General features: G+C 71.4%; 58 protein-coding genes (2 of these 58 cut by a window edge). 25 read left to right on the top strand and 33 right to left on the bottom strand.

The window, feature by feature from the left end:
- From HQQ88_RS02315 to HQQ88_RS02275, 9 genes are all read left to right on the top strand, one after another.
- Nucleotides 1–439, top strand: partial view of a hypothetical protein gene (locus tag HQQ88_RS02315; protein WP_173168531.1) — the end only. The gene continues 641 nt to the left of window position 1, outside the view; only the last 439 of its 1,080 coding nucleotides appear in the window; the start codon falls outside the window, past its left edge; it ends in the stop codon at nt 437–439.
- A 108-nt stretch (nt 440–547) separates the two neighbouring features.
- A complete protein-coding gene (locus HQQ88_RS02310) occupies nt 548–1,387 on the top strand; it encodes a DUF4397 domain-containing protein (RefSeq protein ID WP_131879985.1) in 840 nt (279 codons plus the stop codon).
- A gap of 50 nt (nt 1,388–1,437) precedes the next feature.
- Nucleotides 1,438–2,037, top strand: coding sequence for a class F sortase (locus HQQ88_RS20055; protein ID WP_148067637.1), 600 nt, complete (start codon nt 1,438–1,440; stop codon nt 2,035–2,037).
- Between the two features lie 68 nt (nt 2,038–2,105).
- A complete protein-coding gene (locus tag HQQ88_RS02300; protein WP_173168530.1) occupies nt 2,106–2,651 on the top strand; it encodes an RNA polymerase sigma factor in 546 nt (181 codons plus the stop codon).
- The gene (locus tag HQQ88_RS02295) at nt 2,648–3,397 is read left to right on the top strand and encodes an anti-sigma factor (protein ID WP_173168529.1); all 750 of its coding nucleotides are present in this window, start codon (nt 2,648–2,650) and stop codon (nt 3,395–3,397) included. The genes HQQ88_RS02300 and HQQ88_RS02295 overlap by 4 nt, the downstream gene beginning before the upstream one ends.
- Before the next feature lie 78 nt (nt 3,398–3,475).
- The gene (locus tag HQQ88_RS02290) at nt 3,476–4,483 is read left to right on the top strand and encodes a type IV toxin-antitoxin system AbiEi family antitoxin domain-containing protein (RefSeq protein WP_173168528.1); all 1,008 of its coding nucleotides are present in this window, start codon (nt 3,476–3,478) and stop codon (nt 4,481–4,483) included.
- Nucleotides 4,480–5,385, top strand: coding sequence for a nucleotidyl transferase AbiEii/AbiGii toxin family protein (locus HQQ88_RS02285; protein ID WP_131846862.1), 906 nt, complete (start codon nt 4,480–4,482; stop codon nt 5,383–5,385). Before HQQ88_RS02290 ends, HQQ88_RS02285 begins: the two co-directional genes overlap by 4 nt.
- Before the next feature lie 120 nt (nt 5,386–5,505).
- Nucleotides 5,506–7,074, top strand: coding sequence for a UDP-N-acetylglucosamine 1-carboxyvinyltransferase (locus HQQ88_RS02280; protein WP_173168527.1), 1,569 nt, complete (start codon nt 5,506–5,508; stop codon nt 7,072–7,074).
- A 165-nt stretch (nt 7,075–7,239) separates the two neighbouring features.
- Complete coding sequence (locus tag HQQ88_RS02275; RefSeq protein ID WP_173168526.1) at nt 7,240–8,364, top strand: DUF475 domain-containing protein; 1,125 nt, start codon at nt 7,240–7,242, stop codon at nt 8,362–8,364.
- Nucleotide 8,365: 1 nt separating this feature from the next.
- On the opposite strand, the gene HQQ88_RS02270 is transcribed toward HQQ88_RS02275, so the two are convergent.
- Nucleotides 8,366–9,706: an MFS transporter gene (locus HQQ88_RS02270; RefSeq protein WP_248703342.1), complete on the bottom strand. Its 1,341-nt coding sequence runs from the start codon at nt 9,704–9,706 to the stop codon at nt 8,366–8,368.
- A gap of 216 nt (nt 9,707–9,922) precedes the next feature.
- Between HQQ88_RS02270 and HQQ88_RS19170 the strand changes: the two genes are divergently transcribed.
- The 3 genes from HQQ88_RS19170 to HQQ88_RS02255 all read left to right on the top strand — a co-directional run bounded on the left by HQQ88_RS19170 (nt 9,923) and on the right by HQQ88_RS02255 (nt 15,049).
- Nucleotides 9,923–11,017: a glycosyl hydrolase gene (locus HQQ88_RS19170; RefSeq protein ID WP_216833912.1), complete on the top strand. Its 1,095-nt coding sequence runs from the start codon at nt 9,923–9,925 to the stop codon at nt 11,015–11,017.
- Nucleotides 11,018–12,893: 1,876 nt separating this feature from the next.
- Complete coding sequence (locus HQQ88_RS02260; RefSeq protein ID WP_173168525.1) at nt 12,894–13,388, top strand: MarR family winged helix-turn-helix transcriptional regulator; 495 nt, start codon at nt 12,894–12,896, stop codon at nt 13,386–13,388.
- An 80-nt stretch (nt 13,389–13,468) separates the two neighbouring features.
- Nucleotides 13,469–15,049 (top strand): Na+/H+ antiporter, encoded by a 1,581-nt coding sequence (locus HQQ88_RS02255; protein WP_131846864.1) that lies wholly within the window; start codon nt 13,469–13,471, stop codon nt 15,047–15,049.
- 56 nt (nt 15,050–15,105) lie between these two features.
- Here the strand turns inward: HQQ88_RS02255 and HQQ88_RS02250 are convergent, their stop codons facing one another.
- From HQQ88_RS02250 to HQQ88_RS02230, 5 genes are all read right to left on the bottom strand, one after another.
- A complete protein-coding gene (locus HQQ88_RS02250; protein ID WP_173168772.1) occupies nt 15,106–15,954 on the bottom strand; it encodes a formylglycine-generating enzyme family protein in 849 nt (282 codons plus the stop codon).
- A gap of 50 nt (nt 15,955–16,004) precedes the next feature.
- Entirely contained in the window at nt 16,005–17,546 is a 1,542-nt protein-coding gene (locus HQQ88_RS02245) for an arylsulfatase (RefSeq protein WP_123292748.1), read from the bottom strand.
- A gap of 103 nt (nt 17,547–17,649) precedes the next feature.
- Nucleotides 17,650–17,955, bottom strand: a complete 306-nt coding sequence (locus HQQ88_RS02240) for a hypothetical protein (protein WP_123292747.1) — start codon at nt 17,953–17,955, stop codon at nt 17,650–17,652.
- Nucleotides 17,952–18,458: a DUF1269 domain-containing protein gene (locus HQQ88_RS19790; protein ID WP_123339568.1), complete on the bottom strand. Its 507-nt coding sequence runs from the start codon at nt 18,456–18,458 to the stop codon at nt 17,952–17,954. The genes HQQ88_RS02240 and HQQ88_RS19790 overlap by 4 nt, the downstream gene beginning before the upstream one ends.
- Nucleotides 18,455–18,874: an SHOCT domain-containing protein gene (locus tag HQQ88_RS02230; protein WP_123339567.1), complete on the bottom strand. Its 420-nt coding sequence runs from the start codon at nt 18,872–18,874 to the stop codon at nt 18,455–18,457. Before HQQ88_RS02230 ends, HQQ88_RS19790 begins: the two co-directional genes overlap by 4 nt.
- Before the next feature lie 154 nt (nt 18,875–19,028).
- Between HQQ88_RS02230 and HQQ88_RS02225 the strand changes: the two genes are divergently transcribed.
- The 4 genes from HQQ88_RS02225 (at nt 19,029) to HQQ88_RS02210 (ending at nt 27,675) form a co-directional block, all read left to right on the top strand.
- The gene (locus tag HQQ88_RS02225; protein ID WP_131879970.1) at nt 19,029–19,943 is read left to right on the top strand and encodes an HAD family phosphatase; all 915 of its coding nucleotides are present in this window, start codon (nt 19,029–19,031) and stop codon (nt 19,941–19,943) included.
- Nucleotides 19,940–25,954, top strand: a complete 6,015-nt coding sequence (locus HQQ88_RS20050) for an isopeptide-forming domain-containing fimbrial protein (RefSeq protein WP_173168524.1) — start codon at nt 19,940–19,942, stop codon at nt 25,952–25,954. Before HQQ88_RS02225 ends, HQQ88_RS20050 begins: the two co-directional genes overlap by 4 nt.
- Before the next feature lie 74 nt (nt 25,955–26,028).
- Entirely contained in the window at nt 26,029–27,027 is a 999-nt protein-coding gene (locus tag HQQ88_RS02215) for an alpha/beta hydrolase (protein ID WP_248703345.1), read from the top strand.
- 18 nt (nt 27,028–27,045) lie between these two features.
- On the top strand, nt 27,046–27,675 hold the full coding sequence (locus HQQ88_RS02210; protein WP_254066822.1) for a hypothetical protein: 630 nt from the start codon (nt 27,046–27,048) through the stop codon (nt 27,673–27,675).
- An 86-nt stretch (nt 27,676–27,761) separates the two neighbouring features.
- On the opposite strand, the gene HQQ88_RS02205 is transcribed toward HQQ88_RS02210, so the two are convergent.
- Nucleotides 27,762–28,304, bottom strand: coding sequence for a DoxX family protein (locus HQQ88_RS02205; RefSeq protein ID WP_173168522.1), 543 nt, complete (start codon nt 28,302–28,304; stop codon nt 27,762–27,764).
- A gap of 175 nt (nt 28,305–28,479) precedes the next feature.
- On the opposite strand from HQQ88_RS02205, the gene HQQ88_RS20045 reads away from it, so the two are divergent.
- The 3 genes from HQQ88_RS20045 to HQQ88_RS02190 are packed head-to-tail and all read left to right on the top strand — an operon-like array spanning nt 28,480 to nt 29,591.
- Nucleotides 28,480–28,617: a sigma factor-like helix-turn-helix DNA-binding protein gene (locus HQQ88_RS20045; RefSeq protein ID WP_123292864.1), complete on the top strand. Its 138-nt coding sequence runs from the start codon at nt 28,480–28,482 to the stop codon at nt 28,615–28,617.
- A complete protein-coding gene (locus HQQ88_RS02195; protein ID WP_148053756.1) occupies nt 28,614–29,195 on the top strand; it encodes a hypothetical protein in 582 nt (193 codons plus the stop codon). The genes HQQ88_RS20045 and HQQ88_RS02195 overlap by 4 nt, the downstream gene beginning before the upstream one ends.
- 9 nt (nt 29,196–29,204) lie before the next feature.
- Nucleotides 29,205–29,591, top strand: a complete 387-nt coding sequence (locus HQQ88_RS02190; RefSeq protein ID WP_173168521.1) for a hypothetical protein — start codon at nt 29,205–29,207, stop codon at nt 29,589–29,591.
- Between the two features lie 23 nt (nt 29,592–29,614).
- Here HQQ88_RS02190 and HQQ88_RS02185 read toward each other — a convergent pair whose 3' ends face one another.
- The gene (locus HQQ88_RS02185; RefSeq protein WP_307860999.1) at nt 29,615–30,274 is read right to left on the bottom strand and encodes a response regulator transcription factor; all 660 of its coding nucleotides are present in this window, start codon (nt 30,272–30,274) and stop codon (nt 29,615–29,617) included.
- Between the two features lie 5 nt (nt 30,275–30,279).
- Entirely contained in the window at nt 30,280–31,392 is a 1,113-nt protein-coding gene (locus tag HQQ88_RS02180) for a sensor histidine kinase KdpD (protein ID WP_173168519.1), read from the bottom strand.
- A gap of 184 nt (nt 31,393–31,576) precedes the next feature.
- Between HQQ88_RS02180 and HQQ88_RS02175 the strand changes: the two genes are divergently transcribed.
- From HQQ88_RS02175 to HQQ88_RS02155, 5 genes are all read left to right on the top strand, one after another.
- Nucleotides 31,577–32,371, top strand: a complete 795-nt coding sequence (locus HQQ88_RS02175) for a hypothetical protein (protein ID WP_123292738.1) — start codon at nt 31,577–31,579, stop codon at nt 32,369–32,371.
- On the top strand, nt 32,368–33,036 hold the full coding sequence (locus HQQ88_RS02170; RefSeq protein WP_248703346.1) for a DedA family protein: 669 nt from the start codon (nt 32,368–32,370) through the stop codon (nt 33,034–33,036). Before HQQ88_RS02175 ends, HQQ88_RS02170 begins: the two co-directional genes overlap by 4 nt.
- 139 nt (nt 33,037–33,175) lie before the next feature.
- Nucleotides 33,176–33,928 carry an ABC transporter permease gene (locus HQQ88_RS02165; RefSeq protein WP_173168518.1) on the top strand — a complete coding sequence of 251 codons (753 nt, stop codon included), beginning with the start codon at nt 33,176–33,178 and terminating at the stop codon, nt 33,926–33,928.
- Between the two features lie 284 nt (nt 33,929–34,212).
- Nucleotides 34,213–34,854 carry a phosphatase PAP2 family protein gene (locus HQQ88_RS02160; RefSeq protein ID WP_173168517.1) on the top strand — a complete coding sequence of 214 codons (642 nt, stop codon included), beginning with the start codon at nt 34,213–34,215 and terminating at the stop codon, nt 34,852–34,854.
- Nucleotides 34,855–34,883: 29 nt separating this feature from the next.
- The gene (locus HQQ88_RS02155; protein WP_173168516.1) at nt 34,884–36,395 is read left to right on the top strand and encodes a hypothetical protein; all 1,512 of its coding nucleotides are present in this window, start codon (nt 34,884–34,886) and stop codon (nt 36,393–36,395) included.
- A gap of 28 nt (nt 36,396–36,423) precedes the next feature.
- Here the strand turns inward: HQQ88_RS02155 and HQQ88_RS02150 are convergent, their stop codons facing one another.
- The 6 genes from HQQ88_RS02150 to HQQ88_RS02125 form a co-directional block, all read right to left on the bottom strand.
- On the bottom strand, nt 36,424–37,149 hold the full coding sequence (locus HQQ88_RS02150; protein ID WP_248703348.1) for an FAD:protein FMN transferase: 726 nt from the start codon (nt 37,147–37,149) through the stop codon (nt 36,424–36,426).
- Nucleotides 37,146–37,637, bottom strand: a complete 492-nt coding sequence (locus HQQ88_RS02145; protein ID WP_173168515.1) for an FMN-binding protein — start codon at nt 37,635–37,637, stop codon at nt 37,146–37,148. The genes HQQ88_RS02150 and HQQ88_RS02145 overlap by 4 nt, the downstream gene beginning before the upstream one ends.
- Complete coding sequence (locus tag HQQ88_RS02140; RefSeq protein WP_173168514.1) at nt 37,637–39,100, bottom strand: ferredoxin reductase family protein; 1,464 nt, start codon at nt 39,098–39,100, stop codon at nt 37,637–37,639. Before HQQ88_RS02140 ends, HQQ88_RS02145 begins: the two co-directional genes overlap by 1 nt.
- 127 nt (nt 39,101–39,227) lie before the next feature.
- The gene (locus HQQ88_RS20040) at nt 39,228–40,592 is read right to left on the bottom strand and encodes a HAMP domain-containing sensor histidine kinase (protein ID WP_173168513.1); all 1,365 of its coding nucleotides are present in this window, start codon (nt 40,590–40,592) and stop codon (nt 39,228–39,230) included.
- Nucleotides 40,589–41,272: a response regulator transcription factor gene (locus HQQ88_RS02130; RefSeq protein ID WP_173168512.1), complete on the bottom strand. Its 684-nt coding sequence runs from the start codon at nt 41,270–41,272 to the stop codon at nt 40,589–40,591. The genes HQQ88_RS20040 and HQQ88_RS02130 overlap by 4 nt, the downstream gene beginning before the upstream one ends.
- A 1-nt stretch (nt 41,273) precedes the next feature.
- A complete protein-coding gene (locus HQQ88_RS02125; protein WP_173168511.1) occupies nt 41,274–41,993 on the bottom strand; it encodes a VIT family protein in 720 nt (239 codons plus the stop codon).
- Between the two features lie 124 nt (nt 41,994–42,117).
- On the opposite strand from HQQ88_RS02125, the gene HQQ88_RS02120 reads away from it, so the two are divergent.
- Nucleotides 42,118–42,582 carry a DUF2231 domain-containing protein gene (locus tag HQQ88_RS02120; protein WP_173168510.1) on the top strand — a complete coding sequence of 155 codons (465 nt, stop codon included), beginning with the start codon at nt 42,118–42,120 and terminating at the stop codon, nt 42,580–42,582.
- On the opposite strand, the gene HQQ88_RS02115 is transcribed toward HQQ88_RS02120, so the two are convergent.
- The 18 genes from HQQ88_RS02115 to HQQ88_RS02030 form a co-directional block, all read right to left on the bottom strand.
- A complete protein-coding gene (locus HQQ88_RS02115; RefSeq protein ID WP_173168509.1) occupies nt 42,579–43,577 on the bottom strand; it encodes a cation diffusion facilitator family transporter in 999 nt (332 codons plus the stop codon). The genes HQQ88_RS02120 and HQQ88_RS02115 overlap by 4 nt on opposite strands.
- Nucleotides 43,574–43,936 carry an ArsR/SmtB family transcription factor gene (locus tag HQQ88_RS02110; protein WP_367916966.1) on the bottom strand — a complete coding sequence of 121 codons (363 nt, stop codon included), beginning with the start codon at nt 43,934–43,936 and terminating at the stop codon, nt 43,574–43,576. Before HQQ88_RS02110 ends, HQQ88_RS02115 begins: the two co-directional genes overlap by 4 nt.
- Before the next feature lie 108 nt (nt 43,937–44,044).
- The gene (locus tag HQQ88_RS02105) at nt 44,045–45,220 is read right to left on the bottom strand and encodes a flagellar hook protein FlgE (protein WP_123292728.1); all 1,176 of its coding nucleotides are present in this window, start codon (nt 45,218–45,220) and stop codon (nt 44,045–44,047) included.
- A gap of 56 nt (nt 45,221–45,276) precedes the next feature.
- A complete protein-coding gene (locus tag HQQ88_RS02100) occupies nt 45,277–45,720 on the bottom strand; it encodes a flagellar hook assembly protein FlgD (RefSeq protein WP_123292727.1) in 444 nt (147 codons plus the stop codon).
- A 25-nt stretch (nt 45,721–45,745) separates the two neighbouring features.
- On the bottom strand, nt 45,746–47,221 hold the full coding sequence (locus tag HQQ88_RS02095) for a flagellar hook-length control protein FliK (RefSeq protein WP_173168508.1): 1,476 nt from the start codon (nt 47,219–47,221) through the stop codon (nt 45,746–45,748).
- Nucleotides 47,218–47,952: a C40 family peptidase gene (locus tag HQQ88_RS02090; protein ID WP_173168507.1), complete on the bottom strand. Its 735-nt coding sequence runs from the start codon at nt 47,950–47,952 to the stop codon at nt 47,218–47,220. The genes HQQ88_RS02095 and HQQ88_RS02090 overlap by 4 nt, the downstream gene beginning before the upstream one ends.
- On the bottom strand, nt 47,949–48,380 hold the full coding sequence (locus HQQ88_RS02085) for a flagellar FliJ family protein (RefSeq protein WP_173168506.1): 432 nt from the start codon (nt 48,378–48,380) through the stop codon (nt 47,949–47,951). The genes HQQ88_RS02090 and HQQ88_RS02085 overlap by 4 nt, the downstream gene beginning before the upstream one ends.
- Nucleotides 48,380–49,723: a FliI/YscN family ATPase gene (locus HQQ88_RS02080; protein WP_173168505.1), complete on the bottom strand. Its 1,344-nt coding sequence runs from the start codon at nt 49,721–49,723 to the stop codon at nt 48,380–48,382. The genes HQQ88_RS02085 and HQQ88_RS02080 overlap by 1 nt, the downstream gene beginning before the upstream one ends.
- Nucleotides 49,720–50,382 (bottom strand): hypothetical protein, encoded by a 663-nt coding sequence (locus tag HQQ88_RS02075; protein ID WP_123292722.1) that lies wholly within the window; start codon nt 50,380–50,382, stop codon nt 49,720–49,722. Before HQQ88_RS02075 ends, HQQ88_RS02080 begins: the two co-directional genes overlap by 4 nt.
- Nucleotides 50,375–51,433 carry a flagellar motor switch protein FliG gene (fliG, locus tag HQQ88_RS02070; RefSeq protein WP_132100467.1) on the bottom strand — a complete coding sequence of 353 codons (1,059 nt, stop codon included), beginning with the start codon at nt 51,431–51,433 and terminating at the stop codon, nt 50,375–50,377. Before fliG ends, HQQ88_RS02075 begins: the two co-directional genes overlap by 8 nt.
- A gap of 8 nt (nt 51,434–51,441) precedes the next feature.
- Nucleotides 51,442–53,115 (bottom strand): flagellar basal-body MS-ring/collar protein FliF, encoded by a 1,674-nt coding sequence (gene fliF / locus HQQ88_RS02065; protein WP_173168504.1) that lies wholly within the window; start codon nt 53,113–53,115, stop codon nt 51,442–51,444.
- Nucleotides 53,115–53,450 (bottom strand): flagellar hook-basal body complex protein FliE, encoded by a 336-nt coding sequence (fliE, locus tag HQQ88_RS02060; protein WP_123312739.1) that lies wholly within the window; start codon nt 53,448–53,450, stop codon nt 53,115–53,117. The genes fliF and fliE overlap by 1 nt, the downstream gene beginning before the upstream one ends.
- The gene (locus tag HQQ88_RS02055; protein ID WP_235035933.1) at nt 53,450–53,845 is read right to left on the bottom strand and encodes a flagellar basal body rod protein FlgC; all 396 of its coding nucleotides are present in this window, start codon (nt 53,843–53,845) and stop codon (nt 53,450–53,452) included. Before HQQ88_RS02055 ends, fliE begins: the two co-directional genes overlap by 1 nt.
- On the bottom strand, nt 53,842–54,186 hold the full coding sequence (locus tag HQQ88_RS02050; RefSeq protein WP_123938149.1) for a flagellar basal body protein: 345 nt from the start codon (nt 54,184–54,186) through the stop codon (nt 53,842–53,844). The genes HQQ88_RS02055 and HQQ88_RS02050 overlap by 4 nt, the downstream gene beginning before the upstream one ends.
- 219 nt (nt 54,187–54,405) lie before the next feature.
- Nucleotides 54,406–54,726, bottom strand: a complete 321-nt coding sequence (locus HQQ88_RS02045; protein WP_173168503.1) for a hypothetical protein — start codon at nt 54,724–54,726, stop codon at nt 54,406–54,408.
- A complete protein-coding gene (gene fliS / locus HQQ88_RS02040) occupies nt 54,716–55,189 on the bottom strand; it encodes a flagellar export chaperone FliS (protein WP_123292717.1) in 474 nt (157 codons plus the stop codon). Before fliS ends, HQQ88_RS02045 begins: the two co-directional genes overlap by 11 nt.
- Before the next feature lie 10 nt (nt 55,190–55,199).
- Nucleotides 55,200–56,588, bottom strand: a complete 1,389-nt coding sequence (gene fliD, locus HQQ88_RS02035) for a flagellar filament capping protein FliD (protein ID WP_367916965.1) — start codon at nt 56,586–56,588, stop codon at nt 55,200–55,202.
- A gap of 104 nt (nt 56,589–56,692) precedes the next feature.
- On the bottom strand, nt 56,693–56,835 hold the 3' portion of the coding sequence (locus HQQ88_RS02030; RefSeq protein ID WP_181437623.1) for a flagellin. The gene runs 697 nt beyond the window's last position; the window shows 143 of its 840 coding nt (coding positions 698–840); the start codon falls outside the window, past its right edge — the gene reads right to left on this strand; it ends in the stop codon at nt 56,693–56,695.

Genomic DNA, 56,835 nt, shown 5'->3' with positions numbered 1-56,835 from the left:
CTGGGCGGTCGAGGACTCCTTCGGGCAGGAACGTGCCGTCGTCTCGGCCGTGCCCGCCGATTTCACGGCGCGCGTGTGCACCGTCGACGGTCCCGCCGACTGGGCCGCGCTGTGCCGACGCTGGCCGCTCGACGTGACGGGGACGACCCGACGGAACGACTGGGCCGTGGCGACCGGACGGCAGGGCGACTGGGTGCAGCCGGACTGGTCCGCGGTGGCCACCGAGTACGACGTCGTGCACCTGACCGTCGCGGGCTGGTTCCGCACGTCCGGGCTCACCGTGCCGGTCGACGGCAGCCGCGCGAGCGTCGTCGCAGGGTGGACGCCGGACTCCGCGTACCGGCTCACCGACCGGGGAGCCGGGGACGAGGCCGTCACGGGCGATCCGGAGACCTGGTCGCGCCCGGGCAACGCAGGGGTCTGGCGCCGTCTCAGCTGATCCCCAGGAAATCGCTGCATCCGATCGGGGTGCTCCGGCGGTAGTGGGGGTACGACGTCGATGACGACGCCGTCCGCTCCGGCCCGGACCGGCCCGAAGGAGAACGCCATGCGCAAGACACTCGTCACCGGCCTGAGCGCCGGTGTGCTGTTCGCGGCCGCCGCGGTCGTACTGCCCGCCACCGCCGCGACCGCCGCCACCGGTGAGGCGACACTCTCGGTCCTCCACGCCGTCCCGGACGTCACCGTGGACGTGTACCTCGACGGGAAGCGGGCGATCGACGACTTCACTCCCGGCACCCTCGCCGGTCCGATGATGGTGCCGGCAGGTGCACACCAACTCGCCATCACCGCCTCGGACGCCGCCGACGCGTCGAAGCCGATCATCGGACCGGCGGACGTCTCGTTCGACGCGGGCGGCAACTACACCGCGGTCGCACACGACGCGGCGGACGGATCACCGACCGCCACGGTGTTCACCAACGACACCTCCGCCGTGCCCGCCGGCCAGGGGCGTCTCGTCGTCCGGCACGTCGCGGCCGCACCCGCGGTCGACGTCCTCGCCGGCGGGAAGGCCGTCGTCACGAACCTGTCGAACCCGGACGAGCAGGCACTGGAACTGGCGGCCGGCACGGTCTCGGCGACCGTCGCCGCGACTGGGACGACCGACCCCGTGATCGGCCCGGCAGACGTCGCGGTCACGGCCGGCGCCGACACCATCGTGTACGCGTGGGGCAGCCTGGACGACTCGAACCTCGCGCTCGCCACGCAGACGATCTCGGACCTCGGTGGCACGCCGAACGGTGTCCCCGCCGGCAACGCGGGTCTGGTGGCCACGAACGGTCAGGACTCCCTGCCGCTCGTCGGTGGTGCAGCAGCGGCCCTGGCCGCAGCCGCCGCGATCGGTGCCGTGCTGCTCCGTCGACGCACCGCAGCGGCCCGCCGCTGAACGTGCGGTTCCCAGTGCGGTCCGTCACGGTGACGGCCATCGTCGTCGCCGTGGCGGTCGCATCCCTGACCGGGTGCTCGTCGGCCGGATACGCCCCCGACGGGCAGCCGCCCGCCCTGCCGACGAGCACCCCCACTCCGGTCCCGACGGCGTTCTCGACCGCGGTGCCGCAGCAGGCAGCCACCATCCCCCCGGTCCGGCGCGCACCGGCTCCGACCGGCATCGTCGTCGACCACGACGGCATCAGCGCCCCCGTCCAGCCCGAGGGCGTCGACGGCAGCGGGGCGATGGGCCTCCCGCCCGACCCCGCGACCGCCGGGTGGTACCGGTTCGGCCCAGCGCCGTCGTCACCGGAGGGCACCGTCGTGATCGCCGCCCACGTCGACGCCGTCGGGTACGGTATCGGACCCTTCGCCCGGCTCCGGGACGTCCCCCGCGGGACGACGGTCACCCTCACCGACGCTGCCGGTGCCGACACCCGGTGGCGGATCGACTCCGTCAGCACGCTCGAGAAGCAGGGCCTCCCCTGGGGAGACGTGTTCCGCGACGACGGACCGCGCCGACTCGTCCTGGTCACGTGCGGCGGCCGGTTCGACACGAGCACCGGACACTACGAGAGCAACCTCGTCGTCACCGCGGCACCGATCTGACCGAGGCGACCGACGGCCGCTTACGATCAGGTCGTGGTCGACGACGACCGCACCAGCGACAGGAAGACGTGACGACCATCCTCCCGGACGACGGCGAACTCTCCGACGCGTTCAGCGCCGGGGGCGAGTACGGCCTGCGCGCCGTCTACGAACGCTGGTCGTCGCTCGTGTACTCCTTGGCCCTGCGGGCGCTGTCGGACCCGGCAGCCGCGGAGGACGTCACGCAGCAGGTCTTCGTGAAGGCCTGGCAGCGGAGCGCCAGCTACGACCCTGCCAGGGGTCCGCTCGGCGCCTGGCTGGTCGGCATCACCCGCAACTGCATCGTCGACGCCCTGAACGATCGCCGTCGGCACGCCAGCGCAGCCGACCCCGAAGTCGTCGAAGCGACGACGCCCGCACCGGAACCGGCGTTCGACCTGGCGGAGCGCGCACTGGTCGCGGGCGAGCTCGACCGACTCGACGAGACACCGAGACGAGTGATGCGACTGGCGTTCTACGACGACCTCAGCCATCGTGAGATCGCCGAACGGCTCGACCTGCCGCTGGGCACCGTGAAGAGCCACATCCACCGGAGTCTGGCTCGGCTCCGAACACGTCTGGAGGTGATCGAATGAAGCACGTCGACGACGAGACCCTGGCGATGCTCGCGGTCTCCGACCAGGTGGCTGAGGACGACGTCGCCGAACACCTGGCGTCCTGCGCCCGGTGCCGCGACGAGGTCGCCGTGCTGCAGCGGGTCGCCGCCGTCACGCGGGCGTCCGACGACCTCGAGCTCATCGCGCCACCGGACCACGTGTGGGACCGGATCGCGGCCGAGATCGCGCAGACGCCGCAGCAGGTGACCGCCCCCGTCGACCCGCGGTCCCACGTCGTGTCCCGTCGACCCCGGTCGGCCACGCGTCTTCGTCGTCTCGTGACGGTCCTGATCGCGGGTGCCGGCGTCCTCGCGGTCGTCCTGGGCATCGGCGTGGCGACCGGCGTCGTCCCCGGGTTGCCCCGTGGGGGCACCGAGACCGTCCTCGCGAACACCGAACTCGCGGCGCTCCCCGGCTGGTCCGGCACGTCCGGTACCGCCGAACTCGAACGCGACCGGGACGGGCGGGTGACGCTCGTGATCGACCTGCACGGTGAACGCGGTCGATCCGGTACCGGTCCGCTCCGCGAGGTCTGGATGATGCGGTCCGACCTCGCCGGCCTGGTGAGCGTCGGCTACCTGGACGGCGACCGCGGCACCTTCACCGTGCCCGCCGACCTGGACACCGCGCGGTTCCCCGTGGTCGACGTCTCCGCCGAAGCGGACGACGGCGACCCGGCGCACTCCGGCGACTCGATCGTGCGCGGGACGCTGACCGATCCCTGAGCAACAGACGCAACGCCGGCTGATCGCGTGCCGACAATCAACTGCCACATTTGTTGCATTTCCGCTTACAATTGCGCCATGTCCGCATCAACCGAGAGCAAGCTCGCCGGCCTCGCAGCCGGGCAGTGGGGCATGCTCACTGCCGCGCAAGCCACCGAAGCGGGTGTCGCGCGGAGCACGCTGCTGCGACGAGAGCAGACCGGTGCGCTCGAACGCATGCGTCACGGCGTGTACCGCCTGCCTGGCGCTCCCGTCGACCCCGCAGACGACATCCGCGCCGCGTGGCTCGCCTCGGATCCCTCGACCATCGGGCGTGACCGACTGGACGACCCCGACGTCACCGTCGGTGGAGCAGCGGCCGCGGCGGTACACGGCATCGGCGACCTCTCCCCTGCCCCGTACCTGCTCTACACGTCGACGCGGCGGCGCACTCGACACGATGACGTCCGCTACAGCACACGCCCCGTGCCAGCCGAAGACGTGATGATCCTGGACGGTCTCCCCGTCACGACACGCGAGCGCACGATCGCCGACCTGCTCGACGAGCCCGGCGCTGACATCTCGACCGTCGCGGACGCACTGCGCGACGCAGAGCTCTCGGGCGCCGATGTCGACGTGCAGTCCTTGATCGAGCACCTGGATCCGATGGCGAAGGGTCTCGGCCTCGACGACGGTGCCGCCCTGTACCAGCGCCTCCGCTCCCTGACGCAGGTGGACGAGGTCCGGCTGCGGGACCTCATCGCGCACACGGACATCGTCGAGCAGGTGGACGCCGCGGTGGAGGCTCACCTGCGAGAGGCACTCGAGGCCGTGACGGCGCAGATCGACCGGCAGACGCGCACCGTCATCGAGCCGGTGCTCCGTTCCGAAGCAGTCGAGACGCCGACGGCGCAGTCAGGGCGTCCCTCCCGGATCGGGGTGCCGAAGGTCGTACTCCCGCCGGGCCTCCTGCCGAAGACCACGCTGCCTCCGTCGACGCTCGCGCTGATCGACCAGATCGCTCAGAAGTCGGCGCGACCGTCCGGCGCGAGGCGCGACGGTACGTCCAATCCGACCACCCAGCCCGAGGAGACCGACGAACGGTGAGCAAGCCAGAGCACTACGCGACCCCGCTGGCCACGATGCAGGCGATCACAGCCGCCGCGCGCGCTGCGTCGCCGGCGATGGGCCTGCGGGTGAGTGACCTTCGGAGCTACCTCGTTTTCGACCGGTTCCTGGTCCGGGTGTTCCGCGATCCGCGGCATGCGTTCATCCTGAAGGGTGGCACGAGGATGCTCGCGTTCATCCCGACCGCACGCGCCACGGTCGACGTGGACCTGGAGACCACGCTCGGCCTCGACGACGCCGTGAAGCACCTCTCCGACCTCGTCAGTGTGGACATCGGCGATCGCCTCCGTTTCCGACTCGTGTCCCGTTCGGACGGCGGTGGCGACGACCAGCCCAACCTGTCGGTGGCTCGCCTGGCGTTCCGCGCCGACGAGACGCGGGAGGTGGTGAAGATCGACCTCGCGGTGCACGCGCGGGCTGGTGCCGCGACCGTCGTCGCCGCTCCGGCTTTCCGTGTCCCCCTGACCCGATCCGTGGAGTCCGTCGACTACCTCATGATCGCGATCGAGCAGCAGATCGCCGACAAGGCCGCTGCGATGATGGAGACGCGGCACGTGGGCGGGGACGGCCGCTCCTCGCGAGCGAAGGACCTCGTCGATCTCGCCCTGATCGCGGTGCATCTGCCCTGCGGCGCGCGTGCACTCCGCGGTGCGGTCGCGTGGCAGGTGGGCGAGCGAGGAATCGAGCCATTCGTCGCGGTCGACGCCTCTGATGCGATCCAGCGCGGGTACCGGAAGGCGGCGCAGCGTGCGGTGGGTCTCACTGAGGACTGGCGAGAAGCGGAGTCGCTGGCGAACGGGATGCTGGGTCCCGCGCTGGACGGCTCGGTGACCGAAGGTCGGTGGGATCCAGAGCTGAAGGCCTGGGTCCCGCTCCGCTGATGGCGTCGGACAGTCGCCCTGTCCCCCGAATTCTCAGCTGTGACGTATTCGAGACCTCGGGGCGCGCAACGGGTGTCGTTCTCCAGTCCTTTTATCTCATGAGCGTGTTACGTTGGCGCCATGTCCGACACCACCACCGTCGTCTCGCCGGCCACCCCGGCATCCGCCGCCCCGCTCCGCGAGGTCGGTGCCCTCATCCGGGGCGCCCGCAAGGGCCGCAGCATGACCCAGGCGCAGCTCGCCGAACGCGTCGGCACCAGCCAGAGCGCGATCAACCGCATCGAACAGGGCGGGCAGAACCTGTCCCTCGAGATGCTCACCCGCATCAGCGACGCCCTCGACCAGCAGATCGTCTCGATCGGCGGTGCCCCGCAGCGTGCCCACCTGCGCGTGCAGGGCGGCCGGAAGCTCAGCGGGTCCATCGCCGTCAACTCGAGCAAGAACGCCGCCGTCGCGCTGCTCTGCGCCTCGCTCCTCAACCGCGGCGTCACCCGCCTGCACAAGGTCGCCCGGATCGTCGAGGTCGACCGGATCATCGACGTCCTCCGCAGCCTCGGCGCGAGCGTCACGTGGTCCGAGGACGGCGAGACCCTCGAGATCGTCGCCCCGTCCGACCTGCACCTCGACGCGATCGACGCCGACGCCGCCCGCCGCACCCGCAGCGTCCTGATGTTCCTCGGCCCGCTCAGCGGCCGGTACGAGTCCTTCCGGCTCCCCTACGCCGGCGGCTGCGACCTCGGCACCCGCACGGTCGAACCGCACCTCATCGCGCTGCGCCCCTTCGGTGTCGACGTCGAGGCGACCTCCGGCTGGTACGAGGTCGGCGTCGCGAACCAGGACGTCCCCGCGAAGTCCGTCGTCCTCACCGAGCGCGGCGACACCGTCACCGAGAACGCGATCCTCGCCGCGGCCGCCCGCGACGGCGAGACCGTCATCCGCAACGCCAGCCCCAACTACATGGTGCAGGACCTCTGCTTCTTCCTCGAGCTGCTCGGGGTGCAGGTCGAGGGCATCGGCACCACGACGCTCCGCATCACCGGCAAGAGCCGCATCGACGAGGTCGTGGACTACTGGCCGAGCGAGGACCCGGTCGAGGCGATGAGCCTGCTGACCGCCGGCATCGTCACCGACTCCACCCTCACCGTCACCCGGGCGCCGATCGAGTTCCTCGAGATCGAGCTCGCGACCCTGGCCGAGATGGGCCTGCGGTTCGACGTCACCGACGAGTACCCCGCCGCGAACGGCCGCACCCGCCTGGTCGACATCACCGTGCACCCGTCCGAGCTGCACGCCCCGATCGACAAGATCCACGCGATGCCGTTCCCCGGGCTGAACATCGACAACCTGCCGTTCTTCGTGGTCATCGCCGCGATGGCCGAGGGCACCACGCTCGTGCACGACTGGGTCTACGAGGGCCGGGCGATCCACCTGCTCGACCTGACCCGCCTCGGCGCGAGCGTCACCCTGCGCGACCCGCACCGCCTCGACGTCACCGGTCCGACGCACTTCTCCGGCGCGGAGATCAGCTGCCCGCCGGCGCTCCGGCCCGCGGTGGTCATCCTGCTGGCGATGCTCGCGGCGAAGGGCGAGAGCGTGCTACGGAACGTGGGCATCATCGCCCGCGGCTACGAGCAGCTGCAGGAGCGCCTGAACTCCCTCGGCGCGTCCATCGAGACGTTCCACGACTGAGGCGACCGCCTACCCGCGTGACCCGACGGCCCGTCCCCGCAAGTGGGGACGGGCCGTCACCCGTTCTGCGCGGATCGACCCGTGCCTCCAGGCTGATGCGCAGGAGCGCTCCACCACCCACCCAGGCGACCGGTGCTGGATGGGGTGATGGCCACGAGATCGCTCTTGACCGTCCCCCTGTTCACCACGGTCGCGGCCGCCGCGGCGGCCTGGTTCGTCCTCGGCCCCGCCGCCGCCCTGGCGTTCGTCGCGCTCGCGCTCCTCGAGATCGCGATGGCCGCCGACTCGTCGGTGCCGATGGCCGGCATCGCCGGACGGCTGCACTCCCCCGCCCGACGGCTGTTCCTGTCGCTCGGGATCGTCGCGGGCGTCCTCGCGATGCGGCTGCTCCTGCCGCCGGCTGCCGTCGCGGTCGGCGACGCGACCGACCCCGCGAGCTCCGTGCAGGAAGCCGTCTTCGCCCCCGGCTCGTTCTCGGCGCACCTCGCCGAGGTGCGCCCCGCCCTCGCCGCCTTCGGCGCCGCCTTCATCTGGCTCGTGTTCGCCGAGTACCTGTTCAACACCGACCGTGCGTCGCGCAGGTCCTGGCTGGGCCGCCTGGAGGCCCGGCTCGCCGCCGTCGCGCGTCCTCGCGTCTGGTCGCTGGTCACCGCTGCGACGGGGGTCGCCGTCACGGCCGTCCTCGTCGGCGTCGACCGCGCGTGGTCGCCGGGAGCCCTGCTGCCGGTCGTGCTCGGCGGCGCGGCGGGCATCGTCGCGTACCTCGGGTCGAAGCGCGTCGCCGCCTGGGCGCTCGACGGGGTCGGCTCGGACACCGCGATCGGCGTCGGGCGGGGTGCCTGGCGGATCCACGCCTACGCGTCGACGGTGGTGTTCGAGCGGGGGCTCGTGGTGTTCATGCTGTTCGAGATCCTGGACGGCGTGTACAGCCTGTCGGGGTCCGGAACCCTCGGCGCCGACGGCCTCGGAGCGCTCGAACAGGCGGCGGTCGCGGTGGCGGCGATCGGTGTCGGTGCCGTGTTCCTGGCGCGGTTGACCTCGCGGTTGGACGAGGCCGCGGGGCTGAAGCGGCTGCGGTACCTGAAGGCCGGGGCGGCGTACGTGCTCGGGGTGCTCGCGGTGCTGCTGTGGGCGAGCCTGCTCGTGCCGATCCCGGGGGTCGTCGTCGCCTGGTTCGGCAGCGTGGTGATCGGTTCGGCGCTCGCGAGCTCGTTGCCGTGGCGGGCGTGGTGGCGTCGCGTGGCGCGGGGATCTGCGAGGTCGCGCAGCAGCAGCGGTCTCGCTCCGTGAGTCAGCGGTGGTCGCGGCGAGCGGCGGCTGCGGGAGCGTCATCGCGGACACCGGCGGCGAAGAGTGCCTCCTGCGCGTCGGCGAGGTCCTTGCCCTCGATCGAGAACGCGTCGAAGACCGCGTGCCGGAACCCGAGCCACCCGACCACGACACCGACCGCGACGAGCGCCGTGAGGATGCCGTACATGACCTCGGGGTGGTCGAGGAGCAGCGGGGTCACGAACGCCAGCAGCGCCGCGGCGATCCGGGCCACCGCGATGATCGTGCCCTGGACCGAACCGCGGAGCAACGTCGGGAACGACTCCTGCGACCAGACCTTCATGATCGCCTCGAAGGCGAACGCGTTGCCCACCGCGCCGAACGCGAGCATCGCGACGAGGGTCGGCAGCGAGAAGCCGAACACGAGCGGCAGGCCGTAGCTCACCACGAGGCACACGGCGCCGACAATGTAGAACGGCATCCGCAGCCGACCGTCGACGATGCGCATGAACCAGAACGCGAGCAGCATCCCGATCGGCACGCTGACCAGGTTCATCGTCGAGAAGAACGGCACCGACAGCCCGACGACGTTGACGGCCACGTAGGCGCCGAACTGCCCGCCGGTGTTCGCGCCGAGGTTCGTCAACGTGTAGAAGACCAGCAGGGACAGGAACGGCAGCAGGAAGATGCGCTGCGTCAGGACGTCGCGGATGCCGTGGCGGGCAGCACGGACGGTGTGTGCGCCCGCGGCCTTCTCGGCATGGGCGTCGGACCACGTGGTGGACTCCGGGATCGTGAAGCGCAGGACCATCACGACGAGTGCGACGACCCCGACGTGCGCGAACATGATCTGACCACCGGCACGGCCGAGGTCCCCGACGCCCGCCGAGATGGCGTAGGTCGCCAGGATCCCGGCGAACCAGAGCACCTGGGAGAAGCCGACGAGCCCGCCCCGGTTCTCGTCGGTCGCCGCCTCGGAGATCGTCGCGAGCGAGACCGGCAGGTCCGCTCCGGTGCCGAGTCCAACGAGGATCGTGCCGATGAGCAGGCCGGCGAACGCCGGGCTCGCCACCAGGACCCCTGCGCCGACCACGGTCATGGCCATCGTCACGATGAACACGGCGCGCCGGCCGAACAGGTCGCCGAGCCGCCCGCCGGAGAGCGCGCCGATCGCGATGCAGAACGTGAGCGCGCCGGAGAGCACCCCGATCTGCGTGCCGGTGATGCCGATCGACTGCTGGTAGAGGACGAGCGCGGTGCCGGAACTCACGATCGCGGCCGCGTCGATGTACGAGGCCATCCCCGAGACGACGGCGACCCACCAGGGGTGCGGTCGCCGGGCGGGCTGCTGGGGTCGGTTCACTGCGTTCTCCCTTGAACGTCGGCCGAACACCGGATGAAACGGTTCAACCGGTCGGCGGCACTGTAGCTCGCCGAGTGCCGCAACCGCAAGGATCGTTCACTCCGCCTGCTGTCCAGAGCCTCGCTGTTCGTTTCCTGAGGACATTGACTTCCGCAGCTCCCAGAACCTACGGTCGTCGCAGCGGCACCGTCGCCGCGCGTTCCCGAGGAGAACAGCATGTCGATCGAGCACCTCGCCCGTGGCGTCGCCCATCCGGCCATCGAGTACCGTCCGGAGCTGCGGTGGTGGCTCGCCGAGGGCCTGCACACCGACGTGACCCTCCGACGCGAGGTCGACACCGCCCACGCACTCGGGTTCGGCGGCATGGAGTTCCTGGCGATGGACGAAGGAGCGATCGACCACGGCCGGTACGGCTGGGGATCCGAGGAGTGGGTGCACGACTCGCAGATCGTCGTCGAGGAGACCACCGCCAGGGGCATGTCGGTGAGCTTCACGTCCGGGACGAACTGGTCGAACGCGAACCTGCCGACGATCGACGCGGACCACCCCGCCGCTGCGCAGGAACTCGACGTCGTGCACGAGGACCTGCCCGGCGGGACGAGCCGCTCGGGTGCGCTCCGTCGGATCGACCTCGACGCGCCGATCGCACACACGACGCTCCCCGGTGAACGCGGGACGGTGCGCGTCCAGACGCTCGTCGCGGTGGTCGCGACGCGCGTCGTCCCGGACTCCGCCGGTTCCGGCGCCGCAACCGTGCTGGACCCCGACTCGGTGGTGGACCTGACCAGCGCGGTCACCGACGAGGCGCTCGACTGGACCGCACCGGAGGGCGGCACCTGGCGCTTGTCCACGTTCTGGAGCCACGGCACCGGCCAGACGGCGTCACCGTCGGCGACGGTCAACTGGACGGTGAACTACCTGGAGCGAGCGGGCGTCGACGCCGTGATCGACTACTGGGAACACGTCGTCCTGACCCCTGGCCTCCGCGCCGAGATCGCTCGCAATCCCCGTGCCCAGATGTACATGGACTCCCTCGAGCTGTCGACCTACGGCGCCGGTGGCCTCTTCTGGGGAGCGCACGTCGCCGAGGAGTTCCGGACGCGCCGCGGCTACCCGATCACGCCGTGGCTGCCGTTCCTGACCCGCAGCGCCCGTTCATGGCGTCGAGCACCACGTACCACGCCGAACCGGTGCCGGACCGGGCGGTCGACGTCGAGAAGGTCCGCTTCGACTACGTCCGGACGCTCACCGACCTGTACATCGAGAACATGCTGCGCCCGTTCGCGGCGTTCCTGCGCGCCAACGGCATGACGCTGCGGTCCGAGATCAGCTACGGGCTGCCGTTCGAGTTGACGCGCCCCGGGCCGGAGGTCGACGGGATCGAGACGGAGTCGCTCGAGTTCGCCGCGCAGATCGACGCGTACCGGCTGCTCGCGGGGCCGGCGCACCTGTTCGGCAAGCAGTACTCGTCGGAGACCGGTGCGACGACCCGCAACCACATGCTCGACCACCGGTTCTACGACCAGATCGTCGCGACGCAGCTCGCCGCCGGCATCACGAAGACCGTCCTGCACGGCTGGGCGAGCACCACGGGCGCCGAGGGCGTCACGAGCTGGCCGGGTCACGAGGGCATGTGGAGCATGTTCTCGGAGCGCTTCGACGCCCGGCAGCCCGCTGCCGAGTTCTACCCGCTCTGGAACGACGCGATCGGCCGGTACCAGTACGTCCTGCGCCAGGGAAGACCGCGGATCGACGTCGGCATCCTGCACACCGACCACTTCACCGACAACGCGTCCGGCATGGTGTTCCGCGACGCCGACGGTGGCCGCGTCCCCGACGAGGTCGCCTACGGCCAGTACTGGATGCGCGACCGGCAGAACCACTGGTGGCGCGACCTCGGCATGCAGGACGCCGGGTGGACGTACGAGTTCCTCGACGGGTCGCTGCTGCTCCGCGACGACGTCCGGGTGGACGGCGGCCTGGTGCAACCGGACGGCCCCGGGTACCAGGCACTGCTCGTCTTCCAGAGCGCGCTCGATGCCGACGTCGCTGCACGCCTGCTCGCCTGGGCCGAGGACGGCGTGCGGATCCTCGTCGTGCACGGCACGCGCGAGCTCAAGTCGCTGATCGCCGGGACGGACACGCACCACCCCCGAGCGGCCGCCCGCACCCCAGGCCTCGACGGGCGCGACGCCGAGCTCGCGGACACCGTCGAGCGGCTGCTGGCCCTGCCGTCGGTGACCGCGATCGACGACGCCGCCGAAACCGTCGCCGCCCTGCGCGGCCTCGGGGTGACGGGCCGCGCCGAGTTCGTGACGGAGGACCGGAGCGTCCTGTCGCACCTGCGCGAGGACGGTGACCTGCTGCACGTGTACCTGTACCACTTCCTGTACGAGACGACCTCGGCCACCACCGTGGAGGTCGCGCTGCCCGGCACCGGCGCGGTGTACCGCGTGGACGCCTGGTCCGGCGCGGTGTTCCCGCACCCAGCCGCACGGACCGAGGGCGACCGGACGATCGTCACCGTGGACCTCGCGCCCGGTGAGACCGCGCTGTTCACGCTCGACCGCAGCGGGCCTGCGCGCGAGATCGCACTCGACGCCCGGCTCGGCGGACGCACGTCGACCGACGTCGTCGTCGTCGAGATGACCGACTGGCGGATCGCGGTCGAGAGCTGGGACGCGGGCGGTGAGGAGCTCATCACCGAGGACCGCGGCCACGGCTACGTCACGCGCGAGGTCCGGCCGCTGACCGACGTCCGACGACTCGACGCCGGTACCGGTCCGCTCCGTCCGTGGAAGGACCTGCCCGCCGTGGGACCGGAGGTCTCCGGGGTCGGCGAGTACGCCACGTCGTTCACCGTCGACACGGTGGACGACGACGGCGCCCGGTTCCTGCTCGACCTCGGGTCGACGGCCGGCGGGCTCGGTTCGGTCGTGCTCAACGGCGGACCGGCACGCGGGTTCGACACCTCGCACCCGGTAGTCGACGTCACCGACGACCTGCGCGTAGGAGAGAACACGGTGGTCGTGCGGGTCGCCAGCTCACTCAACAACCGGTTGCTCGCCCGCGGGTACTACGAGGACGTCCCCGACGTCATCGCGCAGCTGCTCGGCGACCCCGACGCGGTGCAGACGACGCACGTCCGCGACCACGGCCTGCTCGGTCCCGTTCGTCTGGTGGTCGGATGACCCGTCGCGGCGGACGACCGAGCGGTGTGGACCTGCGCCCCGTCATCACCCCCGACCCGTTCGACATCCGGGTCGCACTCGCGGGCATCGTGCACTGGGCGGACAGCCCGCAGGTCCGGCAGCGCATGATGACCGCGATCGACTTCCCCGTGGCCGATCTGTCGATGTTCCTGGTGGTCAACCAGCTGACCTACCGCGGAGCGACGAAGCCGAGCGTGCTCGCGGGGGCGTTGGGCACCGGTCGTGCCAACCTCACGAAGATCGCGAACCGGCTCGAGGACATCGGGCTCGTGGTCCGGGTACCGGCTCCCGATGACGAGCGCAGCGTGTTGATCGCGCTCACCGCCGAGGGCCGCGGGTACGGCGAGCGGATCAGCGACCAGCTCAGCCAGGACCTCGACGCGGTCCTCGCCCACTGGGGTCCGAAGGACGTCGACGCCCTCCGGCGGGTGCTCGCGCGCCTGCGACACGACGCGGCGAACGGGCCCTGAGCCGAGCGTCGCTCCGGCTCCCGTGTGCACGATCACCGTCGGCCGCGTTGACTGGAGTGTCGGTCGAACGAGGAGTGCACGTGCTGGGTCCTGAACTGGTGGTCGTCCTCGGCCTCGCCATCGCACTGACGGCGGGGATCGCGGACCGGATCCGGGTGGCCCCTCCGGTCCTGCTGCTCGTCTTCGGCGCTGCGCTGGCCTTCGTGCCGGAGTTCGCGGACGTCGAGCTGCCGGCCGACGCCGTCCTGCTGTTGTTCCTGCCGGCGCTCCTGTACTGGGAGAGTCTGACGACGTCGCTGCGCGAGATCCGGAAGAACCTGCGCGGCATCGTCCTGATGGGCACGCTGCTCGTCGTCGCCACGGCGGGCGCCGTCGCCGTCCTGCTCCACCTGCTCGGCATGCCGTGGGGTCCGGCCTGGGTGCTCGGCGCCGCCGTGGCTCCGACCGACGCGACCGCGGTCGGGGTGCTCACGAAGATGCTTCCGCGCCGCAACGTCACCGTGCTGCGGGCGGAGAGCCTGGTGAACGACGGCACGACCCTCGTCGTGTACGGCATCGCGGTCGCCGTCACGGTGGGCACGCAGGAACTCACGTTCTGGGGCGTGTCGGGGATGCTCGTCCTGTCGTACCTCGGTGGGGTGGCCGCGGGGCTCGCCGCGGCGTGGGTCGGCACGCTCGTGCTGCGCCGGGTCGACACCGTGGTGCTCGAGAACCTCGTCACGCTCCTCGTGCCGTTCGGTGCGTTCCTGGCTGCCGAGGCGATCGGTGCCTCCGGTGTGCTCGCCGTGGTGGCGGCCGGCATCGTCGTCAGCCAGGTCGGGCCGAAGCTCGACCGCGCCGAGACCCGGCAGCAGGTCCGCGCCTTCTGGTCGTTCCTGACGTTCCTGCTCAACGGTGCACTGTTCGTCCTGGTCGGCATCGAGGCGATGGTCGCGGCCCGGGCGCTGACGCCGTCCGAGCTGCTCCGCGCCGTCGGCGTCGTCCTGGCCGTCGCGGTCGTGCTCGTCGTGGTCCGGTTCGCGTTCCTCAACGCCGCGGGCGGCACCGTCTGGCTCGTCACCCGTCGCACGGGAGGCGCGCCCCGCGAGGGCCACCGCGACCGGCTCGTGAGCGGCTTCGCCGGGTTCCGCGGCGCGGTCTCGCTGGCGATGGCCGTCGCCGTCCCCCGCGTCCTGGAGTCCGGAGCGGACTTCCCGGACCGCGACCTCATCGTCTTCGTCACGGCGGGCGTGGTCGTCGTCACCATCGTCGGTCAGGCACTCGTGCTGCCGGCGGTCCTGCGGCGGGCTGCGCTGCCCGAGGACGAGTCGGTCGGTGAGGAACGTCGCTACGCCGAGCGGACCGCGATCGAGGAGGCCCTCGACGCCCTGCCGCGGTTGGCACGGTCGACCGGAGCCGACCAGGCCACCGTCGACCGGGTGCGCAAGGACTACGAGGCGCACTTGGATGTGATCCAGGCACGCGAGGAGGACGACGACGAGCACCCGGCGGTGCAGCGGCACGACACCGCCGTCGCGCTCGAGCTCGCCCTGGTGCAGCACAAGGCCGCGACCCTGCTGCGGCTCCGGGACTCGGACGAGATCGACGACCTGGTGCTCCGCCAGGTCCGCGCCGGCTACGACGCGGAAGAGGCGCGACTCGACGGCATCACCCCCGCGTAGCGGAACACCGGACGGGGCGGTCAGACCGGTCGCGCGGTCAGACCGGTCGGGGGCGGTCAGACCGCGATGCGGAAGCCGATGTGGCTCATCCCCGTGTCGGACTCCTGGCCGCGCCGTGCCGCCGGACGGTACCGGCGGCAGTAGCTGTCGGCGCACAGGAACGATCCGCCCTTCACGACCCGGCGCTCGACGGTCACGGCCTCGGACACCGGCGCACAGCAGTCGTGCTCGGCGACGGGGTCCACGTACCGGTCGCTCGTCCACTCCCAGACGTTGCCCGCCGTGTCGTGCAGACCGTAGCCGTTCGGTGGGAACGACCCGACCGGCGACGTCCGTCCGTACCCGCGTTCCGCGCGCCAGGGGAAGTCGCCGTGCCAGTAGTTCGCGCGCCGCTCCCCGGGGCGCTCCGCCTCGTCCCCCCAGGTGAACTCCGCGCCCTCGAGGCCACCGCGCGCCGCGAACTCCCACTCGGCTTCGGTGGGCAGTCGCCCGCCCGCCCACACCGCGTAGGCAGCCGCGTCCTCGTGGGCCACGTGCACGACCGGGTGGTCGGCGCGGTCGGCGATGGTCGAGCCGGGACCGGAGGGACGACGCCAGTTCGCGCCGGGCGTCCACGCCCACCACTGGCTGAGGTGTCGGAGGTCCACCGGACCGCTCGTCCCGGTGAACACCATCGAGCCGGCGTGCAGGTTCTCGGCCGGGGCACCGGGGAACTGCGCCGGGTCGAGGGGCCGCTCCGCCACCGTGCGGTACCCGGTGGCACGGACGAACGCCGCGAACTCCCGGTTCGTCACGGCCTGCGGGGCGATCTCGAACGCGGCGACGGTGACGCTGCGCGCCGGGGACTCCTCCGGGTAGTGCTGGTCGGAGCCCATCGTGAACGCGCCGCCGGCGATCCGCACCATCGAGGAGCGGATCGCCGTGGCGGTTGCCGGGCCGGTGGTGGTCGGCACCGTCAGTCGCCGCCGGCCAGGAACGACTGCAGCTTGTCGACCGCCTGGTCGATGCTGAACGTCGCCGCGCGCTGTCGTGGCGGGAACTCCTCGAAGGTGTCCAGGAACTGGGTGACCAGCGTCGTGGCGGCGAGCAGCAGGTAGTCGTTCTCGAACAACCAGTCGAAGTACGTGTTCGACGTCTGGTCCGCTCGTTCGAACGGGTCGGTCCGCAGGTTGTAGAGCTTCGGGACCCGCAGCACGACGAACGGATCGAACCAGACCTGCAGGGTGCCGGTGACGCGCTGCTCCATGAACACCGCCTTCCAGTTGTCGAACCGGAGCGCGAGGACGTCGCCGTCGTCCGAGAAGTACACCAGGCCCGGTCGCGGACCCTGCTCGACCTCCCCGGTCAGGTACGGCAGGAAGTCGTAGCCGTCGATGTGCACCTTGTAGGTCCGGTCGCCGATCGTCTTCCCGACCTTGAGCTCCTCGACCGTGGTCGTGTCCCCCACCGCCGCCAGGAACGTCGGGAGCCAGTCGTGGTGCTGGATGATCGCGTTCGAGATCGACCCCGCCTCGATGTGGCCGGGCCAGCGGATCATCTGCGGGACCCGGAACGCGCCCTCCCAGTTCGTGTTCTTCTCACTGCGGAACGGGGTCATCCCGCCGTCCGGCCACGTGTTCATGTGCGGGCCGTTGTCCGTGGAGTAGATCACGATCGTGTCGTCCGCGATCCCGAGCTCGTCGAGCTGGTCGAGGAGCGAGCCGACCACCAGGTCGTGGTCGATCATCGTGTCGTGGTACGGCGACTGCCACCGGCCGGCCTGCCCCCGGCTCTCCGGCTTCGGGTGCGTCCGGAAGTGCATGTGGGTGGTGTTCATCCAGACGAAGAACGGGGTCTCGGACTCCGCCTGACGCCCGATGAAGTCCATCGCGGCGTCCGCGAACTCCTCGTCGATGGTCTCCATGCGCTTCTTGGTCAGCGGGCCGGTGTCCTCGACGCGCTGCTTGCCACGTCGTCCGTATCGACCGTCCTCGGTGTCGTCGTCCTCGTCGGTCGACCACGAGTGGATCACGCCGCGCGGCCGGGCCCGCTCGTTGAAGGCCGGGAACTCCTCGATGGACGGCCAGTTCGCCGACTCGGGCTCCTCCTCCGCGTTCAGGTGGTACAGGTTGCCGTAGAACTCGTCGAACCCGTGCGCCGTCGGCAGGAACTCGTTCTTGTCGCCGAGGTGGTTCTTGCCGAACTGCCCGGTGGCGTACCCGTGCGGCTTCAGCACCTCGGCGATCGTCGGGTCCTCGGCTCGGAGCCCCAGGTCCGCGCCGGGCATGCCCACCTTGCTGAGCCCCGTGCGGAACACGCTCTGTCCTGTGATGAAGGACGACCGGCCGGCGGTGCAGCTCTGCTCCCCGTAGGAGTCGGTGAAGCGCATGCCCTCATCCGCGATCCGGTCGATGTTCGGTGTGCGGTAGCCCATCAGGCCGTCGCTGTAGGCGCTCAGGTTCGTGATCCCGATGTCATCGCCCCAGATGACCAGGATGTTCGGCTTGTCCTTCGGCATCGCTGTCCTCCTCGTTCGTGTGGTCGTGCTCGTGCATGGATCGTGCTCGGGTGCGCTCCGGTGCGGGCCACCCCGACCGGGTGAGATCGTGGACGTCGTCTGCTCAGCCCGTCAGCAGCGCGACGGCCACCGCGACGGCGGTCGCCAGCGCACACGCGATCGGCAGGAGTCCGAGTCCCTGGGCCGCCGTGGCGGTCGACCGCACCACCAGGTGCCGACCGTCGAACCGGCGCAGCAGGAACCCCAGGACCACGACGACCACGAGGCCGACCCCCGCGATCGGGAGCGTCCACCACCAGTCGAGGGGCGCCACGAGGCCGAAGACGACGAAGAAGGCCACGGTGGACACGAGCGACGCCGCCGTCACGAGGACGAGTGTCCGAGCCGATGGACCGACTGCGCTCGTCACGGGTGCCCACCAAGGTCGTGCGCGATCGCCCGGAGGTCCTCGTCGGAGAGCGTCGTCCGGAGCACCGTGCCGCCGAGGTCCGTCATCGCGCCGACGAGCCGGTCCCCGTCGACCGACGCCACGGAGACGATGACGGCCGCCCCGCCCCGCGCCAGCTCGGCGGCGAGACGCTCCCGGAAGTCCGCGTCCACGCCGGCACGGTCCAGGCTCGCGAAGAGCGCCCCCACCGCTCCGCCGACGACGAGCCCCGCGAACGGCATGAGGAACAGGAACCCGAGCACGGTGCCGAACACCGCGCTCGAGGCCGCCCGTGCACCACGCTGCGAATCACGCCCGGTGGAGTCGACGTGGGTGCGACCGTGCTCGTCGACGTGCACGACGGCGATGCCGTCGAGGGCGATCTCCGCGCGGCGGTCGAGGCGCAGTGCGGCGTCGTGCGCCGCCCGGGCGCCGTCGTCGTCGTCGAAGGCGATGACGACAAGCTCGGTCGCCCGGTCGCTCACGCCGCAGCCGGTGCCGGCGCCGCGCGGGTGCTGCCGACCGCGTTCGCCTTGATCGCGTCGAACTCCGCCGCCGTGATCGTGCCGGCGTCGAGGAGTGCGCGTGCCTTCGCGATCTCGTCGGACGGGGACGTGCCCGCCACGGTGCGGATGTAGCCGTCGGCGGCGTCCTTCTGCCGCTGGGCGGACTCCGCGCTGCGGTCCGCCATCCCACGACCGCGTGCGATCAGGTAGACGAACGTCGTCAGGAACGGCACGAAGACCAGGAAGAAGACCCAGATCGCCTTGTACCACCCGCTGAGCGAACGATCCCGCACGAGGTCCGCGAGGACCGAGAAGAGCGCCATGAGCGAGGCGATGAGCGCCGAGATGAGCAGCCCGTACCAGATCACTGCCCAGAACGTGTACCAGAAGTCCATGATCGTGTTCCCTTCAGGAGTGCGTGGGCGTGCTGTCTAGCGCCGACGGCGCGCGGCCGGCACCACCCGCTTCGGGCGATCCGGCGCGACGGGCTTCCCGGTTCACCCGATCAGGATGGTGCGCACCGGCCCGCGCGGCCGGACGATCCGGGGCATGGACACACTCCCCTCCTGGCGCCCGGGGCACGCCCGCGACGCCGTCGAACAGTTCCTGGCCCGCACGACCGGCGGGGACACCCCGCTGCCGGTCGACGACCGCGTCGCCGTCTTCGACAACGACGGCACGCTCTGGAACGAGAAGCCGATGCCGACCCAGCTGCACTGGCTCGTCCAGCAGTGGGCCGCTGCAGCGTCCGCCGACCCGGAGCTCGCTCGCACGCAGCCCTACGCGGCCGCGCAGTCCGGTGACCTGTCGTGGATCGGGGGCGCCGTCGACCGGCACGCGAGCGGGGACGACTCCGATCTCCGGCTACTGCTGGCGGCGGTGGGGCGTGCGACCGCCGGCATGAGCGTCGACGACTACCGACGGCTCGTGTCGGACTTCTACGCGCACGCCGAACACCCCGTGCTCGGCGTTCCCTACGCGGCGACGGTCTACCAGCCGATGGTCGAGCTCGTGCGGCTCCTGCACGAGCACGGGTTCACCTGCTACGTGGTGTCCGCGGGGGAACGCGACTTCATGCGTCCCATGACGGAGCAGAACTACGGCATCGCCCCGGAACACGTCATCGGCTCCGCCATGGGCCTGGAGTACGTCGACGGCGAGGTCCGCTACGTCGACGCACTCGCGTTCTTCGACGACGGCCCGGAGAAGCCCGTCCGGGTCTGGAGCCGGATCGGACGGCGGCCGGCGGTCGCGGTCGGGAACTCCGACGGCGACCGGGAGATGCTCGAGTACACCGTGCCCGGCCACGCAGGACTCCGTCTGCTCGTCCACCACGACGACGACACCGGCCGCGGCGACCAGCCGTACGACAAGGGCGCCGAGGTCGTGCTCCGTGAGGCCGACGAGCGCGACATCACCGTGGTCAGCGTCCGCGACGACTGGGCCACGGTGTTCCCGACGTGAAGCGCATCGGCCGGAACCACGTGCTGCGCTCGGCGATCGCCGCGACGATCGCGGTGCTCCTCGCGACCGGGGCGATCGTGACGACAGCGGTCCCCGCATCGGCTGCGGACCCTGCGGCGATCGAGGTGAACAAGCTGGTCGACGGCGGCAAGAGCGCCACCCTCGGCCCCGGCGACGAGTTCACCTTCACGATCCGACTCGGGTGCGATGACGCCGACTGTGTGGACGCCCGGATCGTCGACACCCTGCCGGCGGAGCTCGAGGGCTTCCCGATCGTCGACCTCAGCGCCACTCCGCCCAACCCCGCCGCGCCGGCAGACCCGGACTGGGTCGTCACCCACACCGGCTGCGGCGGCACACCGGCGACGGTCGTCACCAGCGACCCGCCGTGCGTGGGCACCCTCGAGTTCGTCCAACCGCTCGCCGACGGCTCCCAGGGCCTCGCCGCGGGCCAGGCGTACACGCTCACGGCGACCCTTCGGGTCCCCGCCGACCTCCCGCCGACGTGGCCCTACAACGGCCAGCCGATCACGAACACCGGTACCGGCACCGCGGACAACGCCGCGACCGCGTCCAGCGCCGCGACGGTCACCGTGGACATCCCGACGACCGTCGACGTCGCGACGACGAAGTCCTGGACGCCCACGAACGAGCAGTACTCCCCCGGCGCACCGTCGACCATCGAGCTCTCCGCCTCGAACGCGTCGAACGTCCCCGCCACGTCCCTCGTCGTCCAGGACCCGTCGAACGCGGCGGAGGGTGCGGCGACGCTGGACGCCACGAACCCGTTCCGGTACGTCGACGTCACCGGACCCGGCACGATCGCCGTGCCCGCAGGAGCGACCGCCGTGCAGGTCGACGCGTACGTGCTCGACCCCGGGACCGGCACCTACCGCTGGGTCACCGGGACTCCTTCGCCGCCGGGATCCGCGACGTTCCCGGCCGGCGTCGACGACGCCGACGTCGCCGGGGTCCGGTACACCTTCACCGGCCCGGACGGGGCCGTCCTCACGCCCGGCGATCCGGCTGCCTCGATCCAACTCGACGTCGGACAGCGCAGCACCGAGCGGGACTCCGACGTCGAGCTCGGCGAGGGATGGTCCGCCACGAACACCGCCGCCGCCACCGTCTCGGTCCCCGGGCAGGACCCCGCGACGAGCACGGCCTCCGCCGAACACACCGTCTCACCGACGAACCTCGGAGCAGCGGTCACCAAGTCGATCGACCCGGCGCGGGTCCCCGCGGGCACGAACGCGGTCGGCAGCGTGACCGCCACGAACACGTCGGACGGACCGGTCGAGGAACTCCGCGTCAGCGACCTCGACTACTTCACCGCCGACGTCGGCTTCGCCGGGTTCAGCAGTCCGCTCGCGTACCCCGCGACCGCCACCGGCGCCGACGTCGTCTGGCACTTCAGCGACGGGACGACCCGCACCGATCCGTTCGCCGACGGCGACACCCCGGCGGCCGCGGCCCCGGACGGCACCTTCGTGACCGGGTTCGAGATCGTGTACGACGGCCCGATCGATGCCGACGCGACGACGACGACGCGCTTCGGCATCGACACCGCGCTCGATGCTGCCGACGACGCACCACTCCGGACCACCAACCGTGCGACGGCCTCCGTACGCAACGGGGGTGCGACCGCCGACGACGGCGCGTCCGCGCCGCTCGACGTGTTCCGCCCGGACATCGAGATCGCGCTCTCCAAGACCCTCAGCCCGCAGGAGCCGATCGCACCGGGCGGGACGGTCGTGGCCCAGCTCCCGGCCACGACCAGCACGGACTCCGCGTTCGTGACCCCGACGACGATCACCATCGAGGACGTCGCGCCGACGCCCCACGACGACGGATCGTTCTGGAACGCGTTCGACCCGGTCGCGATCGCGCCCACGCAGGTGCCCGCGGGCACCACGCTGACCATCGACTACACGTCCGACGACGGCGCCACCTGGCAGCCGCTCCCGATCGACGGCCTCCCCGCCACCGGCCCGACGAACTTCTCCGGCACCGTCCCCGCCGACCTCCGAAGCGCGATCACCGGACTCCGGTTCGTGTTCACGAACCCGGACGGCTTCCCGCAGGGCACCACCGTGCAACCCAACGTCGTCTCGCAGGCCCGTGCGGACCAGCGGTACGGCGGTGGATCGACGAGCACCCCCGACGCCGGTCCGTCGACCTACACCAACACGGCGACCGCACAGGGCGAGGGTGCCGTCGACGGCGGCACCACCATCGAGAGCGACGTCGTCGAGGCCGACGCCGACGCCGACATCGAGTCGACGACCGGGACGGGGAGCACGATCGCCGGGAAGCGGTGGACCGACACCGACTTCGCCACCGACCGGACCACCGTGGACAGCCAGTCCGGCGAGCAGGTCGGGTCCGTCCTCGAGTGGGGCTCGCGGACGACCGGGACGTCCCAGATCGTCGTCACCGATCCAGCAGGCAACGCGGGGAACCCGGCCGCCACCGTCTTCCAGGCGTTCGACCTCGAGTCGATCGACCCGATCGCGGTGAGCACCGACCCGCTCTGGCGGTGGGACACCGTCACCTCCGTCGAGCTCTTCAGCGACGGGACGTGGTCCACCGTCCCGGCGCCGACCTCCGGCTGGGTCGACCAGACCGGCTTCGTCGGGTACGCGCTGACGAGCGAGCAGACCGCTGCGACGACGGGCGTCCGGATCACCGTGGCGCCCGACGACGACGCCCGCGCGGCGAGCACCGACCCGACCCGACCCGTTCCGGGGTCGGGGATCGCCACGAGCACGACGCCGCGACCGTTCCACCTCACCTGGGAGCTCCGGAACTCCCTCCGAGCACCGGGCACCGCCGACGTCGAGTGGGTGAACGGCACCACCGACTACAACCTCAGCACCGCCGGGTCCGTCCGCAACGCGGTCGACGTCACGGCCACGACCGACGACGGAGACCAGAGCTCCACTGCGGTCGACGACCTCGTCATCCTCGACCGGCCGCCCCTCGTCGGGCTCGCGAAGACCTCCGAGCACGACAGCCTCGCCGTCCCGGCACGCGGTGACGTCGACCCCGACGAGTACCCCACGAACGACTTCACCGTCACCGCCACGAACGGCTCCGCCTCGCGCGCGTCGTACGTCCGCGTGACCGACCCGATGCCGTGCACACCGGCGACCCTCTCCGACTGCACGAGCGACCCCGACGCGTGGTCGGCGGACCCCTTCGACGGAGCCGACTCCACGACCGGCAACCCGTTCGAACGGTTCACCCTCACCGGACTCGACTTCAGCGTCGACGACGACGAGGTCGACGCGGACGCATCGACGGTGACGTTGCTGCACCGGAGTGACACCGGGACGACCTCCAGCAGCACGACCTCGATCACCGGCGCCCGGGCCCAGACCGCGGCACAGCTCGCGGACGTCGTCGGCGTCAGCGTCGTCTACCAGGGCACGGACCCCACCCGCACCGGCGGGACCATCTCCACCGGCCGACCGCTGACCATGACGATGCACACGCAGTTGCGGGCGACGCTCCGGAGCCTGCCGTCCGTCCCCGTGACCGCGACGACCACCGTCACGAACCGGGCGTTCGCGCAGTCGTACGACCCCGTCCTGGCGCCGTCCGGTCAGACCAGCACCCCGACGGACACGGCCTCCGCGGCCGTCGCGCTGGTCCGCGGCGTCCTCGACGTCACCGCGGAGAAGACCTTCACACCGGACACCCTGCTCGAGGCCGACCGCAGCGACACGATCGACGTGCGCCTCGACGGTGCGCAGGGCGACGACGCGACGGTCTCGCCGGACACGGTGACCATCGAGGACACCGACCAGGACTTCTGGAACGACGTCCGGCTCGCAGCGTTCTCCGCGGACGACGTGACGTTCCCGGCCGGGGCCGACCGGGTGCGCGTCGACGTCCAGCTCGACGGCCAGCCTGCGTGGGAGCTCGGGGCGGCATCCGACTCGGCGACGTTGCCGACGTCTGACACGGCCGCGATCACGGGCATCCGCTTCGTCTTCGACCGAGCGGACGGCGACGTCCTCTCCCACGCCGACCCGCCGGCAGCCTGGACCGCCGCCGCGGTGCTCCACGTCGTCGTGCTCCCGGTCGGCCGGGACGGTGCACCCGTCCGGTTCCCCGGCACCCTCGACGACTCGGCGACCGTCACCGCCCACCGCAGCGACGACACGCTCTTCCCCGACGCCACCGCCGCCGCGGACGACACCCTCACGCTCGACCCGGGCACCCGCCAGCTCGACGTCGCCAAGGCGCCCGCGAACGACCAGCACACCGTGCCGGTCGGGACCCCGGTCCCGTGGACCGTCACGATGCGCAACACCGGGACCGGCATCGTCACGCTGACGTCCGTGCGCGACGAGCTCCCCGAGGGCCTCACGTGGGACGGGACGGACCCGACGTTCCGCACCTCGCCCGACGGGACACTGTCCGCCGACGTCACGACGGTCCAGGACGGCCGGACGATCACGTTCACCTGGCCCACCGACGACGACCGGATGGCCCCGGACGAGACGTTCACCATCACGATCCCCCTGACGCTGGAACCCGGTCTGCACGAGGACGAGCGCGCCACGAACTCGGCCGTCGCCGTCACCGGCTCGGCGCTCGACCGCTGCACGAACGACTCCGGCAACGGGCAGGGCACCATCTCGGGACTCCCTGCCGAGGAGTGCGGCACGACCAACTACGTGCAGCCCACGCCCGGGCCGGCGCTGCAGACGAGCAAGGCGGTGCGTGGCGACGTCGTCGACCCGCTCGTCTCGGGTGCGTCCGACCCGTCGGACCCAGGCACGTCCTGCACCCCGGACGACGACGGCTTCACCCTCCCGCCCTGCGTCGCCGCCACGCGTGTCGGCGGGACCGACGAGTGGCGCGTCCGGACGACGAACACCGGCACCGTCGACCAGGACCGGGTCACCTTCGTCGACCCGCTCCCGCAGCCCGGCGACCGGCTCCTCGCGACCGGGGCTCCGCGTGGGAGCAGCTACCGGCCGGTGTTCGACGACTCCTTCGGCGTGGAGGTCGACGCACCGCTCGGTGCGACGACGACCTGGCAGGTCACGACCGACCGCACCGTGTGCTCGACCACCGACTCGACGACCTGGACGGACGACTCGCTCTGCTCGACGAACACGTGGACCGCGAACGATGCGTTCACCGGCGACTGGGACGACGTGACGGGCCTGCGCGTCTCGGTCGACCTCGGGTCCGTCGGCGGGCTCGACCCGGGCGAAGCCGTCACGGCCCGGTACCGCACCGTCGACGAGCCGGTGACCGCCGCGCACCCGGACGGTGTCCCCACGACGGTCCCGCTCCGCGACGAGACGGCCTTCAACCAGGTCGGGACCACCGCCACACTGAGCGACGGCGGACTCCCGATCGCCCAGGCGCCGGTGAAGGTCGGCGTCGCACCGTCCGTCGGGTCGATGCTCATCCGGAAGCAGGTGACGGGCGCCGGCGCAGGCCGAGCCCCTGATCGGTTCGACGCCGACGTCCGGTGCGAGGTGGCCGGTGTCGCGCTCGACCTGGGTGGTGCCGCCGTGGTGGCCCTCACGTCCGAGAACGCCCTCGAGGCGCGCATCGACGGCATCCCGGTCGGCGCCACCTGCGACGTCGCGGAACGCGGTGCGGTGGGCGCGTACGGGGAGGACGCCCTGACCGTCACTCCGGGCACGGTCCGGGTGCTGGTCGCATCGACAGCCGACCAGAGCGTGCCGACCCTGCAGGTCGTGACGATCACCAACGACTACGACTTCACCCCCACCCCGCCGACGCCGACCCCGACCCCGACACCCACACCGGCACCGGGCCCTCCGTCGGTGACACCGGGTGGGGACGGCAGCGGGTCGGGTCCGGTCGGCCCCGCTCCGGACTCCCTGGCGTCCACGGGCTACGACGGTCGTCAGGCGGTCGTGGCGCTCGCCATCGCCGCGCTCCTGCTCACCGGTGGCATCGCGATCCGCCGTTCCACCCGCCGTCGGCGTCGAGACGGGACCAGGTGGTCCGGGTGAGGACGCGCCCGGGTGCGGGGCCGACGAGACGAGCCCGTCGCGGCGACGATCCGTCGAGCGGGTGGGCCCCGGACGTGCTCGGTCCCGACTTCGAGGCCCGCTCGTTGCCGCTCGAGGACGACGACGAAGGACCGGTGACCGCGACCCTGGTGCGGCGCACCCGGACCCACCGGCTCCCGCGACGGTGGCGGACCGCGATCCCGTGGCGGTCGGGCCACCTCCCCCTGGGCGGCGCCGACGTGCTCTACGTCCACGGATGGTCCGACTACTTCTTCCAACGCGAGATGGCCGAGCACCTCGAGGCGCTCGGCGCGCGCTTCTTTGCACTGGACCTCCGCAAGTACGGCCGGAGTCTGCTGCCGCACCAGACCCCCGGGTACGTCGACGACCTCGCCGTCTACGACGAGGACATCGCTGCGGCACTCGACACCATCGGGCACGGCGACCCCGAGCACGGACGCCGACGACTCATCCTGTTCGGCCACTCGACCGGCGGGCTGACGCTGGCGCTCTGGAACAGCCGCCACCGGGGTGTGGCCGCCGGGCTGGTGCTCAACAGTCCGTGGCTGGAGTTCCAGGCGACCGGCTTCGCCCGCGAGCTGATCGCACCGCTGATGAAGCTCGGTGCTCGGCGCAACCCCCTCGCACCGCTCCCGACCGTCGACCCCGGCTTCTACACCCGCACCGTGTCGAGCGGGTCCGACGGCAGCTGGACCTACAACCAGGCCTGGCGTCCGGAGCGCGGTTTCCCGCTCCACCCGGGGTGGCTCGCGGCGGTGTTCGCCGGCCAGGACCAGGTCGCCCACGGGCTCGGTGCCGAAACCCCGACGCTCGTGCTGCTCAGCACGCACAGCCTGCTGTCCCCGAAGTGGTCGGAGGAGATGACCCACGTCGACGTCGCACTCAACGTCGACGCCGTCGCGCACCGAGCGCTCTCGTTGGGCGACGACGTCAGCGTCGCCCGCATCCACGGTGCCCTGCACGACGTGATGCTCTCGGAACCCCGGGTCCGCGAGACCGCCTACACCGCCATCCGACGGTGGGCACGCACGCTCCCCCTGCCGGGCGCCTGACCGACCAGGACGATGACGATGACGATGACCGAGAAGCCCGAGCGCCCCCACTGGACGCGCCGACGCGAGGTGGCGACCGTGGTCCTCCTCTCGATCACCGCGGTGGTGACCGCCTGGTGCGGCTTCCAGGCGTCGAAGTGGGGCGGAGAGATGTCCATCTCGTTCAGCCAGGCGTCGAGCGCCCGGATCCAGGCCGCCGACGCCGCGTCCGGCGCGCGCGACGCACGGCAGTGGGACGTCACCATCTGGGTGCAGTGGGTGCTCGCCGATTCACGGGACGACGCCACGCTCCGCAGCTACGTGCAGGAGCGGTTCTCCCCGGAGCTCCGCACCGCGTTCGAGGAGTGGGACGGTACCGGTCGGACCGCGGACGGGCCGTTCGCGACGGACGCGTACGTGCCGGCGGGATCGGACCGCGCGGCGGCGCTGTCGGCGAAGGCCGACCGGCAGTTCGACCGTGCCCTCGCCGACAACCAGCAGTCCGACGACTACTCGCTCCTGACGGTGCTGTTCGCCCTCGTCCTGTTCTTCGCGGCCGTGTCGGACCGAGGTGGCCGCGAGTGGGCCCGCATCGCGTTGTTCGTCGCCGCGGTCATCGGCCTCGTCGGCGGGGCGTGCCTGCTCGCCACGTTCCCCGTCCTGGTCTGAGACGGGCGCGAGCGCGGCAGGAGCGCCGACCACGGACAGGACGGGAGGCCCGGTGCCAGCTGGCACCGGGCCTCCCGTCCGGTGGTCTACGCGTCGTCGGGCGCCGCCGCGTCGGACGCGAGCGCCTTCCGACGCTGCGCGACCTGGACCGCGATCGCGACCGGGATCGCGGCGAGGGCGACCGCCCGGAGCCACGGGCGGTCGAACACGTGCCGGGTGGCGTGGTCGAGCGACACCGGACCGGGGCCGCCGAGCGCGAACATCGCCGCCGAGAAGCCGAGGAACGCCGGGAACTCGAAGCCGCCGTCCGCGTTGAAGAAGCCGTTCGGGGTGTGCACGCTCGACGCGACGCCCATCGTCGTCGCGGCGCCCGCACCGGCGATCGGGGTGGCGAGGCCGAGGGCCAACGCCGCTCCGGAGCCGGCCTCGCCGAGCCCGGCCAGGACGGCGCTGCGTCGGCCGGGGCGGAACCCCATCGCGTGCATGCCCTGGGCGGTGCCGTCGATGCCGCCGCCGCCGAACGCGCCGAAGAGCTTCTGGGACCCGTGTGAGACGAGTACGGCTCCGAGGGCGATGCGGAGCAGGGTCTTGGCGGTGACCGAAGCGGTGCTGGTGGTGTGCGAGCTCATGCGTTCTCCCGATCGTCCGTGGTGGTGATCCGGGCGACGGTACGCCGGTGCGGACCCGCGTGGTCACCGCCTCGGGCGGGCGTCGTCAGCTGGTGATCCGGCGCCGTCCGGTGACGCGGACGACCAGGCCCGCGACGACGGCCCCGACGATCGGGGCGACGATGAAGACCCAGAGCTGCGTCAGGGGTGTGGCACCGCCGGCTACAGCTACCAGCAGATCGCCGACGAACTCGAACTACCGGTGTCGACGGTGCGCGGGCTGCTCGCTCGGGCCCGTCGGTTCCTGACCGCGGAGATGGAGGCATGGCGATGAGCGACCTCGACGACGTCCCCGTGCCCGAGGACGACCTCGACGGCCACACGATGGAGGAACTCGCCGAGTACCTCGACCGGGGCCGTTCACCCCGTGACCCGTCCATCGAGCGCTCCGCCTCGTGCCGCCTCGCCTTGTCGAACATGGAGCGCCTGCGCGAGCTGTCGCTCGGCGCCCTGCAACACCGGGCCGACGCCGAGCCGGACCGCGAGACCGACTGGGTCGACCGTCTGCTGGCGACGATCCGCTCCGAGGTCCGACCCGGCCGCGACGTGCCGGTCCCCCATCCCGACCCACGACTGCGCCTCACCATGACCGAGGCCGCCGTCCGGGGATTGGTTCGTCGGACCGGTGACACGATGGGCGGGGTCGTGATGGGGAGTTGCGCTCTCGACGGGGAACTCGGCGACCTCGGAGCCCCGGTCCACGTGCGGGTGACCGCCGGGTTGGTGTACGGGGCACCTGCGGCGGAGACCGCGGACCTCCTGCGGTCGCGGATCGCCGCGGCTCTCGACCGCCACACTGCCCTGACCGTTGCGTCCATCGACGTCGTGTTCGACGACGTCTCCCTGCCCTAGGAGCACGACGTGAGCGACGAAGCCCTGTCCCGAGTCCTCACCGACCGGATCCGCACCGTTCCGGGAGTCACCGGCGTCTACCCGAGGAGACCGATCGTGCACGCCGCCGCCGAGGCCGTCGCGTCGGCCCTCTCGCTGCAGGAACCCGACGTCCTCGTGGACGTGCAGCGCGACGGCGCGGCCCTCCGGGTCGGGGCGGGCATCGCCGTCGACGACACCCGGCCGGCGACCGACACGATCCGTGAGGTCGGCGAACGCATCCGCGACCTGGTCGACGAGCGCACGGGCGCACCCGCTGACGTCGTCGAGGTGACGATCCGGCTCGTCGAGGGCATCGGCCTGGCCGCCGACGCGCCCTCCGGCACCGGTGCGGGCGAGCACGCGTCGACCGGCTGACCTCGGGCGCGCTCCGAGCGGGGTCAGGCTGGCGTGCCGAGCTGGTAGCCGGTGCCGCGGATGGTGGTGATGAGGTCGCGGTCGGTCTTCCGCCGGATGTAGTGCACGTACGTGTCGACGGTGTTCTCCTGCTCGCCGTGTTCGAACACCGCGGAGAGCAGGTGTCGCCGCGAGAACGCGCGCGCTGGTTCCGCAGCGAGGACCCGGAGCAGGGAGCTCTCCTTCTCGGTGAGGAGGACCCGACCGGTGTACGGCGAGTGGATGCTGTGGTCATCGGGGTAGAAGGTCCACCCTCCGATCTCCACGCCCGTTCCGGTGCCGGTGTAGTCGCGGGTGAGCGCCCGGAGTCTGGCGGCGAGTTCGTCGAACTCGAACGGCTTCACGAGGTAGTCGTTCGCTCCGGCGTCGAGACCGGAGACGCGGTCGCGGAGCTCGCCGAGTGCTGTGAGCATGAGCACCGGGGTGCTGATCCGCTGGCTCCGGATCGCGCTGATGAACTCGGTGCCGTCCATGCCGGGAAGCCGCCGATCGACGACCATGACGTCGAAGTACCGTTCCACTGCTGTGACGAGTGCCTGCTCACCGTCGGACGCGAGGACGACATCCCAGTCCTCGCTGAGCACCTCGGCGACGAGCGGTCCGAGCCTGGGGTCGTCCTCGACGAGGAGCAGGCGTTGTCCCATGGTGTTCATCTTCCCTCGGCGCGACGAGTGATGGTCGGCGCGGACGTCGCCGCGTGCACTGTCGGGATGCGGAGCGCGAAGACGGTGCCGTGATCACCGGTGGACTCGACGGTGACGTCACCGCCGGCGCGGACCACGATCTCACGCACCAGGGCGAGCCCGATGCCGTTCCCCGTGCGGGTTCCGTCCGCGCTGTGGCCGTGGCCGTGGCCGTGGCCTTGACCGTTGCCGCGGCCGGTTCCGTGTGCGAACCGGTCGAACACCCGCGTCGGTTCGATCCCGGAGATGCCGGAGCCGTCGTCCTGCACGCGGACGCACACCCGGTCGTGTTCCGGCGTGGTGGTCACGGTGACGGTGCCGCCCGGTGGGGTGTGGCCGATGGCGTTGTCCGTGAGCGCGACGAGACAGCGGTGCAGCTGTGTCGGCGTCATGCCCACGCTGGCGCTGTGGTCAACCACGTGGAGACGCACGTGCCGATCATCGGCGAGCACGCTCATGTCACGTCGAAGCCTTGCCAGTCCATCCTGCAGGCCGGCGACACCCGGCTCGGATCGGGTACCTGCAGCAGCTTCGAGGAGGTCGTCGACGATGTCGATGAGGATCCGCGTGTCGCTGGTGAGATCATCGACGATCCGGCGGCGCGGGTCGTCGTCGGCGGTCTGCATGCGGAGCCGCTGGACGCGGGCATGCAGGACGGCGAGCGGTGTGCGGAGTTCATGACTGGCATCCGCGACGAAGGTCCGCTGCACATGCAGCGCCTCCGTCAGCGGCCGGACCGCGCGTCGCGCGATCAACCAGGAGGCGACTCCCGCGAAGAGGATCGCGAGCCCGCCGACCCCGATGATCGCGACCGTCAGGTCGAGCGTGTCCAGGGTGATGTGCACGTCGAAGGGACCGGGCTGCTCCCGCTGCTGGCCTGGGGTGAGCTGCCAAGCGACGTACGCGACGACCAGGGCGATGATCCCGATCACCAACGCCGCAGACACCCCCGCGACGCGGATGGAGATGCCGATGACCGACCGTCGAGAGGCGAGGCGATCCGCATCCCGGTCCGGAGCGCCACGGAGGGACCACCGCGCAGTGGCGTCGACGAGTCGATTCCATGCTGTGTCGATCAATCGGTTCCTCCGTTCCTGACACCGCCGTCCGGGGTGCTCCGAGGCTCCCTCACCCAGGGCAAGGAAACACCAAGGATGCGGTCGAATCCGGACACCCGGGTTTCTTGGTGGAGTCTTGCAGGCACGTTCGTACCGTCGTCGCACCGACCCGGGCACGAGACCCGGTCACGACGAGGAGCACGCCATGACCCAGCTGACCGCTCGGCCCCGCCCGAAGCGCAACAAGGTGCCAGACCCCACCCCGTCGTTCTGGATCATCAAGGTCCTCGCCACGACCGTCGGTGAGACCGCAGCCGATCTGCTCAGCGACACCCTCGGGTTCGGTCTCCCGCTGACGACGGCAGTGATGGCCGCGGTCCTGGTCGTGTTCCTGGTGTTGCAGTTCCGCACCCGCGCCTACCGGCCGGTCACGTACTGGGTCACCGTCGTGCTGATCAGCATCGTCGGGACCTGCATCACGGACAACCTCACCGACGGGCTCGGCGTCCCGCTGGGGGTGAGCACGACAGTGTTCGCGGTGGCTCTCGCGGTGGTGTTCATCGTCTGGTACCGGAGTGAGCGCACGCTCTCGATCCACGAGATCGACACCACCAGGCGGGAAGCGTTCTACTGGCTCGCGATCCTGTTCACCTTCGCTCTCGGCACCGCAGCCGGTGACCTCATCGCCGAGCAGACCGGCCTCGGCTACCTGCCGTCGCTGCTGCTGTTCGCGGCAGCGATCGTGGCGGTCACTGCCGTCTGGTTCATCGGCCGTCGCGGTGCCGTCACCTGCTTCTGGATCGCGTACATCCTCACCCGCCCGCTCGGTGCGTCGACCGGGGACCTGCTCTCCCAGCCGACACACGACGGCGGACTCGGCATCGGGACCATCACCACCAGCATCGTCTTCCTCGCGGTCATCGCAGCGCTCATCGCATGGGTCTCAATCGGCCGTCGTGATCGCGTCGGGGCCGGCACCCGTGAGCAGCTCTCGTCGTGATCGACCGGTTCCCCCTCGCTGTCCACCTGTTCGACGCCGGATCCGTGCTGCACGCCTTCGGCCCTGCCGTCCTCGCCGGGATCGCGGTCCTGGTCTTCATCGAGTCCGGGGTGCTGTTCCCGTTCCTCCCGGGTGACTCGCTCCTGGTCACTGCCGCGATCACCAGCGCCGCGCTGGGCGTCGCACCATGGCAGGTCGCGGTCGTCGCGTCCTTCGCCGCCGTCGCCGGGGACCAGGTCGGCTACTGGATCGGTCGACGCTTCGGCCGCCGACTCTTCCGTGACGGCGCACGGGTGCTCACGACCGCTCGGCTGGACGAGGCCGAAGCGTTCTTCGCCAGGTGGGGCGGCCTGTCCCTGGTCCTCGGCCGGTTCATGCCGGTGGTCCGGACCTACGTCCCGCTCGCGGCGGGGACAGCCGACATGCGCTACCGGAGGTTCTTCCTGTGGAACGTCGTCGGTGCGGTGGGCTGGGCGTGCGGACTCACGGCAGTCGGGGTGCTGCTCGGCGGGATCCCGCTCGTCGCGCACAACATCGACGTCCTGATGATCGTCATCGTCATCGTCTCGATCCTGCCGATCCTGATCGGAGTGGTCCGCAAGCGGCTGAACGGCCGAACGGACCAGGACGACCAGGACGAACGGCCCATCGCGAGCGACCGCTGAGCGCGACCAGCACCCGAACGGTGCCGAACCAGATCACGGATCGGTCCACCGGTGACCGTCAGCGTGGTGGGCGGCGCACGGCCTTCGACGGATGACACCGTGCCGGCCGTACAGTGCACCTGATGACTGAGCAGCAGGCATGACCGCGGACGCCCTGGTGCGCACCCTGCTCGGTGTGCTCGCTCTCGTCGCGGTCGCGACGGTCGTCCTGCTTGCTGCTCGCGCGTCGGCGCCGTGGGCTCCGGCAGTGGCGATCGTCCGCGGCGCCCTGCAGCTCGCCGCCATCAGCCTCGTGCTCACCGGAGTCATCAGATCGCCCCTGCTGATCGGCCTCGCGCTCGGAGTGATGTTCGTCGTCGCGTCCTGCACGTCGGCTCGACGGCTCGGGGGCCTCCCGACGATGGTGCTGCTGGTCGCCGGAGCAATGGCGACCGGCATCCTGGTCAGCGCGGTCGTCGTCTTCGGGAGCGGAGCGATCACGCTCTCACCCCGCTACGCCCTCGCGATCGGCGGCATCGTCATCGGGAACGCGATGTCCATCGCGACCATCGCCGGCCGTCGATTCCGCGAGCTCGTCGACGATCGCTGGGACGAGGTCGAGGGGTGGCTCGCGCTCGGAGCGACACCGCGCCGCGCCACCGCGGACCTGGTTCGACGCGCTGTGAGCGCCGCTCTGATACCGACAGTCGACCAGACGAAGACGACCGGACTCGTCACCCTCCCTGGCGCGTTCGTGGGCGCCGTGTTCGGTGGCGTCTCTCCCCTCGAAGCCGGGCGCTTCCAGATCGTCGTCCTCGCGGCGATCATGGCGACGGGAAGCATCACCGCCGTCCTCGTGACCCGCTGGATCGGCCCGGTGCGGACCCGGCCGCACGTGGTCCCGATCCGCTGACGACTCGTCCCGACGACGATCGTGCCGGACCGTCCGGGGTGCTCGCTCGTCTGGTGCATCTGGGTGGTTCCTTGGAGCGGCGGCGGAAGGGTGCTGTTCGGAGGTCGTGGACATGACTGTTGGAGTGCTCGGAGGTGCCGGCGCTGTCGCTGCGCTGATCGTGGCGACGGCGGCAGCTGCCGCGTTGCTCGCCGTGGCGACCGAGGCGGATCGAGGGCGGTCGTCCGATGCGAGGTGAACGCGCACTGTGGCAACTCGGATCGGCGTTCACAGCAGCGGTGATCGTGGTGCTCATCGGAATCACGTTGACAGCCGTTCCGGGTGTCGGAGCGACCGAGACCGGCTTCGACCAGCTGCTGCATGAACACCTGACGCCGACCGCGCTGCTCATCGCGTCCGGGATCGGCGTGCTCCTCGAGCCCGCCGGCGGTCTTGCGATCCTCGTGGCCATCGGAGCGGTCGTCTGGTGGCGGTCCGATCGGGTCGCCGCGATGCAGTTCGTGGGGATCGCCGGGGTCTCGTGGGTGTCGGTCGAGCCGGTCAAGCTGCTGGTGCACCGGTCACGCCCGGTGCTCTCCGGCGTGCACCGCGCGGTGGAGAGCTGGTCGTACCCGTCCGGGCACGTCGCGCTGGTCACTGCCCTGGTGCTCGGACTCGTCGCCGTGACGCACGGCAAGGCTCGAGCGCAGGTCGCCTCTATCGGGACCGTCGTCGTGATCGTGGTCGCGACCTCCCGACTCGCACTCGGCGTGCACTACCCGACGGACGTCCTGGCCGCGATCGTGTGGACGTCCGCAGTCTGGGTCGTCGTGCGTCACATCGCGCTGACCTCGACGAGAGCAAGTCAGACGCCCACTCGTCGCGGCCCCACCGCTGTTGCCGGTCTCCGGCCTCGATCACTCGTGGGGAAGGCGCGAGACCGATGACCGCCGTCGCGTCGCCGAGTGTCGTACCGGTGCGCAGCACACGCGCCCAACCGGTACGGCTGTGGGTGGTCCCCGCACTGGTCGGTGTCGGAACCACGTCCGTGGCGGCGGCGTTCAGCTGGGTGCCGTCCATCTGGTACGACGAGGCCGCGACGGTCGTGTCCGCCACCCGCCCCTGGGCGGCGCTGGCACGCGAGGTGCAACAGGTCGACGTCGTCCACGCGACGTACTACGCCGTGATGCACTGCTGGTTCGCGCTCGTCGGGTACACGCCGTTCACCCTGCGTCTCCCCTCCGCGATCGCGATCGGTGTCGCCGCGGCACTGCTCGTGGTCCTCGGGCGCACACTCGCCAGCCCGAGGACCGGTCTCGTCGCCGGGGTCCTCTTCGCGCTCTTCCCGCGGGTGACGTGGATGGGGTCGGAAGGGCGGTCGTTCGCCATCGACACCGCCCTCGCAGTCGGGACGACGATCCTCTTCGTCGCCGCCCGTGATCGCACCCGACAGGGAGCCCGGTCGTGGCCGTGGTGGGTGTCGTACGCGGCGATCTCGATCCTCAGCGGCGCGGTGTTCCTCTACTTGGCGCTGATGACGGTCGGTCACGGCGTGACCGCGGCGCTGCCGTTGCTGCGGCGCTCTGGCCGTGATCGAGACACGCGGAAGGTGCTCCTGCGCTGGGGTGCCGCAACTGCCCTGTCGGCGTGTGCGCTGCTGCCGCTCGCCTCGGCATCCGCTGGCCAGGATCGTCAGATCGCCTGGATCGATCCCATCAGTGCGCACACGATCCAAGAGGTGCTGCTGACGCAGTGGTTCACCAAGAACCCGGGCTTCGCGGTCTTCGGGTGCGCCCTTGCTGTCGTCGGGGTCCTCCTGATGCACCGGAACGACACTCGCCGGCGGCTCCTCGTGGTGGCGCTGCCGTGGGCGCTCGTTCCCACGATCGGCCTGATCGCCGCGTCGTTGGTGACGAACCCGCTGTACTCCCCGCGGTACGCCGCGTTCACCGCCCCGGCGGTGGCGCTGTGCATGGGTGCCGCCGTGACCGCCGTACCGACTCGGTGGTCACGACGCGCCGTGGCCACCGTCCTCGTCGTCGCCGCGGCGCTCACCGCACCGACGTGGGCGCAGCAGCGCACGGTCGCAGCGAAGGACGACGCCGCCTGGAACGAGGCAGCCGCCGTCATCGTCGCGCACCGGTCCGAGGAGCCCGTCGGGGAACGCGACGCGGTTGTCTTCGGGCCCCTCGAACGCCATCCCCTCGCCACCTCCAGGACCATCGCGGACACCTATCCAGCGGCGTTCTCCGGACTTCGCGACCCGCTCCTGGTTGCTCCGGCGAGCGAGTCCGCTGGCCTGTGGGGAACGCAACGACCACTGCGGGACATCCGTGAGGAGGTCGGTGCCGCGAAGGTGGTGTGGTTGCTCACCGCGGTCGAGCCCGATGTCCGCACCATCGTGACGCAGGCACTCACCCGCGACGGCTTCCGTCGGAGTCGCACTTGGCAACGCACCCGCACCTGGGTCGTGCAGTACGTGCGATGACACCGACGAAGGGCGTCCACGAGGTTGCTCATGGACACACGACCGCCTCGGCCCCCGGTGTCGCCCACGCGATGCCGTCCGTGTCGAACGCGAGCACGTCGACGCTCCCGTTGCCGGTGAGCCCGCGGAGGTCGTCAGCATCGCCCGCGACGACCGCCGTTGCCAGCACGTCCGCGGTGACGATGTCGTCAGCGATGACGGTCGCCTGCACGAAGGTGGGGGTCGCTCGTCGCCAGATGTGCTCGCCGCGCTCGGCGGTCCCCGAGGTCGCGACGGCGCGGCGCGGCGCATCGAGGTGGACGACGCCGACGACCGTGTCGCGGCGTGCCGGATCGACCACCCCGACGCTCCACGATTCGTCGTCGCGGTGGTGTCCCCGGACGAGCACGTCCCCTCCGGCGCTGATCATCCAGTCGTCGGCGATGCCGTCGAGGACTGCTCCGGCGTCACGGATCGCCAGGGCCTTCACCACACCGGACAGGTCGACGACGCCGTCCGGGCGGTGCGGCGTGAACGCACCACCGGTCCGTTCCCGCCAGTCGAGCGCGAGCGCGTACACGTCGCGCACCGACGCCGGGGTGTCGGACAGCCGGAGCGATCCGTCGGCGATGCGGCTCAGCACCGACGCCGGGTCGTACAGGCTGTACCGGTGGTCGTAGGAGGCGAAGACGGCGCGCACCTCGGCGGCGGCCTCCGGGGTGGCTCCCCGGAGGCTGACGACGGTACCCATGGTCTCGAAGGTCTGGACGCTCACAGCCCGGCCTTGTCGATCGCGGACTGGAGCGACGTCGTGTAGCCCTGACTCGTGAAGGTCGCACCGCTGACGGACTGGATCTGTGCGGACTGCGCCTGCAGTGCCTCCTGGCGCAGGACCGGTGCCGCCTGCTGACTGATCTGCACCGATCGGCCGTCGCTGTTCGTGAGCTGCAGCGGGGTGACGTCGGTGATCGTCCCGTCCGCGACGGTGATCTGCACCTGCACCGGGCCGTACCGGGTCTGCGTCGTGTCGCCGGCGAAGGTGCCGGAGGCGGACGACCCAGCGGTGGTGCCGGTGCCGCTGCTGCCGCCGTTGGTCCCGCTGCCGGCGCTGTCGCTCGTCGACCCGGTGCCGGTCGTGCCGACACCCGACGTCGTGCCCTGCTGTGCCGGTGCGGTGGCCGCGGGCTGGCCGCCGAGCTGCCACCCGATGGCCAGGACCGCGATCGACGAGACGACACCGCCGGCGATGATGCGTGCTCTCATCACTCGAACCGTTCCTGGTGGATCTGGTGTTCCGGCACCCCTGCCGACCGCGCTTCGCGGACCACGAGGTCGGACCACGCCCGCGGCCCGCACACGTACAGGTCCGACTGCAGCAGGTTCGGGAACACGGACCGGAGGGAGACCCCGCGCCGGACGTCCTCCTCGGTCATCCAGCTCTCGCGGGAGCGGGATCGGTGGCCGACCATCGTGTACAGCCGGCTGCCCGTCGCCTCGGCGAGGTCCGCGATCTCGTGCCACAGGTACTGCTGGTCGGCGTCGGTCCCGCGCAGCAGCACGGTGGCCTCGCCCGGACGGAGGTCGGTGTCCTCCAGCAGCGAGCGCACGGGGGTGATCCCGATGCCGGAGGCGACGAGCGCGAGGTACGGGGCCGTCCGGGCCCGGCTGGTGAACAGGCCGTACGGACCCTCGAGGGACACGAACGCCCCGGGCGTGATGCGTCCGAGACGGGCGGAGCCTGCACCGAGGTCGCGGACGGTGATCCGTGCACGACCGCGGGCGGGGACCGCCGAGAACGACACCGGGTGCGCGTGCCACCACGTCTTCGCGGTCCAGAACCGCCAGACCCCGTACTGCCCGCCGCGGGCTCCGAGGCGGTCGAGGTCCCGTCCGGCGAGGTGGATCGACACGACCCCCGGCGCGACGGTCTCGATGCCGGCCACACGGATCCGGTGCCGGAACGTCACCACGATCGGCACCGCAAAGCGGTACAGCGCGATGAGTCCGAGCGCCACGACGTACAGGGCGATCCAGTAGACACGCTGCCAGGTGCCCTGCGCGAGGACGCTGCCGACGCTGAGCATGTGGGGCAACGCGACGAGCACCGCGGCGTAGCTGAGCAGGTGGATGAGGTGCCATGCCTCGTACGGCAGCCGACGGCGCACGGCGACCAAGGACGAGACCACCACGACGAGGAACAGCACGAGGCCGAGGAAGGCGAGTGGCATGTCGGGTGTCGAGAAGAGCGCGATCGTCTCGGCGATCGGACCGGTCCCCGCGGACGCGCCGTAGCCGAGTGTGAGCAACGCACCGTGCGCGAGCAGCAGGTACAGCACCGGCTTGCCGAGCGAACGGTGGACCGCGACGGCGTTGTCGTGGCCGAACGTCCGGTCGATGAGCGGTACCCGGGCGGCGAGCACCAGCATCACGAGGACGAGGTCCGTGGCGACGAGCCCTGCCACGATCCCGGCGTCGGTGAGCCAGCCGCCGATCCCCACGACCCTGTGCGAGCCGGGCGAGGCGAGCCAGAGCGTCACGGCGATCGAGGCGGAGACCCATGCGAGGATCCCGAGCAGATCCGTCATGGCGCTCCGGCGGCGACCGGCTCGACGGCGGCGGCGCGCGGCGATGTCGAGGGACTCCGCCGGGGGTACGGCGTCCCGCAGGCGCGCGCGTTCGGTCGTGCTCGGGGGTGTCCTCGGTGTGGCGCGAGCGGTCTCGATCATCGTCTCGGTCCTCTCCAGCATGCGATCGGGTGACTCACAGCATCAGGAGCGGTCCTGTGGACGGACCCCGAACGGCGCGCCCCGTTCGTTCGAGACCTCGAGTGATCGGCGTGGACCGAGATCCCGGTCAGCGCGCGGGGACGCTGACCGTCGCGACGGCACCGCCGGACGCCGCGTTGCAGAGGTCCGCCGTCCCGCCTGCGCGTTCGACGATGCCGCGGACGAGGGCGAGCCCCAGGCCGCTCCCGCCGAGGACGGCACGTCGGGCGCTGTCGGCCCGGGTGAAGCGGTCGAAGGCCTGCGGGAGGAAGTCGTCCGGGACGCCGGGGCCGTCGTCGACGACGCACAGGTCGAGTCGACCGTCGGCGGACTGGTCGAGCGTGACCCGGACCACCCCGCCGTCCTCCCCCGCGGCGATCGCGTTGGCGACGAGGTTGTCGACGACCCGCGCGAACGCCGCGGGCTCGAGTCCGTAGTGCTCGTCCGGCGCCGTCAGTTCGACGGCGAAGTCGATGTCGCGCGCCCCGACGTGTGTCATGGCGCGGGCGCGGTCGATCGATCCCATGAGTTCCGTGACGAGCGCAGCGGCCGACGTCGACGGAACACCCTCCGCCTCGTCCAGCCTGCTGAGTTCCAGGAGGGCGTTCGCGAGCGCGACCAGCCGTGCCGCATCGCCCTCGGCGGCGCGCAGCTCGCGCTCGAGCGCGACGGCGTCGCCCGACGAGCGGTGTGCCAGTTCGAGTCGGGCGGTGAGGGCAGCGAGCGGCGTGCGGAGCTCGTGGCTGGCGTCGGAGACCATCCGTCGCTCGCGCTCGGTGTTCTCACGCTGGCGGTCGATGAACGTGTTGAGCGTCCGGGCGAGGGCCGCGAGTTCATCGTCGGAGGCGCCGACTGGCAGGTGGCCGCCACCGTTCCCGGCGCTGAGGCGCTCGGCGGTCCGGCGCATCCGCCCCACTGGGCGGAGGGCGATGGTCGACAGCAGCCAGGCCGTCGCCGCGAAGGCGAGCAGTGCCAGGAACGTTCCGACGACCAGTGACCGGTCGACCCGCGCCACCGTCTCCTGCCCGGCCCGGCCGTCGTGCGCGGCCCACACGACGAACGATCCGGCGTCGTTCGTGACCGGGATGCCGACGACGGTCACGACACGGTGGCCGGTGTGCAGTCGCAGCGTGACGTCGTCGTCCGGGACCGGCGAGGGCAGCACGGCGCGGACGTCGCGCGGCAGCGAGTCCACGACCCAGTCTCCGGTCGCTGACCGGATCCCGACGAGGACGTCTTCTGCTGGACGGTCAGGCGGCTCGTCCGGGTTGTGCCGGAGGTCGGACACGAACGGCGCCGCGTCACCGGATGCGAGGGAGCGGTCGGTCGCGAGCGTCGCGCGTTCGATCTGCACGTGCAGCACGAGAGCGACCCCGGAGAGCACGACCGCACCGACGAGCAGGCTCCCGAGGGTGATCCGAGCGCGGATCGACAGGCGACGGAGGAACCTCACGGAGACGGCACGACCTCGAGCGCGTACCCCACACCGCGCACCGTCCGGATCGCGACGTCGGCGCCCGAGGCCTGGAGCTTCTTGCGAACGTAGCTGACGTACTGGTCGACGATGGTCGGGTCGAAGTGCTCGGCGCTCCCCCAGACCTCTTCGAGCACCTCGGTCCTGGTGCGCGGGTCGGGCGCCCCCTGCATGAGGAACCGCAGGAGCGAGAACTCCTTGACGCTCAACGGCATGTCGCGCCCGCGCACCGACGCACGCACGGCCACGGTGTCGAGCCGCACCGCGCCGGCTTCCACGGTGGTCGTGCCACCGGCGGCACGACGTCGCAGGTGCGCCCGGATCCGCGCGTTGAGTTCGGCGATCGCGAACGGCTTGGTCAGGTAGTCGTCGGCCCCGGAGTCGAGCCCGAACACGCGGTCGTCGACGGCGTCGCGTGCGGTGACCAGGATCACCGGGAAGTCCGACCCCAGCTCACGGAGTCGTCGACAGACCTCGAAGCCGGTCATCTCGGGCAGCATGACGTCGATCGCTGCGGCGTCGAACGCCTGCGACCGCGCCTGGACGAGTGCGGCGACGCCGTCCGTCACGACCGTGACGGTGTGCCCCTCGCCGGTCAGTCCGCGCTCGACGAGGGTACCCATCTCGGGGTCGTCCTCCACCACCAGGATGTTCGCCATCTCAGACCACCCCGCTCGTCCCGAGCAGGGATCCGATGACGAAGGTCGCCGCCAGGGCGAGGGCTCCGCCGACGACCACGCGTGCTGTCGCCCGCCGCACCGAGCCACCTCCGATCCGGGCGCCCGTGGCCCCGGTCAACGCGAGTGCGACGAGGACGACGACGAACGTCACGGGTACCCGGACGGCCTCGGGCGACAGGAGGATCGCCAGCAGCGGCAGGACGGCACCGATCGAGAACGCGGCCGCCGACGCGAACGCGGCGTGCCACGGGCTGACGACCTCGTCCTCGTCGATCCCGAGCTCGGTGGTCAGGTGCGCGGCGAGGGCGTCCCGCTCGGTCAGTTCGGACGCCACACGTTCGGCCGTGGACCGTCGGAGACCACGGCCCTGCCACAGCTGGGTGAGCTCCTCGAGCTCGGCGACCGGGTCGTCGGCCAGTTCGCGGCGTTCCTTCTCGATGAGGGACTGCTGGCTGTCCTTCTGACTGCTCACCGACACGTACTCGCCCAGCGCCATCGACACGGCACCGCCCACGAGCGCTGCGATCCCCGCGGTCGCGATCGCCGGGACGGACGACGACGCGCCGGCGACGCCCACGACGATCGACGCCGTCGACACGATCCCGTCGTTCGCGCCGAGGACTCCGGCTCGCAGCCAGTTCAGGCGCGCAGCGAGGTCGCCCGGGTGGGCTTCGCCCGCGTGCGGCTCGGAGGTGCTCATGGTCACAGCGAACCATGTCCGGGTCGCCCCGTTCGTGTGAGGTTTCGAACGATGCGGACCGCGGGATCCTGTTGTCTGGTCGAACACCGCCGGCACCGTCCGGCGCACGACGTGAAAGGCCGTCATGGACTGGCAGTTCGGCGGGATCCCGCTCCACCCCCTCTTCGTCCACCTGACCTCCGTCGCGGTCCCCGTCGCGGCGCTGGCCGCGATCGTGGTCGCGGTGTGGCCCGCTGCGCAACGGTGGCTCGCAGTCGGCGCACCGATCATCGGCCTGGTCGCCCTCGTCTCGGTCCCCCTGGCGACCTCGTCCGGCGAATGGCTCGAACACCGCGAGCAGGAGACCGCGCTGCTCGAGCGGCACACCGAGCTCGCCGACGGGCTGCTCCCCTGGTCGATCGCGGTCTTCGTGCTCCTGCTGCTGTGGTGGGGGTGGCACCGGTTCGGGACAGCTCGGGTGACGAGCGGCGGCGCACTGCGGGCAGTCGCGGTCGTCGGACCGGTGCTGCTGCTCGCGGTCGGCGTCGTCTCGATGATCGAGGTCGTCATCATCGGTCACGCGGGTGCCGAGTCCGTCTGGAAGGGCTAGGAACGCACTGCGGAGTGCGTTGGTGTCACCGTGACTGCGTCGAGGTTCCCGATCGCCTGCCGGACGTGTTCCGCGGCCTGGTCGGCGACGTGCGTTGCGTCCTGCAGATCCGTCGTCGACACCTCGACCGTTGCCGATCCGGTCAGCCGGTGCCCGATCCACCGGAGACGGAGGTCGTGGACCCCGTGGACGCCGTCCGTGTGCTCGAGGGCGTGCTCGGCACGTTCGACGAGCGCCGGGTCGACGGCGTCCATCAGCCGCGCGCCGATCGATTTCACGGTGCCCCAGAGCAGCACCAGGATCGAGATCGATATGAGCAGGCCGATGACCGGGTCGGCGAGCGGGAAGCCGACCATCACGCCGACCGCACCGAGGACCACCGACAGTGAGGTGAAGCCGTCGAGCCGGGCGTGCACGCCGTCGGCCACGAGTGCCGCCGAACCGATCCGCTGGCCGACCCGAATCCGGTAGATCGCGACGACCTCGTTGCCGGCGAAGCCGATCAGGCCCGCGGCGACGAGCAACCAGGGCGCCTCGACCGGGCGTGGGTGCACGAAGCGATCGATCGCCTGCCATCCGGCCACCACTGCCGAGAGCGCGACGACGAAGACGATGAACATGCCGGCGAGGTCCTCGGCGCGGCCGTACCCGTAGGTGAGCCGCCGGGTCGCCACGCGTCGGCCGAGTACGAACGCGACCCACAGCGGCACGGCGGTCAGCGCGTCCGCGAAGTTGTGGGTGGTGTCCGCCAGCAGGGCGATCGAGCCGGTGAACGCGACGAGCACCGCCTGCAGGACGGTGGTGCCGAGGAGCACGAAGAGACTGATCTTGAGCGCGCGGACACCGGCCGAGCTCGCCTCCATGGCGTCGTCGATCGAGTCGGCGGAGTCATGCGTGTGTGGGACGACGAGGTCGTAGAGGAGGCCCCGCACGCCGCCGTGCGGGTGCGCGTGGTCGTGGTCGTGCTGGTGCCCGTCGTGCTCGTGGTCGGTCACGCGCCGGCCTGCTCCCCGCGGTGGTGCGGCGCGACACCCACGACGTGTTCGGCCTGCTTCACCGCGTCGATCACCAGCTCCGACGCGTGCTCGTCGGTGAGGCGGTAGAAGACGGTCGTGCCGTCACGACGGGTCGACACCATCCGCGCGAGCCGCAGCTTGGCGAGGTGCTGCGACACCGCCGCCGGACTCTTGTCGACCACGTCGGCCAGGTGGTTCACGGACATCTCCTCGGCGTTCCGGAGCGCCAGGATGATCTTCACACGAGTCGCGTCGGCGAGCATCGCGAAGACCTCGACCGCCAGTTCGACGTACTCCGACTCGGGATCGAGTCCGCATGGCTGCTTGTCTACGTGCACACGCAGATACTAAGCCATCAGATCCAGAACGGACAGCCGAACTCGTGAGCAGGAATGGTCGGGTTGCCCGGCTTGGACCCGACCATTCCTGCTCACGAAGCGCCGCGCCTACCGCTTCAGGTTCGTCAGCTCCTGCAGCACCTCGTCCGAGGTCGTGATGATGCGCGCGTTCGCCTGGAACCCGCGCTGCGCCACGATCAGGTTCGTGAACTCCTGCGACAGGTCGACGTTCGACATCTCGAGGGTGCCCGCCGCGAGCGACCCGACGCCGGCCGAGCCGGGACCACCGACGGTCGCGGTGCCCGAGTTGCCGGTGGCACGGTAGCCCGAGGCGCCGGTCTTCTCGAGGCCCGCCGGGTTCGCGAACGTCGCGAGGGCGATGCGGCCGAGGGCGAGCGACGCACCGTTCGAGAACGTACCCGTGACGGTGCCGTCCTTCGAGATGGCGTAGCCCTGCAGGGCGCCGGCCTCGCGGCCGTTCTGCGAACCGATCGACGCGGTGTTGAGCGAGGCGAAGCCGGTGAGCTCCCCCATGTCGACGGCGATGCCGCCGACCGTCAGGGCGCCGCCGGAGGTCAGCTTGCCGTCGGTGCCGAACGTGAGCGACCCGTTCGTGGTGGTCCCCTGACCGTTGCGTGCGGTGACGTCCCAGCCGGTGCCGGTGCGCGTGTAGGCGAGGGACATCGTGTGCTTGGCGCCCGAGGCGTCGTAGACGGTGGCCTCGCGGGTGATGGTGTCGCCGACGGCGGTCTCGGACGGCAGGTTGCCGGCGACCGAGGCCGAGGTGGTGCGGACGGCCGGTGCCGCGGCGTCGAGCGGGAGCGTGATGTCAGCGAGGCCACCGTTGTCGTTGACGACGCCGTTCGTGGCCGGGTAGCCCTGCACGATCTTGCCGTCGGCGGTGACCAGGCGGCCGTCCGCGTCGAAGTCGAACGCACCGGCGCGGGTGTAGACGGTGTCGTTGCCGAGGCGGGTGACGAAGAAGCCGTCGCCGGAGATCATCAGGTCGGTGGCCTTGCCGGTGGCCTGGGCCGAGCCCTGCGCGAAGTTGGTGGAGACGCCGGCGACCTGGACGCCGAGGCCGATCTGCGCCGGGTTGGTGCCGCCGACACCGGTCTGCGGTCCGCCGGCACCCTGGGTCATCTGCGACAGGGTGTCCTGGAAGACCGTCGACGAGGCCTTGAAGCCGACGGTGTTGACGTTGGCGATGTTGTTGCCGGTGACGTCGAGCATCTGCTGGTGCGAGCGGAGGCCGGAGATCCCGGAGTAGAGCGAGCGGAGCATGGTGCGTCCTTTCGGAGAGGCAGGAAGAGCAGGAAGGAGAAGGGGAAGGAGAACGGTCAGGAAGCCGGGGCGGTGGTGGTGATGCCGGAGATCACGTCGAGAGCGACCTCCTTCCCGTTCACGGTGACCGTGGGCACGCTGTTCGCGTAGGACACGGCCGAGGCGGTCCCGGTGACGGCGGTACCGGTCGCAGCGTCGGTGTAGCTGACCTGCTTGCCGACGAGGTTCGCGGCGGCGATGCGCATCTGGAGCGAGAAGTTCTCGTTCCCCGTCGTGGTCTGGTTGGTGATCTGCTCCATCATCGCGAGCTGCGTCTGCTGGCTGATCATCTGGTTGGTGTCCATCGGCGACGACGGGTCCTGGTTCTGCAGCTGCGTGACGAGCAGCTTCATGAACACCTCGGAGTCCATCGTCTGGGACTTCTTCGCGGTCGAGTTCGCGGCGAGGGCCGCGGCCTGGGCAGCCTGGTCCACGCTGCCGGTGATGCCGTCGATGGGCATGGTTGCGTTCCTGTTCGTGAGCCGGTCAGGCGAGGACGTCGAGTCCCGCGGTGCGGATGGTGGAGGTGGACGTGGCGGCTGCGGAGGCTGGCTGCGCGGTGGAGGTGCGCCGTGCCTCCAGGCCGGTGTCGGCACGCAGGCGGCCGTCGGCCGGTCGCTGGTCACGACCCGCCGACTCGCGCGGGTGGTTCTGCGACGACAGGTCGAGCGTGGTGCTCAGCCCGGTGCCGGCGGCGTCGCGCCGCAGGTCCGGCAGCACCTGGCGGACCGCGTCGCGGCCTGCTTCGGACGCCGCGAACAGCTCGACGTGCATGCCGTGCGCCGTCACGTGCGCGCGGACCGTGACCGGTCCGAGGCTGTCCGGCACGACCTGCACCGTGACGACGTGCTCCCCGGGGCCGGCCTGCGCGAGCGAGAACACCGGTCGCGCGAGCTGCTGTCCGAGGGGCGCGGGCGTGGCCGTCTGGGACGTGACCGGCGCGGCGGCTGCGACGGGGGCGGGCGCGGCGGTCGGCGTGGTGGGCAGGACGAAGGGCGTCTCGCCGCCGCGCGTGGTGGTGACTGCCGGGAGGCCCGGATCACCCGCCGTCGATCCCTGCTGGTCCGCCCCGTGGCCGGTCTGCCCACCCCGCGCGGCGGTCGCCGCTGCCACCGTGACGACGGCCGGGGTCGCGGTCGCGGAGCCGTCGGTGGGCTGGGTGGGCTGGGTGGTCGGGCCGGTCGGCTGGAGCGCCGCTGCTGCTGCGGCTGCAGCGGCAGTGGCAGTGGGCGCGCTGCTCGTGCTCGTGCTCGTGCTCGTGACTCCGACGGTGCCGGTGCCGGTGCCGGTCGTCCCGCCGGACGGCGTGCCGGGCCTCGGGATGTCCGACGCCGGTGACGGTGCGGACCCGTCGGTGGGGACTGCGGCGGTCGGGGCCGGTGCCGGTACGGCGGCGGATGCGGCGGACGCCGTGGTGTTTGCCGACGGCGGGACCGCGGCGCCCGTGTCAGTGGGAGCCCCGGTGGCAGCGGCGGGGACGGCAGCAGACGTTGTCGACGTGGTCGTCTCCGGGGCGGGCGTCGTCGGCACCACGGTGACGTCCTGCGCCGTCAGCTCGGGCGCGTTCGACGTCGCCGGCGTGAGCGGCTCAGCCGGGATCGTCGCTGCGACCGGAAGCGTCGAGACTGAGGCGGGCACCGTCCCGGTGGGCATGGGCATGGGCGTGGGCGTGAGCGCCTGGGCCTCCACGGCGACACCGGTCGCGCCGTCAGCGACAGCCGCCACGTCTGTCCCGGTGCTGGTCGTCGAAGCGTTCGGCGCCGTGGTCGAACCGGTGTCGTCGGCTGCGCGGGAGTCGTCCCGGCGTGCCGGTGCACGCTCGCCGGCACGACGATCGGTCGCGGCGGCCGCGGAAAGGGCGGCGTCGAACGCCCCGGCAGCCCCGGAGTCGGACGTGGCGCGGCCGGGCGCAACGCTGCTCGTCGGAGCGGGCGCGGGCTGGGTGGCGATGGTCAGGCTCATGCGGCGCTCCCGGTCTGCATCATGGACAGCAGCGCGGCGGTCTGCAGGTCGGTGGCACTGCTCGCGGCCGTGGTCGCGGTCGTCGCCGGGGTGGCGGACGCCTGGGCCGGCACGATGCGGCGGATGGTGGCGATGTCGGCGTCGGAGTACCAGTTGTCGACGATGCGGACGTCCTTGCCCGGGCGCGGCGCGTGCAGCACCTTGCCGTCGCCGACGTAGATGACGACGTGGCCCTCGCCCTTCGGGATGATCAGGTCGCCGGGCTGCGCGTCCTTCAGGGAGCCGACCTCGACGCCCATCTTCGCCTGGTCCGGCACGACCCGCGGCATGGTCACGCCGAGGTCCTTGAACACCGTCTGCACCAGCCCCGAGCAGTCCATGCCAGCGGTCGTGGTGCCGCCGAACACGTAGGGCACGCCGAGGTACTTCTTCGCGTCCGCGACGACGTCGGAGCCGGTGGCGCCGCTGCCTGTCGCGAGCGTGCCCGCGCCGGCGTCGACGGACGTGGCGGGCGCGCTGCTGGTGGCCGCCGCAGCGCCGGCAGCAGCGGTCGCGGTCCCGGTGCCGGTGTTCCCGGTCGCCGTGGCCAGGGCGTCGGCGAAGGCGCTCGACGACGCGCTGGTCGACCCGGCGGACGACGACGTACTCGTCGCCGCGGCCGAGCCACCGCGCAGGGTGTCGATCTGGGAGCGGATCTCGGAGATCCGGGAGAGCACCGCTTCGACGCTCATCGGGCACCACCTTCCGTGCGGCGTCGTGCCGCGATCTCGTCGAGGGCGTTCTGTTCGGTGCGGAGTTCCTCGGCGGCCTGCTCGGCGGCGTACTTGCCCTCGAGCTTCTCCAGGCCGACCGCGGCACGGCGTGCGGCGGTGTACTCCTCCTGTGCCCGGTCGGCGTCCGCGCGGCGGGTCCGGACCACGGCGTCGAGCTCCTCGAGCATCCCGCGGGTCGCAGCACGCGCAGCGGCGACGGCGCTCAGGGTCGCGGCGTCCTCGATCGGCTGCGCGCCCTCGGCGTCGGCGAGGCTGCGGCGCGCGGCGATCCGGGCGTCGGCGGCATCGCGCACGCGCTCGTTCGCGGTCGCGAGCGAGGCAGCGGCGCGGTCCTGTTCGGTGTGCCGCAGGCGCAGGAGCCCCGCGAGCGGGAACCGGCGGGCCATCACGACACCCCCAGCTGCTGCACGAGACCGCCGAGTCGCTGCCAGGACGCGTCGGCGGTCGCCCGCTCGTCCATCCCCTGGCGCAGGAACGCGTCGATCGCACCCTGGTGGTCGACGGCGGCGTCGACGAGCGGGTTCGAGCCGCGCTGGTACGCGCCGACGTCGAGCAGGTCCTGGGCGGCGGCACGTGCTGCCATCACCTTGCGGAGGGTCGTCGCGGCACCGCGCTGCGCCGGGTCCGTCACCTTCGAGGCCACACGGGACACCGAGCCGAGGGCGTCCACCGACGGGAAGTGCCCGGTGATCGCGAGCTTCCGGTCGAGCACGACGTGACCGTCCAGGATGCTGCGGGCGGCGTCGGCGATCGGCTCGTTGTGGTCGTCGCCGTCGACCAGCACGGTGTACATGCCGGTGATGCTGCCGACGCGGTCCGTCCCGGCACGCTCGAGCAGCCCGGCGAGCACCGAGAACGTCGACGGCGGGTAGCCCCGGGTGGCCGGCGGCTCCCCCACCGAGAGCCCGATCTCGCGCTGCGCCATCGCGACGCGGGTGAGCGAGTCCATCATGAGCACGACGTCCTGGCCGGCGTCGCGGAACGACTCCGCGATTCGGGTGGCCACGAACGCGGCGCGCAGGCGCATGAGGGCGGGCTCGTCCGAGGTCGACACGACGACGATCGAGCGGGCGAGGCCCTCGGCACCGAGGTCGTCCTCGAGGAACTCGCGCACCTCGCGGCCACGCTCCCCGACCAGTGCGATCACGTTGACGGCGGCGTCGCTCCCGCGCGCGATCATCGACAGCAGCGATGACTTGCCGACACCGGAGCCCGCGAAGAGCCCCATGCGCTGGCCCCGGCCGACGGTGGTGAGGGTGTCGAGCACCCGCACACCGAGCTGCATCGGGGTGTCGATGCGGGTGCGTGCCATCGCGTTCGGGGTCGCGTGGTCGAGCGGCACCCAGTCGACGGGCTCACCACCGGCACCGACGAGCGGTCCGCGGTCGTCGATCGGCCGGCCGAGCCCGTCGAGCACACGGCCGAACAGCCCGGCACCCGTCGGCACGAGCACCGGCCGGCCGGTGGGGCGTGCGGGGGTGCCGGCGGTCACACCGGTGAGGCGTCCGAGGGGCATGCAGCGCACGCCGGTGGCGTCGGTCGCGACGACCTCGACGGCGGTCTGCACGCCGTCCTCCGGTCCGACCGTGACGACCTCGCCGACGTGGGCGTCGAGCCCGGCGATCGTCAGCCCGAGGCCGACGGCGCTCGTGACGACGCCGACCCGCTGGGGTGCGGCCTGCCGCAGGGCGTCGTCGAGCCCGCGGGGCCGGAGCAGCGTGGCGGTCACGCGGACACCCCCTGCAGCTCGACACCCAGTGCCGTGCGGGCACGGTCGAGTGCGGTGGCGATCCGGGCGTCGAGGATGCCGTCCGGCAGGTCGACGACGGCGTCGCCGTCCCGCAGCGCGGGGTCCGCGACCACGGGCACCGGCAGGTCGACGTCGGCGACGCGGGCGGCATCCGCCGGGCTGAGCCGGACGGCCACCGGCACGCTGCGGTCGATGGACGCGAGCGCCCGCCGGACGGTGGTCTCGGCACCGGACGTGATCCGGGCCTCCCGGTCGTCATCGGTACCGACCGCCGGACGGGAGGCACGGATCTCGTACCCGACGATCGCCTCGGCCAGGTCCGTGGCCGCGCTGGCGACGGACGCCTCGGCGTCGCTGAGGACGGGCGCGACCGTGGACAGCATCGCGTTCGTCGCGGCGTCGAGGACGGCGATGCGGCGGACGGTGTCCGCGCGCAGCGACGCGGTCAGCGCGGCGTGCTCGGCCTGCAGGCGGGCGCGCAGGGCGTCCGTCTCGGCCTGCGCGGCGCGGAGTCCCGCGGTGTAGCCGGCGGCGTGGCCGCGGACGTCGGCACCCGACGCACGGTCGGTCGCGGCGGCAGTGCCGATCGCGGGGAACGCGATGCGCTGCACGGTGCCGGCGGTCGTGGTGTCAGTCAACGAGCTCGTCCTCCTCGGCACGGTGCACGGTGATGACGCCCTGCGCCTCGAGCTCGCGCACGGAACGGACGACCTCGGCGCGTGCTTCCTCGACCTGCGAGACGCGGACCGGGCCCATGGCCTGCAGTTCGTCGTCGAGCAGCGAGCGGTTGCGCTCGGACACGTTCGCGCGGATCGTCTCGACGACGGGTCCGGCGGCACCCTTCATGGCGGTCGCGAGGAGCTTCGAGTCGATGCCGCGCAGCACCTGCTGGATGTCGCGGGACTCGAGCTTGACGATGTCCTCGAAGGTGAGCATGCGCGAGCGGATGTCCTCGGCGAGTTCCGGGTCGCGGGCCTCGAGCCCGTCGAGCACGGCCTTCTCGGTGGCGACGTCGGAGCGGTTGATGATGTCGACCAGGGGCGCGATGCCGCCGACGACCTCGACGCTCTCGCGCGGCGACACGACGGCGCCGGCGCGCTGCCGCAGGACACCGGCGACGATCCCGACGGCCTCCGGGGTCGCGCTGCCCATCGTGGCGAACGCCTGCGCGACGTCGGTGCGGACGCGCTCGTCGACACCGGCGAGCACGGCGCTGGCCTGACCGGGCTTGAGGTGTGCCAGGACGAGGGCGATGGTCTGCGGCAGCTCGCCCTCGAGCAGGGTGATGACCTGCCCGGGCTCGGCGTCGTCGAGGAAGTCGAAGGACTGGCCGGCCAGGTTCGAGGCGAGCCGGTCCATCACGCCGGCGGCGCGCTCGGCGCCGAAGGACGCCTCGAGCAGCCCGAGGGCGGTCTCCTTGCCGCCGCGCTTCTGCAGTCGGCCGCTCATCGTGATCCGGTGGAACTCCGACATGGTCTGGTCGACGACGGTGTCCTCGACGCGGCGCATCCGGACGATCTCGGCCGAGATCTCCTCGGCCTCCATCTCGGTGAACTGCTTCATCACCTCGGCCGCACGGTCGGTGTCCATCTGCATGAGGATGAGCGCGACCTTCTGGGCGCCGGTCAGGGCACGGTCGTTCGAACCCTTGCCGGTGCCCGGGCCGTTGCCGTTGCTGCCGCTCGGCATCAGGGCGCTCACACCGGTGCCCGGTCGTCGAGGAGCCCGCGCAGGAGCTCGGCCGTGCGCTTCGGGTCGCGTTCGGCCAGCGCGGAGATGTCCTGACGGCGGCGCTCGGCCGTGATCTCGTCGGTCGTCAGCACCTCGGTCGGCGGATCGCCGGCGGGCATCGTCGACAGCACGGCAGTGGGGGCGTCACCGGCACCGAGGGTCGCGCGGTCGGCGGCGCCGTCCATCGCGAGGGGCAGCTGGAACGTCTCGCCGGCGAAGGCATCGAGTTCGCCGAGGTCGACGGCCTCGCGCTCCTGCTTCCGGCTGCGACGGGCGACGACGAACATGACCGCGATGAGCGCGAGCAGGATGCCGATGACGATGCCGGCGGTGCGGATCGACGACCACAGGGCTTCCTGCTGGTCGGCCTTCTGCTGCGCCTCGAGCGCCTTCGCAGCCTGGTCGGCGCCGCTGGTGTCGAAGTCCATCATCGCGACCTTCACTTGGTCGCCGCGGTTCTGGTCGACACCGGCGGCGGCCGACACCAGGTCGTTGATGCTCTGCAGGTTCGCGTTCTGCACGGCGTCGGCCTTCGAGTTCAGCGCGACCGAGATGGTCTGCCGGTCGAGGGACCCCGAGGGGATCTGCGTGGTCTCGGTGGTGTGGTCGACGGCGTTGTTCTTGGTCGCCGACTCGTTGGTGTAGCCGTCGTCGCCGGTGCCGCTCGTGGCGGTGCCGTTCGGCACGGCGATGTTGTCCGGGCCGAGGACCCCGGTCGCGCCGCTCGACGCGCCCGCGGCACCCGAGCCGTACTGCTCGGTGGTGCTCGACTCGTTGAGCGCGACCGGACCCGAGGTCGGTGACGTGTAGCTCTCCGACGTGCGGGTGCCGGACTCCTGGTTCATCGTGCCGGAGACCACGACGGTGGCGTTGCCGGCGCCGAGGGTCGTGTCGAGCAGGTCCTGGATCTTCTTGCTCGTGGCGGCGTCGTAGTCGGCGGCCTGGTCGGCGCCGCTACCGGTCGCACCGGTCCCGACGGCGGACAGCGTCTGCCCCTTGGCGTCGACGACCGAGACGTCGGTGGTCTGCATGCCCTCGACCGACGCGCTGGTCAGGTGCACGATCGCCTGCACCTGGTCGGTGCTCAGCTGCGTGCCGTTGTCGGTGGCGATGAACACCGACGCCGTCGGGTCCTTCTCCTCGGACACGAACACGGACTTCTCCGGGATCGCGAGCTGCACGGTCGCGGTCTGCACGCCGTCCATCGCACCGATGGTCTTGGCGAGCTCGCCCTCCATCGCCCGCTTGTAGGTGACGTCCTGCTGGAACTCCGAGCTCGTCACGCCCATCTGGTCGAGCAGCGAGTAGCCGCCCTCGTTCGACGACGGCAGCCCGTTCGACGCGGCCTTGAGGCGCTCCGAGTACACCTGCGCCTGCGGCACCAGGATCGTCGCGCCGCCGTCGGTGAGCTGGTACGGCACACCGTCGGTCTGCAGCTGGTCGGTGATGGAGCTCGCGTCGGCGGCGGCCAGCCCGGTGAAGAGCGGCGCGTAGGACGCCTTGCCGAGCCACGACGCCAGGGCGATCCCCCCGAGCACGAGCGCGGCGATCACCAGGATCGCGATGGTGCGCTGGGCGGCGGAGAAGCCCTTCACGTACGCGGACAGGCGCGCGAAGACGTTCTTGACGGCGACGGGCATCAGGCCTGCATCCTCATGATCTCGTTGAACGCGTCGACGCCCTTGTTGCGGACGGCGGAGACGAGCTCGAGCGTGACCTGCGCGCGGGTGGCGGCGATGGTCGCGTCGTGGATGTCGTCGAGGTTGCCGGTGACGGCCTTGAGCGCGAGGGTCTTCGAGTCGCTCTGCAGCGCCTGCAGCCCGTCGACGGCGTTCCCGAGGCTGGCGGCGAACCCGCTGCCGTCGGTGCTGGTCGCGCCGGCGGTGCCGGCGACGTCGCTGGAGGTGCCGGACACACTGGTCAGTGCGTTCGTCATCGCGTTGGTGGTCACACCGTTGACGGCGTCGATGGGCATCAGTTCTTCCCGATCTGCAGTGCCGCCTCGTAGGCGGTCTTGGCACGGTCGACCACGGCGGCGTTCGCCTGGTAGCCGCGCTGGGCCATGATGAGGTCCGCCATCTGCGTGCCGAGGTCGATGTCCGGCATGCGGACGTAGCCCTCGTCGTTCGCGAGCGGGTTGTCCGGGTCGTAGGTCACGCGGCCGGCGGCGCTGCCGAACGCGGCGCCCTTGACGTAGGCGCCGGACACGCCGTTGCCCTCCTGGACCTCGACGTAGCGGGCCTGGAACGCGGTGTCGTCCATCGACTTCACGGTGTTCGCGTTCGCCATGTTGTCGGCGACGGCGTCGAGCCACTTCCGGTGCACGGTCATGCCGGTGCTCGCGATGCCGATCGCGTCGAAGGTCGTCACGAGTTCGTCCGCATCGCCGCACGGACGCTCGTGAGCTCGGAGTTCATCGCCTGCGTGGCGAACTGGTACCGGAGCACGGTGTCGACGTTGGAGAGCGTCTCCTCGTCGAGGTTGACGTTGTTGCCGTTCGTGTTCGTCGGCTCGAGGCTGCGGGCGACCGTCGGCGCGGTGTTCCCGCTGCCGTCGGTGATCGACTTCGCCAGGGCGTCCTCGAACTGGACCTTCTCGGCGTGGTAGTCCGGCGTGTTGATGTTCGCGATGTTGTTCGCGATCACCTTCTGGCGCATCGACAGGCCGTCGAGTGCGCTCTGCAGCGCGACGCTCGTCACGGAATCGAACACGGTGGTCCCCTCGTCAGGCGTCGCCCGTGGGGCGTCGCCGTGCGGTGGTGGCCGATCCGTGGCCGAACTGGTGAGCGATCCGTGCTCGTGTGGCGCTATCGGTGCCCGTCCCCGGCCGCGTTAGCCCTCGCCCCGAACGGGGGTGGCACCACTTCTGCGACAGACCACTCGTCGAACGACGCGTGCTTCGTCGCGGAACAGGTGCGGCGGGGGCGACGGTCAGGCGGACGCGTCGAGGTACACCGCGCCACGGGGCTCGCGGGTCGCGTCGACGGCGCGCAGCGCACCGAGGTGCTCGAGCGTCGCCCGTCGGTCCGACTCCAGTTCCGCGATGCGGTCGCGCTGCGCAGCGAGCAGTCGGGAGGCACGCCCCACCAACGCGCGCGGCACCGGACCCAGCCCGGCCGGCTCCGACCACCCCACCACGGCCGTGGGGTCGGCCGCCTGCCGGGCGGCGTCGTGCTCCAGGGAGTCGAGCAGGGCCTCCCAGGCGAGGCGGTGGTCGACCTGCTCGGGCGACACCTCCTGCTCAGGCGACACCGAGGGCTCCGCCCGTCGACTGCTGGCGGGCCGGCGTCGCCGGCAGCGACGCCGCGGCGTCGTGCCACGACTGCCGCAGGGGTTCGAGGATCCGGATGCAGTCGCGCGTCGCCTGCACGTCACGGTGCACGTTCGCGGTGATGAGGGACGTCGACGCGTAGTTGTAGACGGCGAGCAGGCCCTCGCCCCCGTCCCAGACGTCGATCCGCAGCGTGGACGACAGCTCGCCGACGATCGCCTGCGCGTGCAGCAGCTGCTCGCGGGCGGCGTCCCAGTCGGCACTGGTCTGTGCGGCCTCGGCGCGGTGCAGGTCGAGCAGCAAGCGGTCGTAGAGCATCGTGACGAGCTGCGCCGGGGTGGCCGACAGGACGGCCTCGTTCGTGTACTGGGCGCGACGCTGGTCGGTCACGGTGCGGGGCTGCGCGGCCTGGCGGAAGGCGGCAGCCTGGAAGTCGAAGGTCATGGTGATCCCGTCAGCTCGTCGTCGCCGCGAGCTGGCTGGCGAGCCAGCTGGACTGGGACTGGAGCTTGCTGAGGCTGGTCTCGAGCGACGAGTACAGCGTCTGGAGCGATGCGCGGCGCATCGTGAGTCGGTCGGTCCAGCTGTCGATCTGGGTGTTGAGGTCCTTGGCGACCGCCTGCTGGCCGGTGATCGTCGTGGTGATGGACCCGTCGTACTTGTCGGACGCGGCGGTGGCGGCGGCACCCACGTTCGCGGCGACGCCGGACAGCATCGCCTGCGTGCCCTCGGGGTCGGTGGCGAGGGCCTTCTGGAAGACCTCGGCGTCGAAGGTGAAGCTGCCGTCCTTGGTGATCGAGATGCCGATCGACGACGGCGACTTCCCGCCGACGGGCGCCGACATGGTGCTGCCCAGGCGCTGCACGGCGTCGCGCGTGGTGCCGTCGCCCATCAGGACCCCGGCGGTCGTGGTCGTCGATCCGCTGGTGGCACTCGTGCTGCTCGTCACCGCGGTGTTCGTCTTGTAGTAGGCCGAGACCGCGTTCATCGCGTCGACGAGTCCGGACGCCACGGACTGGGCCTTCGTGGTGTCCTGCGCGACGCCGACCGTGACCGGATCCGTCGAGGCCCTCGACACGGTGACGCTGAGCCCGGGGACCAGGTCGGTGAACGTGTTCGTCGCGCTCGTGATCGTCTGCTCGGCGGCGGTGCCGGCCCACAGCGTGACGCTGGCGTCCTTCGCCTGGGCGACGACCGCGGCGCCGACCTCGGTCAGCACGTTCGTCGCGGTGCCCGCGGTCACCTCGTCGGCGGTCCCCCGGTACACCTCGAAACCACCCGCGGCCCCGGTCTTGGCGGACGTCAGCTGCAACCGGTAGAGCTTGGTGCCGTCGGCGGCCGCACCCGCGGCGACCTTCGTGGCGGTGACGCCGGCCCCGGACTTGTTGATCGCCGACACCGTGTCGTCGAGGGAGCCCGACGACGGCGTGACGGTGGTCTTCGTGCCGTCGGCACCCACCAGGGTGATCGGTTCGGCAGCGGCCGACCACGTGGACATCGCGGCGGTGACCCCGACCTGGGCCGAAGCGGTCGAGCCGACGCTGAACGTCAGCGACCCGGCGCTCGCGTTCGTGCCGGTGACGGCGGTGACGCCCGACGACGAGCTCGTGGCCGTGAACAGGTCGAGCGAGGTCGCCTTGGCGGCGTCCTTCGCCTTGGTCGCGAGGGCCTGCACCAACCCGTTGATCGTCTGCAGTGACGAGATGAACGAGTTGGTGCTCGTGAGCTTGTTCTTGAGCAGGGTCTGCGGCACGCCCTCGACGCTCATCAACGAGTTGATGAGGTCGGTCGTCTTGAGCCCGCTGACGAGCCCGTCGATCGCGAGGCTGGTGCTCGAGGACACGGACGATGACATCGTCGACACTCCCTGGCGTCGTGGGGATGGTCAGGAGGGCGACGCCGCCTCCCGGGAAGCCTGAACGATCCCGGAAGGCGGCGTCGTGGGTGCTAGCGCAGGAGCGAGAGCACGCCCTGCGTGCTCTGGTTCGCCTGCGCGAGCATCGACGTGCCGGCCTGGCTGAGGATGTTGTCGCGGGTGTACTTGACCATCTCCTCGGCCATGTCGACGTCGGTGATGCGCGAACCGGCAG

It is taken from the genome of Curtobacterium sp. VKM Ac-2861, from assembly GCF_013204965.1.
Classification (GTDB): Bacteria; Actinomycetota; Actinomycetes; order Actinomycetales; family Microbacteriaceae; genus Curtobacterium.
Note: the sequence above shows the minus strand (reverse complement) of the source record. Positions and strands in the feature narration are given on the sequence as shown.

What these genes read in the sequence shown, in the direction of transcription:
- HQQ88_RS02205 (WP_173168522.1), bottom strand. Translation starts at nt 28,304, where the DNA reads ATGAGCTCGCACACCACCAGCACCGCTTCGGTCACCGCCAAGACCCTG.
- HQQ88_RS02260 (WP_173168525.1), top strand. Translation starts at nt 12,894, where the DNA reads ATGACCCGTCGCGGCGGACGACCGAGCGGTGTGGACCTGCGCCCCGTC.
- HQQ88_RS02125 (WP_173168511.1), bottom strand. Translation starts at nt 41,993, where the DNA reads ATGAGCACCTCCGAGCCGCACGCGGGCGAAGCCCACCCGGGCGACCTC.
- HQQ88_RS02100 (WP_123292727.1), bottom strand. Translation starts at nt 45,720, where the DNA reads ATGCCCATCGACGGCATCACCGGCAGCGTGGACCAGGCTGCCCAGGCC.
- HQQ88_RS02245 (WP_123292748.1), bottom strand. Translation starts at nt 17,546, where the DNA reads ATGCCGAAGGACAAGCCGAACATCCTGGTCATCTGGGGCGATGACATC.
- HQQ88_RS02120 (WP_173168510.1), top strand. Translation starts at nt 42,118, where the DNA reads ATGGACTGGCAGTTCGGCGGGATCCCGCTCCACCCCCTCTTCGTCCAC.
- HQQ88_RS02290 (WP_173168528.1), top strand. Translation starts at nt 3,476, where the DNA reads ATGTCCGCATCAACCGAGAGCAAGCTCGCCGGCCTCGCAGCCGGGCAG.
- fliS (WP_123292717.1), bottom strand. Translation starts at nt 55,189, where the DNA reads ATGACCTTCGACTTCCAGGCTGCCGCCTTCCGCCAGGCCGCGCAGCCC.
- HQQ88_RS02165 (WP_173168518.1), top strand. Translation starts at nt 33,176, where the DNA reads ATGACCGCGGACGCCCTGGTGCGCACCCTGCTCGGTGTGCTCGCTCTC.
- HQQ88_RS02130 (WP_173168512.1), bottom strand. Translation starts at nt 41,272, where the DNA reads ATGGCGAACATCCTGGTGGTGGAGGACGACCCCGAGATGGGTACCCTC.
- HQQ88_RS02250 (WP_173168772.1), bottom strand. Translation starts at nt 15,954, where the DNA reads ATGGTGCGGATCGCCGGCGGCGCGTTCACGATGGGCTCCGACCAGCAC.
- HQQ88_RS02085 (WP_173168506.1), bottom strand. Translation starts at nt 48,380, where the DNA reads ATGGCCCGCCGGTTCCCGCTCGCGGGGCTCCTGCGCCTGCGGCACACC.
- HQQ88_RS02280 (WP_173168527.1), top strand. Translation starts at nt 5,506, where the DNA reads ATGTCCGACACCACCACCGTCGTCTCGCCGGCCACCCCGGCATCCGCC.
- HQQ88_RS02105 (WP_123292728.1), bottom strand. Translation starts at nt 45,220, where the DNA reads ATGCTCCGCTCGCTCTACTCCGGGATCTCCGGCCTCCGCTCGCACCAG.
- HQQ88_RS02145 (WP_173168515.1), bottom strand. Translation starts at nt 37,637, where the DNA reads ATGAGAGCACGCATCATCGCCGGCGGTGTCGTCTCGTCGATCGCGGTC.
- HQQ88_RS02225 (WP_131879970.1), top strand. Translation starts at nt 19,029, where the DNA reads ATGGACACACTCCCCTCCTGGCGCCCGGGGCACGCCCGCGACGCCGTC.
- HQQ88_RS02140 (WP_173168514.1), bottom strand. Translation starts at nt 39,100, where the DNA reads ATGATCGAGACCGCTCGCGCCACACCGAGGACACCCCCGAGCACGACC.
- HQQ88_RS02185 (WP_307860999.1), bottom strand. Translation starts at nt 30,274, where the DNA reads ATGGGACAACGCCTGCTCCTCGTCGAGGACGACCCCAGGCTCGGACCG.
- HQQ88_RS02310 (WP_131879985.1), top strand. Translation starts at nt 548, where the DNA reads ATGCGCAAGACACTCGTCACCGGCCTGAGCGCCGGTGTGCTGTTCGCG.
- HQQ88_RS02210 (WP_254066822.1), top strand. Translation starts at nt 27,046, where the DNA reads ATGACGATGACCGAGAAGCCCGAGCGCCCCCACTGGACGCGCCGACGC.
- HQQ88_RS02230 (WP_123339567.1), bottom strand. Translation starts at nt 18,874, where the DNA reads ATGGACTTCTGGTACACGTTCTGGGCAGTGATCTGGTACGGGCTGCTC.
- HQQ88_RS02090 (WP_173168507.1), bottom strand. Translation starts at nt 47,952, where the DNA reads ATGAGCGTCGAAGCGGTGCTCTCCCGGATCTCCGAGATCCGCTCCCAG.
- fliE (WP_123312739.1), bottom strand. Translation starts at nt 53,450, where the DNA reads ATGCCCATCGACGCCGTCAACGGTGTGACCACCAACGCGATGACGAAC.
- HQQ88_RS02295 (WP_173168529.1), top strand. Translation starts at nt 2,648, where the DNA reads ATGAAGCACGTCGACGACGAGACCCTGGCGATGCTCGCGGTCTCCGAC.
- HQQ88_RS19170 (WP_216833912.1), top strand. Translation starts at nt 9,923, where the DNA reads ATGTCGATCGAGCACCTCGCCCGTGGCGTCGCCCATCCGGCCATCGAG.
- HQQ88_RS02195 (WP_148053756.1), top strand. Translation starts at nt 28,614, where the DNA reads ATGAGCGACCTCGACGACGTCCCCGTGCCCGAGGACGACCTCGACGGC.
- HQQ88_RS02175 (WP_123292738.1), top strand. Translation starts at nt 31,577, where the DNA reads ATGACCCAGCTGACCGCTCGGCCCCGCCCGAAGCGCAACAAGGTGCCA.
- fliF (WP_173168504.1), bottom strand. Translation starts at nt 53,115, where the DNA reads ATGCCCGTCGCCGTCAAGAACGTCTTCGCGCGCCTGTCCGCGTACGTG.
- HQQ88_RS02095 (WP_173168508.1), bottom strand. Translation starts at nt 47,221, where the DNA reads ATGAGCCTGACCATCGCCACCCAGCCCGCGCCCGCTCCGACGAGCAGC.
- fliG (WP_132100467.1), bottom strand. Translation starts at nt 51,433, where the DNA reads ATGCCGAGCGGCAGCAACGGCAACGGCCCGGGCACCGGCAAGGGTTCG.